Below are 55,110 nucleotides of genomic sequence, written 5' to 3'. Positions count from 1 at the left end.
CCACAGTCAAGAAAGCGGCAACGGCATTGGCAGCGCAGGCCGGCAAGGTGGTACTGTCTGGTTTTGTCGATTCCACCGGCAATGCCGACCAGAACGCTGAACTCGCCAAGCTGCGGGCCCAGGCAGTGGCCAAGATGCTGACGGACAACGGCGTGGCCGATGCGCGCATCGAAATGCGCAAGCCAGAAACCATTACTGCAGGACAGGGCGCAGACAGCCAGGCGCGCCGCGTAGATATTGTTGCTACGCCATAACGCCCCACCAGTCCAGCCCATGAAGAGCTATCGGAGTCAAGAACTATGAGCGCCGTTCTCCCTACAGACCACAGCCACACTGGCCACGGCCATGATGCGCATGGCCACGATGACCACCACCATGGCGCGCCCACCGGCTGGCGCCGCTGGGTGTTTGCCACCAACCACAAAGACATCGGCACGCTGTACCTGCTGTTCTCGTTCACCATGCTGATGGTGGGCGGCGTGCTGGCGCTGCTGATCCGTGCCGAGTTGTTCCAGCCCGGTCTGCAACTGGTCAATCCTGAGCTGTTCAACCAACTCACCACCATGCATGGCCTGATCATGGTGTTTGGCGCCATCATGCCGGCCTTTGTGGGCTTTGCGAACTGGATGATTCCGCTGCAGATCGGTGCATCCGACATGGCTTTTGCGCGCATGAACAACTTCAGCTTCTGGCTGATGATTCCTGCGGGCCTGATGCTGGTGGGCTCGTTCTTCATGCCCGGCGGCGCGCCTGCTGCAGGCTGGACGCTGTACGCACCGCTCACGCTACAGATGGGGCCGTCCATGGACACCAGCATCTTTGCCATGCATGTGCTGGGCGCTTCGTCGATCATGGGGTCGATCAACATCATCGTCACCATCTTGAACATGCGCGCTCCCGGCATGACGCTGATGAAGATGCCCATGTTCTGCTGGACGTGGCTGATCACCGCATACCTGCTGATTGCCGTGATGCCTGTGCTCGCGGGCGCCATCACCATGACCCTGACCGACCGCCACTTTGGCACGAGCTTCTTCAACCCTGCGGGCGGCGGTGACCCGGTCATGTACCAGCACATCTTCTGGTTCTTCGGCCACCCCGAGGTGTACATCATGATCCTGCCGGCCTTTGGCATCGTCAGCCAGATCGTGCCGGCCTTCAGCCGCAAGAAGCTGTTTGGCTATGCATCGATGGTCTATGCCGTGGCGGCCATTGCCATTCTGTCCTTCATTGTGTGGGCGCACCACATGTTCACCACAGGCATGCCGGTGACCGGGCAACTGTTCTTCATGTACGCGACCATGCTGATCTCGGTGCCGACCGCCGTGAAAATCTTCAACTGGGTGGCCACGATGTGGCGCGGCTCGATGACGTTCGAGACACCCATGCTGTTTGCCGTGGGCTTTATCTTCGTGTTCACGATGGGCGGCTTCACCGGCCTGATTCTGTCGATGGCACCCATCGACATCCAGTTGCAGGATACCTATTACGTGGTGGCGCACTTCCACTACGTGCTGGTGGCGGGCTCGCTGTTTTCGATGTTTGCGGGCTACTACTACTGGGCGCCCAAATGGAACGGCGTGATGTATTCCGAGGCGCGTGGCCGTATCCACTTCTGGGGCTCGCTCATCACCTTCAACATCACCTTCTTCCCCATGCACTTCCTGGGGTTGGCTGGTATGCCACGCCGCTATGCAGATTACCCCATGCAGTTCGCCGATTTCAACATGATTGCGTCGATCGGTGCATTCGGCTTCGGCCTGATGCAGGTGTACTTCTTTGTGTTCGTGGTGTGGCCCGGCATGCGCCACCGCGGTGAAAAGGCTCCACAAAAGCCATGGGAAGGCGCTGAAGGCCTGGAGTGGGAAGTGCCCTCGCCCGCACCATTCCATACCTTCGAGAACCCTCCCAAACTGGACGCCACGGCCACCAAGGTCATTGGCTGATTGGATCTGCAGATGACAACGCCTGAGCAACGCAAGGCAAATATCCGGCTGGCGCTGATTCTGGCGTCGGTGGCGCTGGTCTTCTTCATCGGGTTTCTGGTGAAGATGTCAGTGCTGTAAGCAGTACGCGAGCCAACAGGAGCAAGCAAGAGTGCGACACGCAGACAACGTCAAGATGGTGGGCAAGCTGGCCGTCGTAGCCTTGGGCATGTTTGCGTTTGGCTATGCGCTGATCCCGCTGTACAAGCGTATCTGCGAAGTCACCGGAATCAACATTCTGGCCTTGACCGAGCGCGATGTGCCGGGCAACGGTACCGCAGGGAAAAACGTCAAGCTCAATACCCAGGTGGACGAGAGCCGCACCATCACGGTGGAGTTCGATGCCAATGTGCGTGGCCCATGGAGCTTCAAGCCCGCGGTGGCCTCGATGAAGGTGCACCCGGGCGAGTTGAGCACGGTGATGTACGAGTTCCGCAACGAGCAGAACCACCGCATGGCGGCGCAGGCGATTCCCAGCTACGCACCCAAGCAGGCGGCTCCCTACTTCAACAAGCTGGAGTGTTTCTGCTTCAACCAGTACACGCTGGATCCGGGTGAGAGAAAGGAATGGCCTGTGGCCTTCGTCATCGACCCCAAGCTCTCGAAGGATGTGACGACGATCACCTTGTCCTATACCTTCTTTGAAGTGGGCGGCAAGACACCGGGTGCTCCGGTGGTCGTGCCCACAGCGGCTGCTGCGGCAGCGGAACCAGGATCATCGTGATGGCAGCGCCCAGCCCGACTCCGCAACCCGGACAGCGCAAAGGCAGCGTGTGGCGCACGGTGCAGGCGGTGCTGTGGTCTTTGCTGGGCGTTCGCAAGGGATCGGAGTGGCAGCAGGATGGCGCACAGATCACGCCGCTGCAGATCATTGCCGTAGGCCTGGTGGCGCTGGCCTTGTTTGTGCTGGGCCTGATGGCCCTGGTGCATTGGTTGGTTTGAATAGAGTGTTTCAGTAGCAAGAAAACGAGATATCAGGAGCTGAGATGAGTGCGACACCCCATGGCGCTACGCCGTACTACTTTGTTCCCGCAGAATCGCGGCACCCGGTGATGGCTGCCATTGGCCTGGGTCTGATGATCATCGGGGCAGGCAATTGGGTCAACGGCCATGACTGGGCCAAATACGTGCTGCTCTTGGGCACGGTCTGGTGGCTGTTTGTGCTGTACCAGTGGTTTGGCGATGCGATCCACGAAAGCGAGGCGGGGAAGTACAGCCACCGCATCGACATGTCCTACCGCTGGAGCATGAGCTGGTTCATCTTCTCGGAAGTCATGTTCTTCGGCGCTTTCTTCACGGCGCTGTGGTGGGCGCGCTCGCATTCGGTGCCTGCGCTGGGCAGTCTGGACAATGCCTTGCTGTGGCCCGATTTCAAGGCTGCCTGGCCCAGCGTATCGCCCGGAGCCACCACGTCGCCCGCCGGCACGGTTGATCCGTTCCAGACCGTAGGCCCCTTCTGGCTGCCTACGATCAATACCGCGTTGCTGCTGACATCGGGCGTCACCCTCACCATTGCCCACCATGCGCTGCGGGACGACCATCGCGCCAAGTGCATCAAATTCATGTGGATGACGGTGCTGTTGGGCGTGATCTTCCTGTTCGTGCAGGGCTATGAGTACCACCACCTGTACACCGAGCTGAATCTCAAGCTCAATTCGGGCGTATATGGATCCACCTTCTACATGCTCACGGGCTTTCACGGTTTGCACGTGTTTGTCGGCATGCTCATGCTGCTGGTTATCACCTTGCGGCTGCAAAAAGGCCATTTCACAGCCAAAAAGCATTTTGGCTTTGAAGGGGCCGCCTGGTATTGGCACTTTGTGGACGTGGTCTGGCTGGGCCTGTACATCCTGGTGTATTGGATGTAGGTCGCATCCCCCTAACAAAAAAGCGCCGTGTGGCGCTTTTTTATTGACGGAGCGGCAGCTTGGTTCAGGAACTCGCGGGAATCCCATGGGGCTGGATATAGCCCAGTTTCCAGGCAATCAGAATGCACAGGAACACCAGTACCGAAATCCCGATCCGTACGGTGAGCGCCCAGGCCATGCGCTTGTTGCCAGCGCCATCTTCCCGACTGCCGCGCATCATGAAGACGAGGGCAGACGCCAGGCTGGCAATGATGGCGACAAAGGCGAGTGCGATGATGATCTTCATGGAAAACTCCGGATGTTGTGACGCAATGCGCTTTGGTTTTCGTAGCAAAAAGCGCTTGTCCCTCAAACGCCAATGATCGGTTGGGCATCTATTTTCACGCAGATGCGGTGCGGACACCATCCGCTATCACCCGGGCTACCGATCCGGTGCGTGGGGCAGGGTATAACCATGGAAATGAAAGCCAATTGCATGTTTTTCTCTTCGAAGTTGCAGGAATCGCTGGCATGAACAGCGCGTTGCAGGATGCCTTCAGTCATGGGTGATGTGCCGGATGCCAGTACTGCCCGCAGCGCACGCAAGGCGCGCATGCGTTTTGCCATCATCACCATGGCGGCGGTGATCGCCATGCTGGTGACGGCATCGCTCGGGCGCTGGCAACTGCGCCGCGCCGCTGAGAAAGAGGCCTACCAGGCACAGCTTGATGCGCGCGCTGCCATGCCTGCGCTGGAAGGCCACAGTCTGCTGACACCACTCGCGCCTTCTGCGCAGGAAGAATTGCAGCACCGCCAGGTGGTGCTGCAAGGAGAGTGGCTGCCGCAGTACACCGTCTATCTGGACAATCGCCAGATGCAGGGCAGACCTGGTTTTTATGTGTTGACGCCGCTGCGCCTGACAGTGCCAGATGGGCAGAATCTGGTGCAGACCGTGCTGGTACAGCGCGGCTGGGTGCCGCGCAATTTTGAGAACAGGGCAGCGCTGCCAGCGGTACAGACGCCTGCTGGCATTGTGCAGGTGCAGGGGCGCATTGCCAGCCAGCCTGCACGCCTGCTGGAGCTGCAGACGCCAGCCAACGCCTCAGGGGTATCCCAGATCCGTCAGAATCTCGACACCTCCAGTTTTGCCCGAGAGATCGGTGTGCCGCTGGCCACATGGACGGTCGTGCAAACCGGTGCAGCCTCCGATGGCCTTGCACGCGACTGGCCCGTAGTAGGCAGTGGTGTGGAAAAGCATTATGGTTATGCGTTTCAATGGTTTGGCTTGTGCAGCCTGATTGCCATCCTTTATGTCTGGTTCCAAATTGTCCAAAGTCTCCGCAGGCGCCGCCGCCACCCAAGCCCCGCCACCGGCGGATGAGGAATTGCTGGGCCTGACCGTGCACAGCTTGCCTGCCGCCCAGGCGAGCGATGCGATTGACGCCGCCGAGCGCTCGCGCAGTGGTCGCATCAAGATGTTCCTGGTGCTGCTGGTGTGCGCAGCACCGGTGATCGCCTCGTACTTCACCTACTATGTGATCCGCCCGGAAGGCCGTCGCAATTTTGGTGAGCTGGTTGTCCAGCAGCCCACCCTTCCGGCCATGCAGGTGCAGACGCTGGATGGCAAGGCTTTCGACCTGCAGAGCCTCAAGGGGCAGTGGTTGCTGGTGAGTGCATCGCCAGCCGCGTGCGATGACATTTGCCAGAACAATCTCTACCTGCAACGCCAGTTGCGCGAGAGCATGGGGCGAGAGAAAGAGCGGGTGGACTGGGTATGGCTGATCACCGACGGGGGTGAGCCGCCGCAGAGCATGCGCACCGCGCTTGCGCAGGCCACCGTGCTGCGCATGCCGCAGGCGGCTGTGGCCCAATGGCTGGCACCGGCTTCTGGTGCCCAATTGGCAGATCATTTGTATGTGGTGGACCCGCTGGGCCACTGGATGATGCGCTTTCCCGCCAGACTGCAGCAGGGCGATGCAGCCAAGGCCCGCAAGGATCTGGAAAGGCTGCTGCGCGCTTCCTCCAGCTGGGACAAGGAGGGGCGTTGACGTGCCCATCGCCTCTTCTCGCGGTGATGGACCTGTGGGCCTGCCGGGCGGTTTGCCTGCGCTCCAATCCACTGCAGCTGTTTTCTGTTCGATGCATGAAGCGCATCCCTGAGTTCTTGAAAGTATGACTTCGCAGGATTTGTATGACTTCGCACCGCTGGCGCGGGTATTGCTCACGGGCGCCATCATTGCGCTGGGGCCTGTCGTGTGGATCTGGTGGCGGCACCGGGGTGCAACGCCGCTCAAGCGCCTGCAGGTGCTGGCGGTGCTCACCTTGTTTCTGTCGTTTGATCTGGTCATGTTTGGCGCCTTCACGCGCCTGACCGATTCGGGCCTGGGCTGCCCCGATTGGCCGGGCTGCTACGGCAATGCCAGCCCGATTGGCGCGCACGCCGAGATATCGGCTGCGCAACAGGCCATGCCCACCGGCCCTGTCACCCACGGCAAGGCATGGGTGGAGATGATCCACCGCTATCTGGCAACAGCCGTAGGGGGCCTCATCATCGTGCTCACAGCCAGCGCCTGGGTGCGCCGCAGGCGCCAGGAGCATGAACCCATCAGCCCCTGGTGGCCCACGGCAACCCTGGTGTGGGTGCTGATACAAGGCGCATTTGGCGCGCTGACGGTGACGATGAAGCTCTTTCCGGCCATTGTTACCCTGCATCTGCTGGGCGGCACGGTGCTATTGATGTTATTAACCGTGCAGGCAACGCGCCAGACGCAATTTGCCGATAATCTCGGGCTTGTCCCTGTGTCGCCGCTATTGCGCGGGGCGATGGTGGCTGCTGCAACGCTGGTGTTCGTGCAGGTCACCCTGGGTGGCTGGGTGAGCACCAATTACGCGGTGCTGGCCTGCACCACCTTTCCGCAGTGCAATGGTGCCTGGTGGCCAGCGATGAATTTCGATGGCTTCCAGATCTGGCGCCCTCTGGGCTTTTTGGCCGATGGTTCGCACATCAGCTACGAAGCTCTGGTTGCCATCCATTATGTGCACCGGCTGTTTGCCTATCTGGTGATTGCTGCCTTGCTCTGGCTGGGCTGGCATCTGCGTACCGCGCCGCAGCTTGCCCAGCAGCGGCGGTGGTTGATTGGATTGACGGTGCTGCAGTTTGCCACCGGGCTGTCGAATGTGGTGCTGGACTGGCCCATCGTGGCCGCCGTGTTGCATACAGGCGGCGCTGCGGCCATCATGGTGGTGCTGACCTGGATGTGGTGCAGCACGCGCCGTGAAATCCGCCGTGGCGAAGCTGCGGCCTGAATTGCTGTATGGAACAAAGACTGAGTGCTCCGATGACCGAACTTGCCGCTGCCCCGATGCCGAACCGCTTTGCGCAGTTCTACGCATTGACCAAACCCAAGGTGGTGCAGCTGATCGTATTTTGCGCCTTGATCGGCATGGTGCTGGCAGTGCCAGGCATGCCTTCGGCGTCTGAGCTGTCGCTGATGGCCATTGCCTGCGCAGGTATCTGGCTGGTGGCAGGCGCTGCCGCGGCATTCAATTGCCTCGTGGAGCAGAGCATCGACGCGCGCATGAAGCGCACGGCCTGGCGCCCCACGGCGCGTGGCGAGCTCTCCAACAGCCAGACCTTGCTGTTTTCGGCGGCGCTGTGTGCTGGGGGTTCGGCCATTTTGTATTTTTGGGTCAATGCCCTGACCATGTGGCTCACCTTTGCCACCTTTGTGGGCTACGCCATCATCTACACGGTGATCCTCAAGCCTCTGACGCCGCAGAACATTGTGATTGGCGGTGCATCTGGCGCAATGCCGCCCGTGCTGGGCTGGGCTGCAATGACCGGCGATGTCGCCCCGCAATCGCTGCTGCTGTTTCTCATCATCTTCCTGTGGACGCCTCCGCACTTCTGGGCCCTGGCACTGTACCGGGTGGAGGATTACCGCAAATCGGGCCTGCCCATGCTGCCCGTGACGCACGGGAACTACTACACCCGTGTGCAGGTGGTGCTCTACACGGTGGTGCTGTTTGCGGCGAGCCTCCTGCCGTTCATCATTCAGATGAGCTCGTGGATCTACCTGGTGGCCGCGGTGGTGTTGGGCGCAGGCTTCTTTGGCTACGCTGTGGCGTTATGGCGCAGCTATTCCGATGCATTGGCCCGCAAGACCTTCCGCTTTTCGCTGGTCTACCTGAGCGTGCTGTTTGCGGCCTTGCTGATTGACCACTATGTAACCTGGTGATGTGTAATGAAAAAGCGTGATGCTCTTCGATGGATGGCGGCGGGCGCCCTGGTGGCGGGCACTGCAGGTGCTCTGACTGCATGCAAACAAAGCCAGCCCAAGGCCAGCTTCAATGCGATCGACCTGACAGGCAGCAAGGAATACGCACAGGATTTTGCAATGCCGGACCAGAATGGCCAGCGCCGCACCATGGCCGATTTCCAGGGCAAGGTGACCTTGCTGTTCTTTGGCTATACGCAGTGCCCCGATGTGTGCCCCACCACCCTGAGCGATCTGGCTGCTGTCAAGCAAAAGCTGGGTGCCAAGGGCGACAAGCTGCAGGTGGTCTTTGTCTCGGTCGATCCCGCACGCGATACGCCTGAGATGCTCAAGTCCTACATTGCCAATTTTGATCCGAGCTTTCTGGCGCTGCGTGGCAGCGACGAGGAGCTGGCGAAGATGGCCAAGGACTTCAAGATCTACTACAAGAAGGTGGATGGCCAGACGCCGGCCAGCTACACCATGGATCACACTGCTGGTGACTACATCTTCGATCCGCAAGGGCGCTTGCGTCTCTACAGCCGCTATGGCACGCCGGTGGACACCTTGGCCAAGGACATCGAGCTCCTGATCGACGGCGCCTGATCTCTTCAGCGCGGCAGGTTTGCTATGCCGCCCAGGCCTGAAAGGACGGTGCTACATCGACCAGATGCGGGGCGTTGTGCCGGGCAAACTCCACAGTTCGCTGCGCCAGTGCGCCCACACGGTCTTCCACAGCTGCATGAGCGGCTCCACGACAGGCGCGAGGCCGCGCAGCACCAGCATATGCGCATTGGGAGAGGTGACGCCGCTGATAGTGCCTTGAGGTGCTGTCTGCAGCAGCGCGTGCGTGCTCTCCAGCAGCGCTTCGCGCTGGGCGCGTGCAAGCGGGGTGCCGCTTGCAAGAATCAGGCTGCCCAGGCAGCGTTGCCCAGACAGACCCAGGGCGCCGTCCAGCAACAGAGGGTCTTGCGCGCTGATGAGGCCGCGTTCCAGAAAAAGGCCAGGCCACTCCATATGCTGGAGGAAGCGCCCGCATGCAAAAGGTTGGCTTGCCATGGGCAGACCGAGCGCCGTCACATCCCAGGTCAGCAGTTGGGCGCCTTCGGCGAGTTCGAACTCCAGGTGGTTGGTGGCATCGCAGGCGTTGTAGGCAATGGCCTCCAGCGGAAGCCATTCCAGTCTGGCGCCCGCCTCCAAACGGAGCCGGGTGCGTTGCAGCGCGGCCTGGCCATTGCTTTTGTAGAAGCGTGTGGCGCCTGGGGTGGTCACCAGCGCATGCGCGCCTTCCCGCACCTGCACCGTGATATCGAGCACGTCGCCGCCGACCAGCCCGCCGGGGGGGTGTACCAGCACGTTGTGGCAGGTGCCGGGGCCTTCCGGGTACAGGCTTTTGAGAATGCGCAGCGGGCCGTCATGCGTGAAGTGCACGGCGGTCTTGTCTTCCTGCTTGCGGTAGTCGAGCGCCAATTGCGCATGCCAGGCCATGGGTCAGATTGCCACCAGTTTCCGGATGCCCTTTTGCTGCATTTCATTGCCGGGGCCCGCGGCAATCACCTCGCCGCGCTCCATCACCACATAGTAATCGGCGAGCTCCTCGGCGAAATCATAGTACTGTTCGCACAGCAAGATGGCCATATCGCCACGGTCGGCCAGCATGCGGATCACGCGGCCGATGTCCTTGATGATGCTGGGCTGTATGCCCTCGGTGGGTTCGTCCAGAATCAGTATCTGGGGCCGGGGCGCCAGCGCGCGTGCAATGGCAAGCTGCTGCTGCTGCCCGCCAGACAAGTCGCCGCCGCGCCGGTGCAGCATTTGCTTCAGTACGGGAAAGAGCTCATACAGCTCGCCTGGTATGCGGGTGCGCGCGGGGCAGTACGACAGCCCCATGCGCAGATTGTCTTCCACCGACAGGCGTGAAAAAATCTCGCGCCCCTGTGGCACATAGCCGATGCCGCTGCGCGCACGTTCGTAGGGCGTCTTGCGCGCAATGTCGTGGCCCTGCCATTCAATGCGGCCGCTCTTGATGGGCACCAGACCCATCAGGCTCTTGAGCAGCGTCGTTTTGCCAACGCCGTTGCGGCCCAACAGTACCGTGATCTTGCCGATCTCGGCCTTCACGCTGACATTGCGCAGAATGTGCGAGCCGCCGTAGTACTGGTGCAGGTTGTGAACTTCAAGCATTTTCTATATCCTGTGCCCGGTTATCCAACGCGGGCAGCGACTGTTTTCCAGAAATCAGCGGCCAAGGTACACCTCGATCACACGCTCATCGGCCTGCACCTGGGCGAGCGTGCCTTCGGCCAGTACCGTGCCATCGCAGAGCACCGTGACTTTCTCGCTGATGGTGCCGATGAAGCCCATGTCGTGCTCCACCACCATCAGCGAATGCTTGCCTTTGAGGGTGAGAAACAGTTCCGCCGTGCGCGCTGTTTCCTCGTCCGTCATGCCGGCGACGGGTTCGTCCAGCAGCAGCAGCTGGGGCTCCTGCACCAGCAGCATGCCAATTTCCAGCCACTGCTTCTGGCCATGGCTCAAAAGGCCTGCCTGCCGGTTTACGCTGCTTGCCAGGTGAATGGTGTGCAGCACCTCGGCAATGCGGTCTTTCTGGGCGCCCTTGAGGGCAAAGCGCATCGACGCCGCCACGCCCTTGTGGGTCTTGAGTGCCAGCTCCAGGTTCTCGAACACCGAGAGCTGCTCGAACACCGTGGGTTTCTGGAACTTGCGGCCAATGCCCATGGCGGCAATCTCGGGCTCGTTGTAGCGCAGCAGATCGATGGTGGAGCCGAAGAACACGGAGCCGCGGTCGGGCCGGGTCTTGCCGGTGATGATGTCCATCATCGTGGTCTTGCCCGCGCCATTGGGGCCGATGATGCAGCGCAGCTCGCCAGGGGCAATGTCCAGGTTCAGTCCGTTGATGGCCTTGAAACCATCAAAGCTCACATGCACATCTTCCAGGTAGAGGATGCGGCCGTGGGTGGTATCCACCTCACCGGCGACCACCGGCCGCGCCATGCTGGCGCTGCGCCCGCCTGATTCGGTGTGTCCTTCGCTGGGGTGTTCTCTGCGGTACTGCTGCAGGCGTTCGCTGCCCGATTGCATCAGGTCGGGGGTCATGCCTGTACTCCTTGCTGGGGGGCAGATGGCTGCGCCAGTGCGCGGCGTTTGTCCTGCCATTCACGGATCTGCGACGGAAGGCGGATCAGGCCACCCGGCATGAGCAGCGTCACCACGATGAACAATGCACCCAGCACATACAGCCAGTATTCGGGAGCCGCGACGGTGAGCCAGCTCTTGCCGCCGTTGACGGCAAATGCGCCGATGATGGGGCCGACCAGGCTGGCGCGTCCACCCACAGCTGTCCATACAGCCATTTCGATCGAGTTGCCCACGCTCATCTCGCTGGGGTTGATGATGCCGACCTGTGGCACATACAGCGCACCGGCCAGGCCACACATCATGGCCGAGATGATCCAGATCGACAGCTTGTAGGGCAATGGGTTGTAGCCACAGAACATGGTGCGCGACTCTGCATCGCGCACCGCCTGCAGTACGCGGCCATATTTGCTGCGAATCAGCCAGCGCGAGAACAGAAAGCAGCCCAGTAGCGCCAGCCCTGACAGCGCAAAAAGCAATACATGCATGGCCTGCGTGTTCAGCGAATAACCCAGCAAAGTCTTGAAGCCCGTGAAGCCGTTGTTGCCGCCAAAGCCAGTCTCATTGCGAAAGAACAGCAGCATGGCGGCATAGGTGAGCGCCTGGGTGATGATGGAAAAATACACGCCCTTGATGCGCGAGCGGAAGGCGAAATAGCCGAATACGCCGCCGATCACGCCCGGAACCAGAAGTACCAGCAGCGCGGTGGCTACAAAGCTGCCCGAGAGTGCCCAGTGCCAGGGGAGTTCTTTCCAGTCCAGAAAGCCCATGAAGGCTGGCAGCGCATCGGGGCCTGCGGCTTCGCGCATGAGGTACATGCCCATCACATAGCCGCCCAGCGCAAAGAACAGGCCATGGCCCAGACTCAGGATGCCGGTGTAACCCCAGATCAGGTCGATGGCCAGGGCCACGATGGCATAGCACATGAATTTGCCCAGCAGGCCCACCAGGTAGTCGGACAGATGCAGCGCACTGCCCTCGGGCACCAGTAGGTTGAGGGCGGGCGCCACAGCGCATACCGCGATGAGCGCGGCCAGAAAGAGAGCCCAGCCCCGCGTGCCAAGCAGAGGCTCGGGCTTGGGCAGTTGCAGGGAGGTTTGCAGGTCGGTTTTCATAGGCATGGATCAGGCTTCGGCGCTTCGGCCCTTGAGGGCAAAGATGCCTTGCGGGCGTTTCTGGATGAACACGACGATGAACAGCAGCACGGCAATCTTGGCGAGCACTGCACCGGCCCAGCCTTCAAGCAACTTGGACAGCACGCCCAGGCCCAGGGCTGCATACACCGTTCCCGCCAACTGGCCCACGCCACCCAGCACCACGACCAGGAAAGAGTCGACGATGTAGTTCTGGCCCAGGTCCGGGCCCACATTACCGATCTGGCTCAAGGCGCAGCCGGCCAGGCCCGCAATGCCGGAGCCCAGCGCGAATGCATAGGTGTCGGTACGCGCGGTGTTTACCCCCACGCACGAGGCCATGGCGCGGTTCTGTGTGACGCCGCGCACGAAAAGGCCCAGCCGCGTTCTGGCGATCATGAAGGCCACGGCGCCCAGCACTGCAAAGGCAAACACGATGATGGCAATGCGGTTGAAAGGCAGTGTGAGATTGGGCAGCAGTGAAACGCCACCGCTCATCCAGGCGGGGTTTTCAACCCCCACGTTCTGTGCCCCGAACAGGCTGCGTACCGCTTGCTGCAACACCAGGCTGATGCCGAAGGTGGCCAGCAGCGTCTCCAGCGGGCGGCCGTAGAGAAAGCGGATCACGCCGCGCTCGAGCACAGCGCCGACCAGTGCGGCGACGGTGAAGGCCACTGGCACGGCCACCACCAAGTACCAGCCGAATGCCGAATCAGGCAGCCAGCGCTGGAATAGCACCTGTACCAGGTAGGTGGCATAGGCTCCGATCATGATCAGCTCGCCATGTGCCATGTTGATCACGCCCATGAGCCCGTAGGTGATGGCCAGGCCCAGCGCTGCCAGCAGCAGCACGGAGCCCAGGCTCAGGCCGCTGAAGATGGCACCCAGCCGCTCGCCCCAGGCCAGCGATTCGGCAATGGATGACAGCGCAGAGCGGATCGCTTTTTGCACCGCTGGATCGCTCTCGTCGGCCAGCCTCTGGTTCAGCAGCAGCTGTGTCTCCGGGGTGTGAATCTGCGCCAGTTGCTGCACGGCCTGCAGACGCTCGGCAGTATTCTCGCTGCCCAGCAGGCTAGCGGCCTTGGCGCGCTCCAGCATGGCTTTGACCTGTGCATCCGGTTCACCGGCCAGCACCTTGTCGATCAATGGCAGACGGGCGGCATCGGGCTCTTCCGCCAGCTTTTTCGCCGCTGCGCGACGGGCTTGCACATCGGGGCTGGTCAGTGCCAGTGCAGCCTGCGCGGATTCGATCACGCCGCGCAGGTAGTTGTTGTTGACGATCTCTTCGGCATCTGCGGGCAGCGTAGCGGCAGTACCGGTAGCAGGGTCGATGGTGCGCTCGCCCTGAATGACATAGGCCTTGCCACCGGCTGTGCGCACAGCATCATCGGCCAGCGCCTGCAGATAGGCCGCCAGCCTGCCGCCTTCGTCAGGCTCCAGCGCGGCGGCGTTGATGGCCGCAGCGCGCGCATCATTGTCTTCGGCAGCCGCCATGGCAAAGGCCTGCTCGGCGGTCAGCGCGTGGCAGGACAGAGACAGCAGCAAGCCCAGGGCTGCGGCCATGGCTTTGTGCAGGATCTTCATGGTTGAATCAACCTTCAGCGCCTATCCATAAAGCGCCATTAGCTATTGTTTTGAACTTTGATATTGCCCGGTCGGCATTGGGCAGACCGGGCAGTGAGCCATCAGGAGCTGCTCTTGCCGTCCGGCTCATCCTTCTTCTTGTCGTTGCCGTCGATGTAAGGGCTCCAGGGCTGCGCCTTGATCGGGCCCTTGGTTTTCCATACCACGTTGAACTGACCATCGGCCTTGATCTCACCCACCATCACGGGTTTGTGCAGATGGTGGTTTTTTTCGTCCATCTTCACGGTGAAGCCGTCTGGTGCAGCGAAGGTCTGACCGGCCATGGCGGCGATGACCTTGTCGGTATCCGTGCTCTTGGCTTTTTCGACAGCCTGCTTCCACATGTGGATGCCGATCCAGGTGGCCTCCATGGGGTCGTTGGTCAGGGGTTTGTCCTTGTGACCCGCAATGTTCTTGGCCTTGGCGTAATCGCTCCACTGTTTGATGAAAGCAGTGTTGGTGGGGTTCTTCACGCTCATGAAGTAGTTCCACGCCGCCAGATGCCCCACCAGTGGCTTGGTGTCCACGCCACGCAGCTCTTCCTCGCCCACGCTGAAGGCCACCACGGGCACATCCTTGGCCTTGAGGCCCGCATTGCCCAGTTCCTTGTAGAAGGGCACGTTGGAGTCGCCGTTGATGGTGGAGATCACGGCGGTCTTGCCGCCGGTGGAGAATTTCTTCACATCTGCCACGATGGTCTGGTAATCACTGTGACCAAAGGGGGTGTAGGTTTCCATGATGTCGGAATCCTTCACGCCCTTGGATTTGAGGAAGGCACGCAGAATCTTGTTGGTGGTGCGGGGGTAGACGTAATCGGTGCCCAACAGCACGAAACGCTTGGCGCCACCGCCTTCCTTGCTCATCAGATACTCGACGGCAGGAATTGCCTGCTGGTTGGGGGCGGCGCCGGTGTAGAAGACGTTCTTGGACAGCTCCTCGCCTTCGTACTGAACAGGGTAGAACAGCAGGCCATTGTTCTGTTCGAACACAGGCAGCACCGACTTGCGCGATACGCTGGTCCAGCAGCCAAAGACCACGGCCACCTTGTCCTGCGTGATCAACTGCTTGGCCTTTTCTGCGAACAGCGGCCAGTTGGAGGCAGGGTCTACCACCACAGGTTCAAGCTTCTTGCCAAGCACGCCGCCCTTGGCATTGATGTCGTCGATGGCCATCAGAACCGTATCCTTGAGCACGGTCTCCGAAATGGCCATGGTGCCCGACAGGCTGTGCAGCACGCCGACCTTGATGGTGTCCTGTGCTTGCGCAGGAGACGAGAAGAAATAAGCCAGGGAGACCGAGGCTGCCAGTATGTTCAGGGTTCCACGACGATTCATTGCACCACTCCAACAAAAAGGTTCGATCACGATTGACCGTGTTTGCTGCAGTGCAATAGGCGTGCCAATTTTGAAACTCCATTCATGGAGGGTCGATTGATCGCCCTTGGGCGCCATGACGGAGTGCACAGCCCCGCACTGCGGCAGTGCATATGCACCAATTGGGTGTCGTGTGGGATCGGTGTGTTGGTTTTGGTGCGCCCTGTCTCCCCTGGAATGCCTGTCTCTGGTGCCTGTGCTCCAAGGGCGTGCACGGTTGGCCCGAATATTGCACTGTGCCATTCCATATGTTTGGTACGGGCGCGCGATAGCGTGTACCGGCACATCTTCAGGATACGGAATCAAGCACCCATGGAACTCACTCCGCGTGAAAAAGACAAGCTACTGATCTTTACGGCGGCTCTGCTCGCCGAGCGCCGCATGGCCCGGGGCCTTAGGCTCAACTACCCGGAGGCGGTGGCGCTCATCAGTGCCTTTGTCATGGAAGGTGCGCGTGACGGCAAGACCGTGGCGCAGCTGATGAGCGAAGGCCGCACGGTGCTCACGCGCGCTGACGTGATGGAGGGCATTGCCGAGATGATCCCGGATATCCAGATCGAAGCGACTTTTCCCGACGGAACCAAGCTGGTCACTGTGCATGAACCCATCCTCTGAGATCTCTCAAACCCCATAGCCATTCCATCCAAATCGTTATGAAAAAAGTAAGCTCCATTGCCCTTTCGGCACTCCCCATGCTGCCTGCCATCGCACTGGCCCATGGCGGAGACCAACCGCACACGCATGGCCTTGCGGACAGCGTTGTGCAAGGCCTGGTACACCCATTCACCGGTCTTGATCATCTGGCAGCCATGCTGGCCGTAGGTGTCTGGAGCGTGTTGGCCTTTCCCCGGCTTGAGGCAGCCTGGCGTGTACCGGTCGCTTTTGTGGCCATGCTGGTGGCGGGCGCAGTTGCGGGTTTTGCCGGGCTACGGGTGCCAGGGGTGGAGCCCATGATTGCTGCCTCGGTGTTGGCGCTGGGCCTGTTGGTGGCAGTGCAAAGCAAGATGCCTTGGTTGCCAGCAGCGGCGCTGGCAGGAGGCTTTGCGTTCTTTCATGGTGCGGCGCATGGGTATGAGCTGGCGAGTGATGGTGGCCTTGCGGCACTGGGTGCGCTGGCTGGCATGGCGTTGGGGTCGGCCATTCTGCACATCACCGGCATGGGGTTGGGCCATGGACTGATGCAGCGCCACCGATGGCTGGCGCGGCTGGGTGGCTTGGGTACTGCGCTGCTCGGCGCTTTCCTGTTGATTCGTCTGGCCTGATGGGAGGCGCCATGATTCCCGGTGAACTCCTGATTGACGAGGGCGCCCATGCGCTCAACCCTGGCCGTCGCACGGTGACTCTGGTGGTGCATAACGCCAGCGACCGGCCCATACAGGTGGGCTCCCACTACCACTTTGCCGAGACGAATGCTGGTTTGGCGTTCGATCGCACTGTAGCGCGCGGCATGCGGCTGAATATTGCCAGCGGCATGGCGGTGCGCTTTGAGCCGGGGCAGCAGCGCACGGTTGAGCTGGTGGATATTGGTGGCAGCCGAGAGGTGTATGGCTTTCGCGGCCTGGTGCAAGGAGCGCTCTGATGGCTACGATGGACAAACGCGCCTACGCAGAAACCTATGGCCCCACGGTCGGTGACCGCGTGCGCCTTGCCGATACCGATCTGGTGATTGAAGTGGAGCAGGACTTCACACTGCGCGCGGGCGGCTATGGCGAGGAAGTGAAGTTCGGCGGCGGCAAGACCATCCGCGACGGCATGGCGCAGAGCCAGCGCAGCCGCGCGCAAGGCGCCATGGACACGGTGCTGACCAATGCCTTGATCATCGACCATTGGGGCATTGTCAAAGCCGACATCGGCCTCAAGGATGGACGCATCGCCGCCGTTGGCAAGGCTGGCAACCCCGATACGCAACCGGGGGTGGACATCATCATCGGCCCGGGCACGGAGATCATCAGTTGCGAAGGCAGCATTGTCACGGCTGGCGGCATTGACACCCACATTCACTTCATTGCGCCGCAGCAGATCGAAGAGGCCCTGACCAGTGGCGTCACCACCATGATTGGCGGGGGAACTGGCCCCGCCACGGGCACCTTTGCCACCACCTGCACCCCCGGCCCCTGGAACATGGAGCGCATGCTGCAGGCGGCTGACGCCTTTCCCATGAACCTGGGCTTTCTGGGCAAGGGCAACGCCAGCCTGCCGCAGGGCTTGCACGAGCAGATCGCGGCAGGCGCCATTGGCCTCAAGCTGCACGAGGACTGGGGCAGTACACCCGCTGCCATTGACAACTGCCTCACCGTGGCCGAAGACACTGATACCCAGGTCGCCATCCATACCGATACCCTCAACGAAAGCGGCTTTGTGGAAGACACGGTGGCCGCTTTCAAGGGCCGTACCATCCATACCTTCCACACCGAGGGTGCGGGTGGAGGCCACGCGCCCGACATCCTCAAGGTGGTGGGCGAGACCAATGTGCTGCCCAGTTCCACCAACCCCACGCGACCCTATACGGTAAACACGCTGGACGAGCATGTGGACATGCTCATGGTCTGCCACCACCTGGATGCAGGCATTGCCGAAGACCTGGCCTTTGCCGAAAGCCGCATCCGCAAGGAAACCATCGCGGCGGAAGACATCCTGCATGACATTGGCGCCATCAGCATGTTCAGCTCCGACAGCCAGGCCATGGGCCGCGTGGGCGAGGTAATCCTGCGCACCTGGCAGACCGCGCACAAGATGAAGCTGCAGCGCGGGGCCTTGGCGGGCGATGGCACACGCAACGACAATTTCCGCATCAAGCGCTATATCGCCAAATACACCATCAATCCAGCGATTGCACATGGCATCAGCCACGAGGTGGGCAGCCTGGAAGTGGGCAAGTGGGCGGATATCGTGATCTGGAAGCCTGCCTTCTTCGGCGTCAAGCCTACGTGCATTCTCAAAGGCGGTTTCATTGCCATGGCCGCCATGGGTGACCCCAATGCCTCCATCCCCACACCGCAGCCCGTGCACTACCGGCCCATGTTCGGCAGCTTTGGCGGCGCGATGGCGCGGACATCGCTCACCTTTGTATCGCAAGCCGGGTTGGCTGCCGATATTGGACAGCGCTTTGGCCTGCGCAAGACGCTGTCTGCCGTCAAAGGCATACGTGGCGTGAAAAAGAGCCATATGGTGCATAACGATCTGGCACCGCACATGGAGGTCGATGCCCAGACCTACGCGGTGCGGGCCAATGGCCAGTTGCTGACCTGTGAACCTGCGGCCCGTCTTCCAATGGCGCAGCGGTATTTTTTATTCTGAGTGTGTGAATGATGCAGCTTTATTTTGCTCTGGACCCCGCGACCGATCCACTGGTCATCCGCTTTCTGCAAGAGCATCTGGATGACATGCGTAGAGTGTCTCCGCCCGAGAGCGTGCATGCGCTGGATGTGGAGAAACTGCGCCAGCCGGACATCAGGTTCTGGACCACATGGATGCAGCAGCCAGATGGCCCGGTGCTGGTGGGAACCTGCGCACTCAAGCAACTGGACGCATCCCATGCCGAGCTCAAGACCATGCGGGTACAGGGCACATACCGTGGCAGTGATGCCGCCCAACGGATTCTCGCGCATGCCTTGAATGAGGCGAAGGCCAGCGGCGTGGAACGCATCAGCCTGGAAACCGGCACCGAGCCGTTTTTTACGCCAGCGCGCAAGTTTTACGCACGCAATGGCTTTGAGCCGTGTGAACCGTTTGGGGGCTACCAGCACGATCCTCACAGTTGCTTCATGACGCGAACCATCTGATGAGGCCAAGCATGCTGCAGGTATCCAAATGCATTGTGTCGGGCAAGGGTCTGGCGGCGGCGTTGCTCAAGCGCGCGGCCATGGTGGAGCTCGATTGGGATGTGCGCCAGAAATCACGTTTCGCTGCGGTCGACAGCCTGGGGCGCGAGCTGGCCGTTTTCTTGCCGCGCGGACAGGCGGTGCGCGGCGGTGATGTGCTCGTGGCAGAAGACGGATCGCTGATCCGGGTGCTGGCTGCACCGCAGAAGGTGTTGCGCATCACGGCCTGCGCTGTGCACGGAACTCCCTTTGATCTGATGCGCGCGGCGTACCACCTGGGCAATCGCCATGTGCCGATCGAGCTGCAACCTGATCACCTCAAGATCGAGCCTGACCATGTGCTGGCCGACATGCTGCGCAGCATGCATATGGAGGTGGTGCAGACCGATCTGCCTTTTGAGCCGGAAGGAGGCGCCTATGGCGGGCATGTCACCCATGATGGGCACAGCCACCATCATGCGCACCATGATGGCAACGGTCATGGGCATGCCCACTGAAGCGCAGCCTGCGCCCCTTGCACGCAGCTTTCTGCAGCTGATGTGGCTGGCATCGCCAGCGCTGCCGATTGGCGGGTTTTCGTATTCCGAAGGTTTGGAGGCTGCCATCAATGCGGCGTTGGTCACAACAGAAAATGAGGCGGGCGACTGGCTGGTGCAGCAGTTGCATCTGAGCCAGTCGCGCGGCGACATGGCCGTGATCGCCCAGGCCGCAATGGCCTGGCAAGCCACAGATCTGCCGCGCATTGCTGAATTGAACCAATGGGTGCGCACCACGCGCGAGAGCAGCGAGCTGCGGCTGCAGACTGAACAAATGGGGCGCTCTCTGGTGGAGTGGCTCCGAAACCGCCATGCCGATCAGGCGGCGATTCTGGACACTGTCACCTGGCTGGCCGCGCAGGATGCGAGCTACCCGATTGCCTTTTCGTTTGCCGCGCATTGCGCGGGCGCATCGGCCCATGACGCGTTGCTGGCCTATGCCTTTGGCTGGGCAGAGAATCTGGTGCAGGCGGCGGTCAAAGCAGTGCCACTGGGCCAGAGTGCGGGGCAGCGCATTCTCGCGCGGCTCACGCATGAAATTCCGCAGGCCGTTGCCTGCGCCCTGGCGCTGCCAGACGAGGCGCGGCAAGCGTTTTCTCCCATGCTGGCGATTCTCTCGGCCCAGCATGAACACCAGTACTCAAGGCTTTTCAGATCATGAACACATCCGCATTGCACCATATTCCCCTCCGCAGCAAAAAGCTGCCGCCGCTGCGGGTCGGCATTGGCGGGCCTGTGGGCTCGGGCAAGACCACGATTCTCGAAATGCTCTGCAAGGCCATGCGCGACAGGTGGGACCTGATTGCCATCACCAACGATATCTACACCAAGGAAGACCAGCGTCTGCTGACGATCAGTGGCGCGCTGCCCGCCGAGCGCATCATGGGGGTCGAGACCGGAGGGTGCCCGCACACCGCGATCCGCGAGGATGCGTCGATCAATCTTGAGGCCATCGACCGCATGCTCAAGGATTTTCCCGATGCCGACATCGTCTTCATCGAATCGGGTGGAGACAATCTGGCCGCTACCTTCAGCCCTGAGCTGAGCGACCTGACGATCTATGTGATCGATGTGGCTGCGGGCGAGAAGATTCCGCGCAAGGGTGGCCCTGGTATCACCAAAAGCGATCTGTTCGTCATCAACAAGACTGACCTCGCACCGCATGTGGGCGCCAATCTGGACATCATGCGCAGCGATACCGTGAAGCAGCGCACGACCCCAAAAGGGCTCAAGCCGTTTGTCATGACCAATCTCAAAACGCTCGAAGGGCTGGATGAGGTAGTGGCATTCATCGAGAAGCAGGGGCTGCTGGCTGCCTGATCTGCTGATTCTTCGGCTTTCTTCAGGACTTCTGCGTATTCAGCGCAAAGCGGTCGCCAGGATAGGTTCGGCCCTGGCTCCGGTACCAGGCGAGCCAGTCGTGCACGGCCAGCACCGGTTTTCCCGACACGGTGGGCGGCAGGGCTTCATAGACCAGTACATTCAGAGAGCGCTGGCTGCCGTCCACACAATCTACTAGCAGGGGCAGCACCTGTTTGGTGTACTCGCCCACATCCGTAGGCCAGATGCCTTCGATGCGGTCCATGGCCTGCTCCAGCGCTTCGTCGATGGGGTAGACCTCGGCCAGCACCTGCTGGGTGCCTTGCAATTGCAGGCCCGGGTACCAGTCCAGGTCGTACAGGGTGCCGGTGAGCATGGTGTGGCCCATGCAAACGATATCCGGATCCAGGCGCGCAATGTCGTTGATGCCGCCGGCACGCAAGGTGCCATACACGGCCACATGGCCGGCGCCGCAGCTGGCCCAGGGCGAGGGAGGCGGAAAAGGCTTGGGCATGGGTGATTGCAAATGAGTGAGCGGGTTTGTCATGGCAAAGCTTCAAGCAAGAATCCGGCCATGCCGAGCCGCTTCAATCACGGTGCTCCATGACGCGATCAGTCGCCTGCTTGACCTTGGCAATCTCGCGGCTGGGCAGCGGCGTTTCGCCACTCGCCATGCGCATCAGCAGGCAGTGCAGCATTTCGGTGGACAGGCCATGCAATACCAGCCGGTGGCCTGCGCGCAAGGTGGAAAGCGGCACGAGCGGGTGCTTGTTGTTCAACATCACCAGATGCTCGGGCGAAGACAGGATCTTGGCGGCGTAGATGGCCACGGTTTCGTCCAGTTGCAGCGAGTTGCTGGCGCGCCAGAAATCGTTGTCGGTCAGCAGCAGCTGGTACACAGGGGTGTAGACCTCGATGGCGCTTTGTAGATCGAGAATGTTGAAGGCTCCGCGCGGCATGTCTTCCAGCCGCAGCGGCGGCTCGCGCAGCATCGCAAAATCGGGTTCGGGCACGGGCCCGATGTGCTGGCCGTGGGAGCGCAGAGTCTTGTTCAGGCGGATGACGAAGTTGAACAGGTTCAGGTCGTGTTTGAGGAACAGCTCGTCCTTGATGTCGTCGATCGACTCTGGCTCCAGCGGGTTGGTCGCTACCTTGGTGGGCGCATTGCCACCGATGAAGGCGAGGATTTGCGAGCCCAGATGGAAGTGCCGCATGATGAGCCAGTTGGCCTCGGGCGAGACAAAGCGGTTCATGCTGAAGGCGAGGGTGCGGTGCAGCAGCCTGGAGTGTGCCCAGGTCTTGGGCAGCAGCACTTTGAGGATCTGGATCAAGATGATGCTGGTGCGCGCCAGCGGCCGCAGAAACGGCAGCAGAAACTGGCGCGAGCGGCTGCTGGAATCCTTGAGCCATGCGGCCTTCACATGGTCTGGCACCGGCGTGCTGTCGTCCAGGTACAAAGCCAGCCACGGGCTGGGGTCGCGTTCGTCGTGTGGAATGTCGCGGAAATCGGTCATAGCGGGTCCGTGGCCGCCCGGTTTGGAGCAGCGTCTTCCAGGATGTGTGCAAACTGCATCAGGTACAGCTGGGCCGTATGGCGTGCCGTAGCGGCAATGGCGCGCGGGGCATCGCCCGTGGTGTCCAGCGCCATCACCATCTGCACGGCCATCAGCCAGCGCTCCAGGTGGTTTTCGTCATTGGCGCCGTGGTATTCCAGAAAGCGGAAGCACTCCGGCCCCAGATCGAGGCTTTGGCGCAGCAGCGGCAGCAAGCTGGGCACGATGCGCTGGCCTGTGCCTTCGATGATGTAGATGGCACCCAGCAAGCCAATCGGATTGGTGGTGGCCGCCAGGCTGTGCAGGTAGCTGTTGAGCGCCTGGCCGCCGGGGTTGCGCTGCAATGCGTCGATGTTGGTGATGGTGCCGCCCGCGTTCAGATAATCCTGGTGCAGGATCTTGAAGTCGTTCTGTTCTTCGCCTGCGTGCACGCCCATCAGTGCGGCGAGCGCCGCGTAGTCGCCGGTGAGCGAGGCTGCGCCCTCGCGCATCCACAGGCTGCCCTCGCGCACCTGCGGAATCCACTGGCGCATCCAACAGAGGTAGTCGTCCGTCTTCATGTGGCCGCTGCGGATGCGCCGCACCAGTGGCGTGCGCCAGACCTGCGAGCGGTAGTCGTGCCAGATGCTGGCGAGCTCTGTGAGCAGCGGTGCCAGGGCCTGCGGTGCACTGGCAGGGTCGTGGGGTGGAGCTATCAGCGCAGAGGCAGAGGAGGCAGCGGTGAGAGCCTCTGTTGCAGGCGCAGGCTTTTGCACGAAACTGCTGACCGTCGCCTGGCTGGATGGCGCGGCATGCTCCACCTCCAATAGCATGTAGCCTGCGGTGAAGCGGCCCGATTCGGGCACAAAGCACAGCATGGTGTCGCCAGCTTTGAGCCGGTCATGGTGGGTCTGCAGGTACTCGGCCAGCATCACGAAGATGGATGCTGCACCTGTGTTGCCGCGCCAGGCCAGGTTGCTCCACCAGCGCTCACGCGGGATGGACAGCTGTGCCTTGTTCAGCAGCTCATCGACCACGGGAATGAATTTTTCCGACGAGTAGTGGCACAGGAAATGGTCGATGCCACGCTCTGGCAGCCAGCCCTGGTGGGCAATGCGGGCGTACTCGTGGATGCAGACATCAAACAGGTGCGGCAGCAGGCGAATGTCCTGCCGCAGCGCCAGCGCACCTGCGGCTTCGGCGTCCGTCCACGACGGAAAATCGAGATGGCTGCGGGCGCGGTCGTGCGTCAGCCCCAGCTGCATGCATACCGGGTAGTCGCCAGCAAAGCTGCGCTGGTGCGTCCAGTGCAGTTTCAAACGCAGATCAGGGCGCTGCGGAATGGGCGCTGCGTGGCCCAGCAACACGGCACCGGCACCATCGCTTAGCATCCAACGCAGAAAGTGGGCATCGAAATCCGTGTCGTAACCCTGCGCGGCATAGCGCGAGCGCTTGAAAAGGCGCGAAGGCATCTCGCTGGCCACGGCCATGGCATGGGCGTGCTGGCCGTGCTCTACGGCGAGAGCCGCGCCCTGCAGGGCGCCCACGCTGGCCGCGCATATGCCGTGCACGCTGAGCAGCTCCATTGGGGGGGCTGCCATCTCGCCCTGAATCATGCTGGCAAAGCCGGGCATCAGCGCGTCGCCGCCAGAGGAGCCGCTGGCCAGAAAGCCGATGTCTTCCAGGCCGCGCCCTGCTTGCTGGAGAGCAGACTCAATGGCGGCTTTGGCCATCTGCGCATTGCTGAACACGGTGCTGCCATCGGGTGCAATGGCGTAGTAGCGCTTCTGAATGCCGTTTTCGGCCAGGATGCGGCGTTTGATGCGTTCCGACAGCCGGTTGAGCGGCGCCACATAGGCGTCCATGCCATCGTTGGCAACGGGCTCGCCGGGCATGAAGAGACCGGCAGACTGGACATAGACCTGTGAATAGGAAACTGGCATAGACGATTACTTTTTCTCCATCGGTGGCATCAACGACCGGCTGCGTGCCGACCGCCACACGAGCCCACCCAGAAACACCCGCGCCATATAGGGCAGCAGGCCGCCTTCATTCAGCGCCGGATCAACCCGGCGGCGGTAAATGCGGTCATGCAGCTCCGTCAACTCGGACCAATGGGCATGCGGGCGTTCATGGTGGGCCGTATGCAGGCCAATGTTAAACAGCAAGGGGTTGACCAAACCTTCAAAATTGCGGGCGTAGTTCAGCATGCTCCCTTCGGTATCACGCTGCGCCCGGCTGATGCGCCTGCCGTCGGCATGGGCATGCTGCAGATAGTTGGTTGCCAGCAGCCAATGCAGGCCATGCAGTTGCGGAATGATGACCAGAACCAGTGCTTTTTTCCAGTCGATGAGCAGCAGCGCTGCCCAACTGCCGAGCCACAACCCATACTGCCCCATGCAATAGCGAAAAGCACCAGGCCAGTGACGGCGCAAGTTGCCCAGCCACCGGATGAACAGCGGATACAGCACCCAGGCGGCTTGCAGCGGGTGGGCCAGGTAGCCCAACAGGTGGTTGGTGTCGCCGCCAAAGCGGTAGGTGCGGGCAATGTCGCGCTCGCTGTGCCGGTAACGGTGGTGGTTGCCTACATGGGCGGGCCAGAAGACGAAGGTAGGGTGGCCCTGCAGCAGGGTGAGCCAGTAATCGGTGGCCCGATTGGCCCAGCGGCTGTGCCTGCCGCGCCACATGCGCAGATGCGTATGGTTGTGGTGGATCACCCCCACGCCAAGGGTCAGGAACAGCTCCACGGCATACAGCCACCAGACCCAGCCGTGCTGCCACTGCCACAGCACGATCAGCGGCAGCGTGGCAAGGTAGAGCAGCGACTGCCAATCGCGCCAATGGCGCAGGCGCAGGGGGATGGACGAGGGCGGAATGCTGGCGCTGCGGGGCATGCAGAATCGTCAGGGTGCAGAGTGCGTGGAGCGTGCCGGAGCCGGGCGCACGGGCAGCGGATCAGCTTCGCTGCGCAGCCAGCGGTCCATGAATGCGAAGGCAAAGCCGTAGTTGCCTGCAGGGCGTGCATGGTGCAGATGGTGGCGGCGGCTGGCGGCAAGCGGGTGGCGCGGGCCGACGGCGGGGAAGAAATCGTAGTTGGAGTGGCCGATGGCATTCAGCACCAGACTGAAAACGGGTACCGATGCGAGTGACCAGAAGGCGAAGTCATGCACCACCATGGGCAGCAGAATCACATTGCCCATCATCATCGCTTCCACCGGATGAAAGCTGTAGGTGGACCATGGCGTGACGACCACGGAGCGGTGGTGATCGCCATGAAAGCGCTTGAACCATCGTGTGTGCAGCAACCGGTGGTTGATCCAGAAGTGCACATCGTTCCAGATCAGCAGCCCCCAGATCTCGATCGCGATCTGCCAGGCCGATGGATTGGCGGCAAAGCGTGCCCAGCCCAACTGTACAAAGCCCCAGGGCACGATCATGCCCAGGCCGAAGATGAGGATCGAATGGAAGGACTGGCGCCATTCGCGCTGCAGCTGATCGGGTTTGAGCGGTCGCGTATCCAGCACCTTGCCGATGCCATATCGTTGCAAGAAGCGAGTGAGGGCGGTCATGCCAAAGCCGCCAGCCAGGTACAGGGCTGTGAAAAACAGCAAGCCCCAAGCTATCACTTGCCAGGCGCTGAGGTTGGTAAAGACTTGGGCTGCGGTCATGGGCGTTTATTGTGCGCGGATGTTCTGTTCCTTGATGATAGTGCCAAGGGCCTTCACATCGGCATCGATGCGGTTGGTAAGCCCCTCGGGTGAGCTGCCCACGGCTTGCCAGCCCTGCGCGGCGAGCCTTGCACGCATTTCTGGGCTTCGCACGATCTCACCCACTGCAGCAGCCAGCCTTTCGACATGGGCCTTGGCCATGGATTTGGGTGCGGCCACGGCGTTCCAGATTTCCAGGTCGTAATTGTTCACGCCCAATTCCTTGAGGCTGGGCAGGCCTGGGGCGAGCGGGCTGCGGGCGGCAGATGTTACGCCGATACCGCGCAGTTTGCCTGCCTGGATTTGTGCCATGGCAAGCGCCGGGGGAAGCATGGACAGTTGCAGGTCGCCGCCCTGGATGCCGTTGAACACCTGCGGGTAGCCTGCGTAGGGAATGTGCTCGGGCTTGAGCTTGGAGCGGCTCTTGAGCAATTCCATGCCCAGATGGCCGACCGTGCCCACGCCGGGTGAGCCATAGCTCCACTTGCTGCCAGCCTTGGCAGCGGCATCGAAGAACGCCTTGCCTTCGGGGGCTGAAGCGGGTGCCACCAGCACCAGCGGCGCTACGCCGATCAGGCTGACCGGCTGCAGGTCGGTCAGCGGGTTGTAGCGCACGGCCGGGTTCAGCAGCTTGGCAATGGTCATGTTGCCGTTGATCATCACGCTGAAGGTGTGGTCGTCGGCCTTGGCTACGTATTCGCCGGCAATATTGCCGCCAGCGCCCACCTTGTTTTCCACAATGATGGTCTGGCCCAGGGCTTTTTCCAGCGGCTCGGCCAGCGCGCGCGCCGTCAAATCGGGCGACGAGCCTGCCGGAAAGCCAACGATCAGGTGCAGGGGCTTGCTGGGCCAGTTGTCGGCAGCGAAGGCGCTGGTGGCCATGCAGCTGGCAGCCAGAGCGGCCGTCAGCAGACTGCGGCGGGATAGGGTGAATGTCATCAAAAACTCCATAGACAAACAGGACTGCTGGGGTGGAGGTTTATGCGTTTGTACGTCCGCCGAATCCACAACAGGCCACAAAAAAAGCGCACAGGCCTTGCAGCTTGTGCGCTTTCGATTATCGCCAATTGCAGCGCATTTGTGCGCCGTGGCCTGTGGCTTATGCGTATTCGGCCAGGGCCTTGCGCATTTTCTTCATGGCGGCCGATTCGATCTGGCGGATACGTTCTGCGCTCACCCCGTAGACGGCAGCGAGGTCGTGCAGCGTCATGCCTCCCGAGCCGTCGTCGTTCACCTTGAGCCAGCGCTCTTCCACAATGTGGCGGCTGCGCTCGTCCAGGGTGGCCAAAGCCTCCTGAATGCCATCGGTGGCCAGGTAATCGCGCTGGCGCGATTCGAGCATGGCGGTGGGCTCATGCGAGGCGTCGGCCAGGTAGGCGATGGGGCCGTAGGCCTGTTCGCCATCGTCCGAAGGGCTGGGGTCCAGCAGCACGTCGCCACCCGACAGGCGGGTTTCCATCTCGATCACGTCTTCACGCTTGACGTTGAGCTGCTCGGCCATTTGGTCGATCTCGCTCTCGGACAGGGTTTCGCGGTGCATGACACCGTCTTCCATGCCGGCGTCGGCCTTGAAGCCTTGCTTCATCGAGCGCAGGTTGAAGAACAGCTTGCGCTGGCTCTTGGTGGTGGCCACCTTGACCATGCGCCAGTTCTTCAGGATGTACTCGTGGATCTCTGCCTTGATCCAGTGCATGGCATAGCTCACCAGGCGCACGCCCTGATCGGGGTCGAAGCGCTTGACGGCTTTCATGAGGCCCACGTTGCCTTCCTGGATCAGATCGCCATGCGGCAGACCGTAACCCATGTACTGGCGGGCAATGGATACGACGAGGCGCAGGTGCGACAGCACCAGACGGCCCGCGGCATCTACATCGCCAGTGGCCTTGAGCTTTTTGGCGTAATTCAGTTCTTCCTCTGCAGTCAGCATGGGAATGCGGTTGGCAGCAGAGATGTATGCGTCCAGATTACCCAGGGGTGGTACCAACGACCATGGGTTTGCAGGAGCCAATGCGGTAGAGGGGATGGCGGCTCCAGTATGAGTTGTCACGCTAGAAGTCCTTTCGTCTATGCGATGCATAGTAACACCGGTGAGATTCCCTGAATTTGGTGGGAGTTCCCGCCGCTAGGATGGATTTGACCATCCTTTGATTTCGATGAAAAAATCAGCTTGACGCTTGTGTATAAAGCGCAGAAAGCTATGGTTTTAGGAGTTCTTAATAGTTCTTTACCATGCGCCGTTGCCATGTGTAGCCCTATGGCTGGCCTGGCCTGTCGGTTATGGCTTACACAGGCAGTGTGTTGCCTGACCGGTGAGGAGTAAGCGATGTATTTGCATGGGAGGTTGGAGTGCGCGCGTGGCTTGAAAGTTCCGGCCTAGCCTGCAAAATAACTGGAAATTCTCACAGTGGCCCCATATAGCAAAAATATCGATAAAAGGTTCGTTGTAGCTGATGGATTATTCATCACAAGCTCCTGTATTGATAGCAATCAGGTCTGATCGCTTCTTGTACCATTGCTGCCATGCAGATTTCAAACCCTCACCCCACCACCATTGCCTGGCTGTGTACGACTGTGGACAGCGAAGCCGCTGCTGGGCAACTGGCAGCCGCTGGAGTGCATGCTCGACTGGCGGCGTGCGCCCAGGTGGAGGCGATCCAGTCGTACTACTGGTGGAACGGTGAGTTGCAGAACAGTGCCGAATGGCGCATCACCTGGAAAACCACCTTGGCGCAGCAGCTGGCGCTGCAAAAGCTGCTCAAACCCCTGCACCCCTACCAGCTGCCGCAGTGGCTGTGGGGCGACAGCCAAGCGAGCCCTGCCTATGCAGCCTGGGTTGCGGCAGAGGTGACGGCGCCGCTGCAGGTGTAAGGGCTCATACCTCCACCACCTGCACGCCCTGCGCCCGCAAGGCAGCCAAGGCCGCAGCATTGGGTGTCGATGTATTGGTTAGCAGGGTTTGCGTTTCGGGCGTGGCGGCTACGGCATAGCGCCCACGCACGCCGATCTTGCTGTCGTCGGCCAGCACGCAGAAGGAGGATGACTGGGCGACCATGGCAGTGGCAAGGCTGGCTTCGTGCTCGTTGGCAAAGGTAACGCCATCCTCCGCACTGATGCCTACCGGAGAGACCATGGCCACATCCGCACGGTAGCGCCGTATCTCGTTGAGGGTGACTTCACCATAGGTGCTGGGGATTTCCGGGTTGGTGTCGCCGCCCAGCAGAATTACCCGTCTGCCCTTGCCATGCCCGCCATTGGGCTCGGATGGCGCCAGCTTGAGCGCCACGGTGATCGAATTGGTAACCACTACCAGGTGAGAGAGCAGGCTCAGCTCTTCGGCCAGGATGGCCGTGGTGGTGCCTGCGTCGATGAACACCATCTGCCCGGGCTGCAGCCGCTTGACGGCTGCCTTGGCAATGGCGCGTTTTTCGGCCACGCGCATGGCCTGGCGTTGCACAAAGGGGGGCTCCTGCTGGGTGACACCGGCTACGCCGCCATGCACCCGCCGCACCAGGCCCATAGATTCCAGTGCGAGCAGATCCTGCCGGACAGTTTCACGCGATACCTGCATGTCCTGAATCAAGTGTTCGGTACTCAGCCGACCTGCAGCGCTCAGCAGCGATTGGATTCTGGCAAACCTGTCTTCTTGCAGCATGGGGAACGATCCTTGGAGATGGCAGCTGGCGCTGATTGTGCGCCATTGTGATTGCAAAAAAACGTGGCCCCATCAGGGCCACGATAGCAGGGGCAGAAGGTGGCAGCCCGCACAGGGGCGCAGGCTGCGTTCACCTGTCAGCGCTTGCGGCGCTGGCGCCATCCTGCAGCACCTGCCAGCAGGGCAGATGCCAGCAGCAGAGCCACTGGGTTGCCTACTGGTACGGGCGTGGGCTGGCCCGCTCCGGGGTTCGGATCAGGATCGACAGCGGCAGGGGTGGCCACCAGTACCGGATCGAGGATCGCGCCGTTGGTCTTGCCATCCTCATCCAGCGCGCCACCGTCGGTGATGGTGTAGCTCACGGCATTGCCTGCGATGCTCGCCTGGCCCGTGATGTCGGTGGCTACCAGCTTTCCGTCTGCGCCAGTGCTGACCTTCATCACGCGGCTGTTGGCAGGCAGGTCCTTGGGCAGGGTGAGCTTGACCTGGGCGCTGAAGCCCTGCTGGTTGCAGTCAGCAATGGCAAAGGACACCAGGCCGGTGGCCGCCTGGAGGTTGCGGGGCAGCAGGCCTGCGGGTACGGCGGCGGCGCTGGACTGGGTGCTCTGGCAGGTGGCGGGAGCCTGTACTTGCAGACCGATGGCGGGCTGGCCACCTGCGGAGCCGGGGAGCTGCACGTTGATCAGGTCCTTGACCGGCGGCTCGGGCTCCGGTGCGGGGTTGCCAAGCTCGAACGACCCGGCAGCGCTCCAGTCTGACCAGTTCAGGTGTTCATCGCGCACACGAACGCGCCAGTACCAGCGCTCGTCGGTGCCCAGCTTCAGCACCTCTGGGGCTTGGCCTCCAAAGGGGTCGAAGGCCGAACCTTTGCTGCCATCGCCTTGCAACAGGCGGGCAAAACATTGGCGGCCGCCTTGGCGATCCGGCCCGTTGTCGCCGTTGTCGTCCCATTTGTAGGCACAGCTCCAGCGGTCGAGCAGGCTATTGCCGCCGGCAACCACGGCCGTCATGACCTTGGCGCGCGGGGTGGCAGCGCCCACGTTCGGGTACACGCGCTTGGGGTTGGCCAGCAACTGGCCCAGGGCCAGGGTCGAGATGTCCACGCCGTTCTGGGTGTTGGTGCGCACACCGTTGATATAGCTCCAGTTTTCGCGGCGCGTGTCGTTGCCCCACACGTCGTAGACCGGCTGCGCCTTGCCAAACTGCGCGTCCTTGGACAGCTGCCATTGGGCTTCGTACACACCTGGAATGCCTGCGGCGTTGTAGGACAGCTGGACCGATGCCGGATCGACCTTGCCCAGCCTGGCTTGCGCCAGTTGCGGCGTCACGGCCCATTTTTCGCTGGTGATGGAGATGGCGTCGTCGGGGGTGGTGCTGGTGGCCGAGGCACCCAGGTCGTAGCGCTTCCAGGCCAGCTCTGGCGCTGCGCCGCCAAAGCGTGCTTCGAGCGTGCCGTAGCCGAATGTGAGCTTGGTGTTGGCGATGACATCAAGGTCGCTGTCGTCGTCCTGCCTGGCGCTTTCCAGGTTACCGCTGCCCGACGCCACGTTCAGCCACAGGTGGCGGCTGTCCATCGAGTTGCCGCGTTCATAAAAATGCACGTGGCCGTTGAGGTTGACGGTGATGGCGCCGGTGCTGCGGCCATAGTCTTCCATCTGCGAGATGAAATCGCAGGCCGCCATGACCTCGCCCTGGCGCCATTTCTCGCTGAGGCAGGGGTGGTGGTTGAGCAGCACCATGTAGGGCTTCCTGTCCTGGCGGGTCTGCTGCATCAGGCCGGTGAACCAGTCCAGGTGCTCGCGCATGTAATCGGCGCGGAACAGGCCGCGGCCGTTGTCATAGCTGCTCCAGCCGCCGGTGTTGTGCATGGCCGATGCGGGGTTGAAGTCGCTGCCCACGATGCGCATGCCCAGGTAGTCGAGCGAATACCAGTGCAGCGGGTGCTTGGCCGAGCCGTTGGCTGGCATGCGGTTGAAGTACTTGCGGTAGGTCTTGGCCCAGTTTTTCTCGGCGCCTTCGCTGGCCTGCTCGTTGGCAAAATACTCGTGGTTGCCGGGTGCGGGAATCAGCGGCACATAGGCGGAGATGGCGCTGAGCGGGCCGAAGAACTGGCTGGCCCAGTGGCTGCGGGTTCCACCCGAATTGACCAGATCGCCCGGCACCATGAAGCCTGCCACGGTCTGGGCGCATTGCGCGGCAACGCCTGCGCAGTCGTTGTTGATCACGCTCTGGGTGATGTTCTTGAAGCGGTTGGCCAGGCCGTCTTGGGTGTCGGAGACGACGGCAAACTTGGCGCTGGTGACGCCATCGCCTTCCTTGGGCCAGGTCTTGAACTGGAAAGGGCCAGCCAATCTGGGCGCCGCGCTGGTGCCGGTCACTACGGCATATTCATACAGCGTGTTCGATTGCAGGCCCTTCAGGTCGGCAAAAAAGATGCTGTTGTCGGCAAAATCGCCGACCGGATTGACGGCTGGCACCAGTGTGTATGGGCCTGTGCTGCCAGCCCTTCGCAGCCAGACGGTGGGGGCGGGTTCGGTGGTCTCCAGCATCACTGCCATGTGGTCTGGGCCGGGGTTCTGCAGGGTGGGGCCAACACTCAGCGTGGGCTTGGCGGTGGTATCGGGCAGCTTGGCGGGGTCGAAAGGCGCGGGGGGTGCGCTGGTGTCTTCGTCCAGCAGCACATCGTCCACGGCCCAGTACCAGTTGTTGGCGGTGCTGCGGTAGTTCCAGCTGATCTTTGCGGTGGTCGCATCGGCAGGCACGGTCAGCGTTTTTTGGAAGGCTTGGTTCAGCGTATCGGAGGTCAGGGCAAAAGTCTGGGCGCTGCCCTTGTCGAAGCTCACGATCACGTCGGCGGTCTGCGGCGCCTGGCCCTGGCGGTAGTGGGTGTTGAAGCTCAGCTGGTACTTTTTGCCAGCGGCCACGTTGACGGCAGGGGTTTCCAGCGTCGCGCTGTAGACCTTGGCAGCCCGCAAGCCGTCGGATTCGATCAGCGCAATGCCATTCGATCCCAAACCGAAATCACCGCGTTTGGTGGTGGCGTTGGTGGTTTTCTGGGCAACCCAGGTGCTTTTGTTCAGAAATTTCCAGCCCAGCCAGGTGGCCGAGCCGGTGGTCACCTCCACCGGGCCTTCCGATCCATCGCTGTAGTAGGTACGTGCCGTCCAGCCTGCGGGTGGGGTGGAGCCGACCGTGTTGTCGACAGCTGCCGCATCGAAGTTCTGGGTCAGCACAGCCGCTGCCTGCGCGCCGCCGAGGCTGGCAATGGCCCAGAGCCCCCCGGTACACAGTAATTGCCATCTTGATTTCATGCATCCTCCTGCCCGCAGGCATCGTTTTTTGGAACAGATTGGCGTTTGCCAAGAAAGTGCAAAAAATAGCAAATTTGCATGAAATTACAATGACACCCAGTACTCCAACCATGCAGTTCTGCGAGGATCACCCTCGGTACATTCGCAAGCAGCGCTTGGGCTTGGGCTTGGGCTTGGGTTTGGGCACCGGCACCAGTTGCGACTTGCACGCGGTAAATAAAAAGCCCCGCAGTTGAAGTGCGGGGCTTGGACGGGGTGGTGTCTGCCGTGTGTTCAGGTCAGCAGGGCCTGGGCAAATTCCTTGGCGCTGAAAGTCTCCAGGTCTTCGACCTTCTCGCCCACGCCGATGAAGTACACGGGGATGGGGCGTTCCTGCGCAATGGCCGCCAGCACGCCGCCCTTGGCGGTGCCGTCGAGCTTGGTCACGATCAGGCCTGTCAGTTGCAGGGCATCGTCAAACGCCCGTACCTGGTTGAGCGCGTTCTGGCCGGTATTGCCGTCGATCACCAGCAGCACCTCGTGCGGCGCCGTGCCGTCGGCCTTGGTTACCACGCGCTTGATCTTCTTGAGCTCTTCCATCAGGTGCAGCTGCGTGGGCAGGCGGCCTGCGGTGTCTACCAGCACCACATCCTTGTTGCGGGCCTTGCCGGCGGTCACCGCGTCAAAGCTGACGGCTGCCGGGTCGCCGCCTTCCTGGCTGATGATTTCGACCGTGTTGCGGGTGGCCCAGACGCCCAATTGCTCACGCGCAGCGGCGCGAAAGGTGTCGGCCGCCGCCAGCAGCACGCTCTGGCCCGCATCGGCCAGGTGCTTGGTCAGTTTGCCGATCGATGTGGTCTTGCCCGCGCCATTGACGCCCGCCACCATGATGACGGTGGGGCTGTGCTCGCCAATGACCAGCGGCTTTTCCAGCGGCGCCAGCAAGTCGGCCAGTGCATCGGCCAGCAGGCCCTTGACGGCGGCGGGGTCGGTGGTCTTGCTGTCCTTGACGCGCTGTTTCAGATCGTCCAGCAGGTGCTGCGTGGCTTTGACACCGGTATCGGCCATCAGCAAGGCCTCTTCCAGCTCCTCGTACAGCTGCTCGTCTATCTTGGTGCCGGTAAAGACGGTGGCAATGCTCGAACCCGTCTTGCGCAGGCCGCTTTTGAGCCGGGTCATCCAGCTGCCGCGGTCGCTTGCGGGTTCGGGTGCTATAGTGATAGGAGCTATTGGAGCTTGCTGGGCGGGTGCTGATGGCGTATTTTGCTCTAAGGCAGTGGGCGCCTCAGCCTTGCCGCCCCTGCCCAGTGCACTGCGCAGCCAGCCGGGCTTGGCGGGTTCGGCAGCGGGGGTGGATACTGGCAGGGCCGCAGGTGCAGGCGCGGGGGCCGGGGTAGGCTCGGCAACAGGCGCTGTGTCCGCTGTGGCAGGTGCTGCGTCGGCAGCAGGAGATTTTTTCTTGAAAAAACTGAACATTGTGGGCTACGTAGAATCAGCCTATTCTATGAAACGTTCCTTCACTTTGCTGGCCTTGATGGCCTCCTTGGGCAGCGGGGCATCGCTCGCGCTGGCAACTTCGCCGCCTCCGGCGCCTGTGATCACCCAGAACGCTGCCGGTGCGCAGCAGTTCACCCTCTCCAACGGCATGACGCTGATCGTGCAGCCGGACAAGCGCGCGCCGACGGCCGTGCACATGGTCTGGGTGCGCGTGGGCAGCATGGACGAGGTGGATGGCCGCTCGGGTCTCGCCCACGTGCTGGAGCACATGATGTTCAAGGGCACGCCCACAGTGCCGCCGGGAGATTTCTCGCGCAAGGTGGCCGCGCTGGGCGGGCAGGAAAATGCCTTCACCAACCGCGACTACACCGGTTACTACCAGCAGATTCCGGCCGGCAAGCTCGAAGACGTGATGCGCCTCGAATCCGACCGGTTTGCCCATAACCAGTGGCCTGACAGCGAATTCAAGAAAGAGATCGAAGTCATCAAGGAAGAGCGCCGCATGCGCACCGATGACAATCCGCGCTCCAGCCTGATGGAGCAGCTCAACGCCGCTACCTGGCAGGCATCGCCCTACCACCGCCCCGTGGTGGGTTGGATGGGTGATCTCGATTCGATGCAGCCCGATGATGCGCGTGATTTCCACAAGGCCTGGTATGTGCCGGAGAACGCCGCCGTCGTGATCGCAGGCGACGTGGATGTGGAGAAAGTGCGCCAGTTGGCCGAAAGGTACTACGGCAGCATCCCCAAGCAGGCGCTGCCAGAGCGCAAGCCCCGCCCCGAGCCACTGCAAAAAGGCATGCGCCGGGTTGATTTCAAGGCGCCCGCCGAGCAGGCCTATGTGCTGATGAGCTTCAAGGTGCCCGATCTGCGCAACATCGTCGCGCCCCAGGCAAGCGACAAGGACGCGATGGCGCTGCTGATGCTGTCGTCGGTGCTGAGCGGTTACGACGGCGCGCGCCTCGACCGCCGCCTGACGCAAGGCCCGGCGCGTGTGGCCGATGCGGCCTTCAGCGGCGCAAGCGTGGTGGCGCGTGGGCCGTCCACCTTCATGCTGGGCGGTGTGCCATCGCAGGGTAAGACCGCCAAGGAGGTGGAAGATGCACTGCGCGCTGAAGTGGCGCGCGTGGCCAAGGAAGGCGTGAGCGAGGCCGAGCTGGCACGTGTGCGCACGCAATGGCAGGCATCGACCGTGTATGAGCGCGACTCGGTATTCGGTCAGGCCAATGACCTGGGCTCGAACTGGGTGCTGGGCCTGCCGCTTGACACCAACGACCGCCTGCTCGCCCTGCTCAAGACGGTGACCCCTGCGCAGGTGCAGGATGTGGCGGCGCGCTACTTTGGCGACGACCAGATGACCGTGGCCACCTTGCTGCCCCAGCCCTTGACCGATGCCGACCGCGCTGCCCAGAAGCGCAGCGCCGGGCAAGGCAAGGATGGCGCGGTGCACTGACCGGGATCGAAGGAACATGGCTTGCGCAAGCTGGGGTTGTGCACGGTGCTTTTCCACAGGAGAAGCCTCGCAGATCGCAGCTCGCGCAGTGACTACGGAATTGATAGCGTGAGGCGCGCACCAGTTGCGCGCCTCAGGCTCAAAGCAATGATATTTTGCCGTGCATGCTCTGGCAACACGGCTCTGGCAGGTGAGAAACCCATGCACAAAGCTTCTTGCAAAACTCTGATCGGCGGCGCTGTTGCGCTGCTGGCTTCGCACTCCGCCTGGGCGCTGCTGCCCATTGAGCACTGGACGCAGGACAGCGGCGCCCAGGTGTGGCTGGTGAACAGCCCGACGATCCCGATGGTGGATGTGCAGATCAATTTTGACGCGGGCAGCCGCCGCGACCCAGCCGCCCAGGCGGGCCTGGCCAGCGCGGCCGCGATGATGGCAGCCAAGGGCGTGAAGGCGAATGGCGCCCAGCCTGCACTGGACGAAAACGCCGTGGGCGAAGCCTGGGCAGACCTGGGCGCTACGTTCGAGGCCGCAGCCAGCAACGATGCGCTGAGCTTTTCGCTGCGCTCGCTGACCGACTCCAGCCTGCTGGGCAAGGCGGCCGACCTGGCAGCACGCCAGATGGCCCAGCCCAGCTATGACGATACCGTCTGGCAGCGCGAGCGCGAACGCTGGAACGCATCGATCAAGGAAGGCAACACACGCCCACCCGTGGTGGCGGCGCGCGCCTTCGGCAAGGCCGTATTTGGCTCGCACCCTTACGGCCAGCGCGCAACGGAAACCTCCCTCACCCAGATCGACCCTGCTGCCATGCGCCAGTACCTGGCCCGCTCGGTGGATGCCTGCCGCGCCAAGGTGACCATGGTGGGCGCGCTTGACAAGGCGCAGGCCGATGCGCTCGTCAAGCGCCTGCTGGCCAAGATGCCTGCAACGCCCCGGGCGCAGTGCGCGCCGCCGCCTGCGGTTCCCGCTGTGCAGCCGCTGGCCAAGGCGGAAGAGATCCAGATCGCATTCGATTCGGCCCAGGCGCAGGTGCTCATCGGGCAGCCCGGCATCCGCCGCGCAGACCCCGATTTTCTCGCCGTGATGCTGGGCAACCAGATTCTGGGCGGCGGCGGTTTTGCATCGCGCCTGATGGAAGAGGTGCGCGAAAAGCGTGGCCTGGTCTATGGTGTGTATTCCACCTTCAACCCCGGGCTGGATGCGGGTGCTTTCCAGATCGGTCTGCAAACCCGGCCCGACCAGGCTGCCCAGGCGCTGAAGGTGACGCGCGAGGTGCTGGCCACCTACATTGCCGAGGGGCCTACCGACAAGGAGCTGCGCGACGCCAAGGACAACCTCATCGGCGGCTTTGCGCTGCGCGTGGACAGCAATGCCAAGCTGCTGGGCAACGTCACCAACATCGCCTGGAACGGGCTGCCGCTCGATTACCTGGACCACTGGACCGACCGTGTGGAAGCTCTGAGCAAGGAAGATGTGCGTAAGGCGATGGCGCGCATGGTGCAACCCGACAAGGAAGTGACCGTGGTGCTGGGTGCCAAAGCCGGTGCCAAGACCGACGCCAAGGCAGAAGCCGCTGCGGCGGGTACGCAGCCAGGAGCCAAGCAGTAATGGGGCGCAGCACCATCAAGGATGAGCGCAGCCTGCGTGCGCTGCAGGCTTTGGCCAGCCAGCCTGCCCCCGCCACCGCAGCGCCCGGCAGCAAAGCCCCAGGCGCAAGCCGCTCGGCGCGTGTGGCTGCATCGGCCGCAGGTGAGATCCGCATCATCGGAGGCCAGTGGCGCCGCACCAAGCTGGCCGTGCTGACCAAGCCTGACCTGCGCCCCACGCCCGATCGCGTGCGCGAGACGCTCTTCAACTGGCTGGGGCAGGATCTGGCGGGCTGGCGCTGCCTGGACGCCTTTGCTGGCACAGGCGCGCTGGGGCTGGAGGCCGCATCACGCGGCGCGGCGCAGGTGCGCATGGTCGAATCCGACCAGCAACTGGCAGCGCAGCTCAAGCAACTGGTACAGAAGCTGGGGGCCAGCACGGTTGAAGTATCGCGCGGCGATGCGCTCGCTGCGCTGCAATCGGGCAGCGGTCGCTGGGACGTGATTTTTCTCGATCCGCCGTTCTCGGGTGCCCTGTTTGAACCTGCGCTCAAGGCTGCGCACCAGGCACTGGCCGAGGAAGGTTTCGTGTACCTGGAGGCCCCCGAAGCCTGGAGCGATGAGCGCCTTGCTCCGCTGGGCTTCATGCTGCAGCGCAGTATGAAAGCAGGCGCAGTGCATGCTCACTTGCTGCGCAAGCGCAACCAGCAGCCTGCGTAGTGGCATTCGCCTGCGTGACAGCTTTGCCGCGTAGAACTTGAGCGAAAGCCAAAATCGTTTATGCTGCGCTGCAATGTACATCGGCTAGATAGTCTTTGCAGAGCTCCCCGCTGCATGGAATGGATGTGAATCGCGCGAGACCGCGTTCAGACCACGGCAGGGAGTTTTGCAGAGGTTCCTTTGCACGATGCAGCTTTGCAGTGACAGCAGGAGACAAGCATGACCCTGGCCATCTACCCCGGCACTTTTGACCCTATGACCTTGGGCCACGAAGATGTGGTGCGCCGCGCCTACCAATTGTTCGGCAACGTGATCGTGGCGGTGGCCGAAGGCCATCACAAGAAGACCATGTTCACCCTCAAGGAGCGGCTGGAGATGGCGCGCGAGGCGGTCAAGCACTATCCCAGCGTGCAGGTGGCCAGCTATTCGGGTCTGCTGCGCGATTTCGTGGTGGCCAACGGCGGCAATGCCATTGTGCGCGGCCTGCGCGCCGTGACGGACTTCGACTACGAGTTCCAGCTGGCAGGCATGAACCGCTCCCTGATGCCCGATGTGGAAGCGGTATTTTTGACGCCAAGCACACGCTACCAGTTCATCAGCAGCACTTTTGTGCGCGAGATTGCATTGCTCAGCGGCGAAGTGGACAAATTCGTCTCGCCCTACGTGGCTGACCAGCTGCTGCGCAAAGTAGCGCAACGCAAGGCAGAAGAGCAGGAACCGCGTTGATCGATATTTTGCTATTTATTAAATAGCATTTGACGCTTAGGGGCTGCGCGAAAAACCTTATTCATTGGTTTTTCCCAACCCATACTGCTGTGCCAGCCAGTGGCTGATGTTTGCACCCACGGCCTGCGGACGCTCCATGGTCAACATGTGGCCGCAGCGGCTGACCCACTGCAACTGGGCGTGCGGTATCAGATCAGCAATTTCCTGCGCGCATTCGGGGGGTGTCAGCTGGTCGCTGTCGCCACACACTACCAACACCGGGCAGGTGCATTGCGGCAGGTGCAGGCGTGCATCAGGGCGCGCAGTGATGGCGCGGTTCTGGCGTGCCAGTTGTGCGCCACCAGCGCCGAGCACCATGTCCAGATAGGCGCGTACCAGGTCTGGGTTGGCGGCGCTGTCCGGGTGGAAGGCCATGGACACATTGGCGCGGATCAAATCTTCAAAATCTCCGGCCTCGAACATCTCGATGGCGCTTTCGCGCAGCGCGCGCATCTCTTCGCTCTCGGGCCGCGCATTGGTGCCACACAACACCAGGCCTGCAATGCGGTCTGGCGCCTGGCGCAATGCTTCCATGGCGATGATGCCACCCATGGAGGCGCCACACAGCACCAACTGCCCCGGGTGGCTTGCCAGCAGTCGGGTGGCCATCGTTTCAATGCTGTGGTCTGCCGGGTGCATGTGGGGCTGGCTCGTGGTGATCTGCATGCCGCGCGGCAAATGTTGTGCGACGGATAGCCACAGCCGTTCATCGCAGCCCAGCCCCGGAATCAGAACGAGGTCGGGTTTGTTCATGGCGCCTGTAGCGGAGGGGTGGCGGGTGACAGCAGGCCAGCGCCCTGGGCATGGAGCGGGTGCGGGCGGTGCACCAGCGCATGCACATAGCGCAGTTTGTGCAGCGCTCCCCCGGAGAGCGCGAAGGGGTATGCATCCAGCTGGCCCAGACTGCGATTGAGGCTGTTCAGCAGCAAGGTCACCGGCACCCACTGCGCTACCATGGCTTCAAACGAGGGCGGTGGTTGCGAAAATGGGTCTTCCACCTGTACGGCAGGGGGCGCGGCGGTTTCGGGCACGCACAGCCGGGTGTTGTAGCTGGCTGCGGTTTCCAGCAGATCGACCAGGTGGAGGTAGTGCGCCCAGGATTCTGCCCAATCTTCCCACGGGTGGGCGCTGGCATAGGCGCTGACGAAGTTCGGGCTCCATTGCGCATAGTTTGGCGGGTTGGCGTAGTAGCTTTGCAGCGCCTGTTGGTAGTCCTGCCGCTCGTCGCCAAACAGCTGGCGAAAGCTTTCCAGCTCGCCACCATCGCGCACCAGTTTGTCCCAGAAGAAATGTCCGGATTCATGTCGCAGATGGCCAAGCAGGGTGCGGTAGGGCTCGTGCAAGGCCACCCTGCGGCGTACGCGCTCGTCATCGTCTGCTTCGGCAATATTGATGGTAATCAGGCCGCTGGCATGGCCCGTGATGACGGGTGAGCCCGGCACATCGGCCAGGAATTGGTAATGCGGCGACCAGCCAGGTTCCTGCGGATGCAGACCCAGGCGAGCCAGTGTGTAGTACAGCTGGCGCTTGGCTGCTTCCAGTTTCCGCCAGCGCAAGGTATTGCCCTCTACCGACAGATCGGGCAGCACCAGGGTCTGCCTGCAGGCGCTGCACACCCGATGGGGGTCCTCCGCGGGAATCGCAAAATTGCAAATCTGGTGCTGCACGCGGTTGGCGCACATGCGGTAGTGCTGCGGAGCGTCAGATTTTGCATTCAGGCCGGTGCCGTGCTCATGGGGGGGGCGGTAGCGTTGGTAGTGGCCCTTCTCCGCGTCAGCCGCCGGATCGACCTGCAAGGCGGCAACGGTGTCGCTGTCGGGCAGATAGGCCAACTCTGCGCCGCAATGCACGCACTGCACGCTTTCAAAAAACACGAGGTGACCGCATTGGTCGCAATGGAACATGCGCATGGCAGGAGCTTAACCGAGTTGGCAGACAGCACCAAGGGCTGAGAATAGTGGGGGCTATGGCGTTATAAGTCGAGCACCGTGCAGCACCGGGCCTAGACACACCACAATAAAAAACAGGCCCGAAGGCCTGTCTTTGGAATGTGAAGACCGCTTATTGCTTGACGATCAGGCTGTTGCGCACTTCGGTCACGCCCTTGACAGAGCGGGCCAGTTCACCTGCGCGGTCCTTTTCAGCTTGCGACTTGGCAAAACCGGACAGTTGCACGATGCCGCCGTCGATGGTCTTGACATTGATGCTGGCGGCCGAGGTGGTGGCGTCATTGGCCAGCTTGGCCTTCACGGCGGTGGTCACTGCGGAACCGTCGATGTACTCACCCACGGTTTCCTGCTTGCGGGCCACGGAGCAGCCAGTAGCCATGACCACGGTTGCACCAGCCAGAGCGGCGATAGCGATAGCACGGGACAGATTCATACGATTTCCTCGGTTAGATAAGGTGCTTTGACAATCAATCGGCATGTGCACCCTTTGTAATTCAGTGCCGACAGATAACTCGGTAACGCGGATCAGATTTCAGTCGCGGCGGCGTGTGGCCATGATGACCAGGGTAGCCAGCGCAGCGCCTGCAGCCATGGCGATGGCCATCGACTTGCCAGGCTGATCCGAGACGTATTCGTTGGCGCGTTCCTGTGCACGGTAGAACTGTTCACGGGCACGGTGCGAGGTGTCTGCCGCGTGGCGGATACCGCGTTCTGCGAAATGCTGGGCGCGAGATGCGATGTTGTCGATCGAGTGGCGCTTTTCGTTGCCGAACTCGTCAATCGCGCGTTCTGCCTTGTGTGCCGCAGAGTGAACTGCCTTGCGGGTGGAATGCACCGCATTTTCTGCACCGTCCAAGACGTCCTTGGCAACGTCTTGCGCTTTGTCTACGGCTTCCTGTGCAATTTTCTCAGTATTCATGTAAGCCCCTTTCTTCGTGTTCAATGGTGATGGTGCAGTGTACGTTGACCTGCGGCAGCAACTCAAATGTATCCGGAGGTGACCCCGCCTTCAAGCACTGCCCATACCTACTTTTTTAACAAGCCTGTCAGGAACGAGATCACCGCGAGGACGATGAAAACGAAGAACAGGATCTTGGCGATACCCACTGCGCCAGCGGCAATGCCGCCAAAGCCAAATACGGCAGCAATCAGTGCGATCACCAGGAATACAACAGCGTAATGCAGCATTGTTTTCTCCTTTTTTATTTGCGCTATTTCGATACAAAAGAGCGATGGATTGATTGTGCAAACGTGCTGCGAGGTCCGGTGCCGGTCATGGCGGGGTTAGGGTGTAGGAAGAATCTTGCAGTTTCTGATTTGAGGCGGCGCCTTTGCCTGGGTGGCGGCTCTCGGTTGAGGGCAGAGAAGCATAGGGCAATGCCGTCTGCGCCTTTGAGAGCACACCAGCGCGCTTATGACAGGCTTGGCGGCAACGCCTTGGTCTGCGCACTGGCGGCGCTGCCAGATTGGGGCAACACTGCTTCCACCAGAGTTCCTCGGTTGGGGGTAGAACGGATGTTGAGCCTGCCGCCCAGGGCTTCGACCCGATGCCGCATGCCCGCAAGCCCATGCGACGATGGGTTGATGGAGAGCGGATCGAAGCCCACGCCGTTGTCATGCACCTGAATGGCAATGTGGGTGGGATGGTTCTGCAGGTGTACCTGCACCTGTGTGGCCTTGGCATATTTGCCAATGTTGGTGAGGGATTCCTGAACCAGTCGGTAGATGGTCAACTGCGTGGCTTCGGGAGCATGGATGGTTTCCAGATCAAGCTCCACTGCGATATTGCTGCTGTCTGAAAATTCCTTGCCCAGGATTTCCAGGGACGGTGTCAGTCCTAGATTCGAAAGCGAGGAGGGCCGCAGGTTTTCGATGATGCGGCGCTTGAGCGCAATGCCGCTGTTGAGTGTTTCAATCAGATGTTGTATGCGCTCCTGCACATCGGGCATTGACATGTCGATCTTGGATTTGAGCCGCGCGACATCGAGCTTGGCGGCGGTCAGCAACGCGCCCAGTTCGTCATGCAGCTCGCGCGCCAGGTGGGCGCGCTCGTCCTCACGCACCTGTTGCAGGTGCGTGGCCAGCTCCGTCAGCGACGCAGTACGCTGGCGCACCTGCTTTTCCAGCTGGTCGCGCTCGTCCTGCAGCATTTTCTGTTCGCGCAGCATCAGGTCAGTCAGTCGATTGGATTGGCGCAGGTACAGATAGAACGCAATCAGGCCGATGACACTGACGACCGCGATCCCGATGCGGGACAAGGCGAGCGAGCGCACAATCTCTGCCTCGTTGTGCGCCCGGCGTTCATTGCTGTGGGTCACCAATTCGGCCCCCAGGCTGCGCACCCGCTCCATCGACGCCTTGCCGTCCGGGCTATTGATGAGGTGGCGCCAGGCGCTGTCAAAGCCCCCTTTGCGCAATTGCACGCTCAGGTCCATTTCGTTGATGCGCTTGGCAACTTCCCGGCCAAGCAGCGACGAGATCTGCAGGTCTTCTGGAAACAGGCTGTAAATGGCGCGCAGTTCATCGACCGCATTGTCCACATTGGTGGACGCCTGGTGGTAAGTGTCGAGGTAGCGGTCCTCTCCGGTTAGCAGATAGCCGCGCACACTGGTCTCTGCATCCGCCATCTGCTGCATCAGCTTGTCAAGCGTGGTGCGGGTCTGGAAGGTGATGCTGAGGTTCTGCAGCGAATCATTGGAGCGGTAGTAGCCGACTTCATTAATGCTGATCAGAACCAATGCCGCCAGGAAGGCGGCGGGCAGACTGATGGCCCATTTGCGCAAGCGCGACCAACGCATGAAGCATCCTTTTCTTTTGAGTTTGCGTTTATGCTATTCATAATAGAGCAATTGCTATGCTGTGTATGCATGGCAGCGATTCGTAATACCTGTTGCTGTGCGCAACGCAAGGAGGCTTATGATCAAAGTAGGAATCGTTGATGACCACGCCATTGTCCGTTCGGGCCTCAAGCAGTTTCTGGCCGAGCATGTGGATCTGCGTGTGGTGGGCGAGGCCGCTAACGGACGTGAAGCCATCGATCTGGTTCGCAACGAAGAAATCGACGTGCTGATTATGGATCTGTCGATGCCCGGACAAAGCGGCATCGACGCCCTGGCCATGCTGCGCGCCAAGGCGCCAGACATGGGCATTCTGATACTGAGCGGCTACCCCGAGGCGCATTACGCGATCAATCTGATCCGGCAAGGCGCAAGCGGCTACCTGAACAAGGAGTGCGATCCTTCGGAGATCGTCGAAGCCATACGCACCATTTCCCTGGGCAAACGTTACCTGACGCCGGCGGTGGCAGATTTGCTGGCGCAGCAGTTGCATCGCAAGGATGATGTACCGCCGCACGAGCAATTGTCGGAGCGCGAATTCCAGGTGTTCCTGAAGCTGGCGCGGGGCGAGACGGCAGGCAATATCGCCGATCAGCTCTCGCTGAGTGTCAAGACGGTGAGCACCTACCGCACGCGCCTGATGGAGAAGATGGGCCTGTCGTCCAACAGCGACCTGACCTATTACGCGCTCAAGAATGGTTTGATCGACTGAGCTGCAAGCGTGCTTGCCATAAAAAAATGCGGCGGTGCCGCATTTTTTTATGGAGGAGAGTGCTTCGTCAGCGTATGGAGGAAGAGCACTCCATGCAGTAGTCGATGAGCGCATCAATGTCCTGTGATTTGTCGAACACCCGGTTTGCCCCGAGCTGTGTGCAACGATCACGCATATTGGGCGTGGCGTAATTGCTCAGCACCACGAGATGCTGCGCGGGCTTGCGTTTGCGCAGTTTTTCCAGCACACCCAGACCGCTGCCTTCCTGCAGAAAGATATCGACAATGGCAAGATCCCAATCGGCGGTATTGTCTTGCAGCCAGGACGCCGCAGCGGACTCGGTGCTGGCGTGGCCTACCGTCTCCACATCCGCCAAATCCTCCAAAGTGGCGATCAGGTTCTCGCGGATCGTCTTGTTGTCTTCTACTAAATAGGTTCTCAATCGGCGTGGCATTGTTCTGAGACACAGGTTTGTGACGTGCTGTAACAATGATACCAAGCCCATAGGCGTTTTCCATCGGTGTGCAGGGAAGGTCCGAGTAGGACAACTTCTACAAATGCCAGTCTGGTATTGGCTTTGATGGGGGCTGGCGAGGCTTGCGGCGCCGCCAGCATGCGGGTTTATCCGGCACTGTGATGTTGCCCCTGGCATACGGGGCAATGGGGATTGGCACGTATATGCATGGTGTTCCATTCCATATGCCTTGCATCCAGCATCATCAGGCGGCCGTCGAGTGTGGTGCCAATATCTGCGATCACCTTGAGTGCCTCAGCAGCCTGCATGGTGCCAATGATGCCGACCAGCGGCGAGAAGACGCCCATGGTGGAGCAGCTGATTTCCTCGAATTGCTCCTCTGGCGAGAAGACGCACGCATAGCAGGCGGCATGGGCCTGGCGCCGGTCAAATACGCTGATCTGCCCATCGAAGCGAATGGCGGCGCCGCTCACCAGCGGTTTGCCGTGGATCACACACGCTTTGTTGATGGCCTGGCGCGTCCGGTAGTTGTCGGTGCAGTCCAGTACCACGGTGGCATGGCCGATATGCTGCGCGAGTGTTTGTGCATCCACGCGCTCTGCCACCGAGTGCACGGTGATGCCGGGATTGATTTCTTTCAGCGCCGTGGCGCAGGATGCCACCTTGGACTGGCCGACGCGCGCCGTCGTATGGGCGATCTGGCGCTGCAGGTTGGTCAGGTCCACGCTGTCATCGTCGATCAGGGTGATGGTGCCCACGCCAGCGGATGCCAGGTAGAGTGCCGCGGGGCTGCCCAGGCCGCCAGCTCCCACGATCACGGCATGGGCAGCCAGAAATTTCTCCTGTCCCTCAATGCCGATGTCGTCCAGCATGATGTGGCGGGAATAGCGCAGCAGTTGATCGTCGTTCATAGACTGCTATTGTCGGTAAAAACAAAGGCCGGAGCAGGGTGTCTGCTTCCGGCCCGGTTGGCATTTTTGAGGTTTATTGTCGCAGGCGCATTGCGCCTATGGCTTACTGCTTGGGCTTGCCGTCTTCCTTCTTGGCATCGGGCTTGCCCGGCTTGTCCGATTCGCTCTTCTCGCCGTCCTTCTTTTCTTCAGGGCGCTCGATCTTGGTCTTGCTCACCTGTACGGGCTCGCCCTTCAATTTATGCAGGGCTTGCTGCAGCTGGAAGTCCTTGTCCGAGCCAAACTCAGGGGGGCGGCGTTCGGAGGCGGGCTTCTTGCTTTCTTCGTCCAGGCGCTTCAAGGCTTCTTCTCGCGCCTTTTCACGGGCTGCGTCCTTGACTTCGGGGCCTTGGCCGCTGGCCAAATGCTTGTCCAGATCGGCTTCGCGGGTACGCAACGCTGCAAACAGGTCGCCCTCGGCGGTTTCGTCCACCATGATGTCGGGAACGATACCCTTGGCCTGGATGGACTGACCGCTAGGCGTGTAGTAGCGCGCCGTGGTCAGCTTGATGCCGGTATCGGGGCCCAGCGGACGCACGGTCTGCACCGAACCCTTGCCAAAGGTCTGCGCACCCATGATGGTGGCGCGCTTGTGGTCTTGCAGCGCACCAGAGACGATTTCGGACGCGGAGGCGGAGCCTTCGTTGACCAGTACCACCAATGGAATCTTCTTGATGGCCGGAGGCAATGACTTGATCGGATCGTTGCCACGGCGGGCATAGAACTCAGGCGAGGCACGGAAGGTGGCCTTGCTCTCGGCCAACTGGCCGTTGGTCGATACCACCGTGACATCGGATGGCAGGAAGGCTGCCGAGATGGCAACTGCCGCATCCAGCAGGCCGCCCGGGTCGTTGCGCAGATCGAGGATCAGGCCCTTCATGTTCGGGTCTTGCTTGAACAGCTCGTCGACCTTGCGCACAAAGTCGTCCACCGTACGCTCCTGGAACTGCGATACGCGCACCCAACCGTAGCCCGGCTCCACCATCTTGGCTTTCACGGACTGGGTCTTGATTTCGGCGCGGGTGATGGTGACTGGGAAGCTGCGACTCTCGTCCTTGCGCAGAATGGTCAGGGTCACCTTGGTGTTGGGTTCGCCGCGCATTTTCTTTACGGCTTCGTTCAGCGACAGACCCTTGACGGCAGTGTCGTCAATTTTGGTGATCAGATCGTTGGTCTTGATACCGGCCTTGTCGGCTGGCGAGCCTTCAATGGGCGAGACGATGCGGATCAGGCCATCTTCCTGGGTGATCTCGATGCCCACGCCGACGAATTTGCCGCTCGTGCCTTCCTGGAATTCCTTGAACGACTTCTTGTCGAAGTACTGCGAGTGCGGATCCAGGCCCGAGACCATGCCGGAGATGGCATCGGTGATCAGTTTCTTGTCGTCCGTCGGCTCGACATAATCAGTCTTGATGAGGCCAAACACGGCAGACAGTTGCTGGATTTCCTCCAGCGGCATCGGAGACATCACCCCCCGCGCCACAGTCTGCAACGAGACGGTTGTGAGCGCGCCGGCGACCACGCCCAGTGAAACCCAGCCGGCAATCTTCAATTTTTGGCCCATATGCTCAAAACTTTCTATAGCGCGCCAATATACACCGAAGCGCTTAGGCGGGGCTTAGCGCGATGGGCTTTCGCAGTGCAGTGACAAGTCTTTACTTTCCGAACGACGAGCTGCGGTTCGGCTGATCCATTGCCAATATTCACACAAATAAGCGTCTATCGTATGCCAGATATGAACTCTATGCTATCAAAAATGAAAAGGCTGTCTTCCTGAACGAAGACAGCCCTCAAAAGCAGCATCCTGCCAATGCTTTGTGCGCTTGTTATGCCTTGCCTTGCGATGCCACAGCGGCGGCGGCCTTGGCAGCGGCTTCGGCATCGCCCAGGTAGTAGTGGCGGATGGGCTGGAGCTTGTCGTCCAGCTCGTACACCAGCGGAATGCCATTGGGGATGTTCAGGCCCACGATATCGCTGTCGGAGACACCGTCCAGGTACTTGATCAGCGCGCGGATCGAATTGCCGTGTGCTGCGATCACCACGCGCTGGCCGCTCTTGATGGTGGGGGCAATGGCCTCGTTCCAGAACGGCACCACGCGCTCGACCGTGTCCTTGAGGCATTCGGTCAGCGGAACATGGTTTTCGGCGCCGGCATAGCGGCGGTCGCTCTTTTCGCTGCGCGGGTCGCCGGCTTCCAGAGCGGGCGGCGGGGTGTCGTAGCTGCGGCGCCAGACCAGCACTTGCTCGTCGCCAAACTTCTTGGCGGTCTCGGCCTTGTTCAGGCCTTGCAGGGCGCCATAGTGGCGCTCGTTGAGCTGCCAGCATTTCTGCACGGGCAGCCAGGTGCGGTCCATCTCGTCCAAGGTGTGCCACAGGGTGCGGATGGCGCGCTTGAGCACGCTGGTGTAGCAGACGTCGAAGTCATAGCCCTCGGCCTTCAGCAGCTGGCCAGCTTGCTTGGCCTGGGCAACGCCGGTGTCGGTCAGATCCACATCGGTCCAGCCGGTAAAGCGGTTTTCCAGGTTCCAGGTCGATTCGCCGTGGCGGATCAGTACGAGCTTGTACATGGTGTCCTCATGCAATGATAAAAACTGGGGTTGTGCCCGCCATGAAAAGAGAAGCTGCTATGCTTTTTGGTGTTTTATCGGCATGGGCAGCGCATGGGGCGCGCAAACATTGGGGCCGATTGTAGGGCCCAAGCGAATGCCCGCAGTGCGCAGTCTGCCAGTGCGGTGTGCCGGGCAAAAGGCTATTGCGTGCCACTGGCATGGCAGCGCTTTTAAAATGGTCGGCTGTTCTCAATTCAAGAAGACAAGGGTTTGGTGTGAACTTTATTCTCGACAACTGGTATCTGATCGTGCTGGCGCTGGGCTCGGGGGCGTTGCTGGCGATGCCTGCCATGAAAAGTGTGGGCGGCGGAACGCTGGCGCCCACCAACGCGGTGCAGCTGATCAACCGCGAAAAGGCTGTGGTGGTGGATGTCTCCGAGCCAGATGAGTACGCGGCCGGACACGTGACCGGCTCCAAGAACATTCCGCTTGCGCAGCTGGAAGAGCGCCTGCCCACAACTGTCAAGAACAAGGCGCTGCCGCTGATTCTGGTGTGCGCGCAGGGCAAGCGTGCCCAAGGTGCCGTGGCTGCGGCGACCAAGCTGGGCTACACCAACGTGCAGGCCCTGGCTGGTGGTATGAAGGCCTGGCGCGCTGCGGACCTGCCCGTGGAAAAGGCCTGAGACTCCTATTTGCTTCGAGGCGTGACGGGGGGGCACTCCTGGCTGCTTCGGGGCTTGATTTTCGGGCTGCAGACCCCATCTGCCCCTGTATAGAGGGTGCTGGCCGGTTCTGGCCCAGCGCCTTTGTTTTATCTGTGTGCCGCCATTGCTGCGGCACGCCAAGTGCGAGGAAAACGCTCCATGCAAGCCGTCAAGATGTATACCACCGCCGTCTGCCCTTACTGCATTCGTGCCAAGCAAGTGCTCAAGTCCAAGGGTGTGGAGAACATTGAAGAAATCCGCATCGACACCGATCCGGCGCAGCGCGAGGTGATGATGCAGGCCACGGGCCGGCGCACGGTGCCACAGATCTTCATCGGCGATACCCATGTGGGTGGTTGCGATGACCTGATTGCGCTGGATCAACGTGGCGGGCTGATGCCGTTGCTGGGCGCCTGAACGTCTACCCCTAACCGCCAGGAAGCGCAAGCCTGGGCATTTTTTCTGCAGCATCCAGCCATTGCATAATGGCAGACTGCATGCGAGAGGGGCGCACACCGTGCGGTGCTCGTACAGCATTGCACGTTCACCCGATTCACTTTTTCAAGCGAAAGACAGACCACCATGGCGGATCAAGAAAATCCAGTGTTCCAGATTCAACGCGTGTACCTGAAGGACGCATCGCTGGAGCAACCCAATTCCCCAGGCATCCTGCTGGAACAAACCCAGCCAAGCGTGGACATCCAGCTGGGCGTGGAAGCCACCCCTGTGGCCGAAGGCATCTTCGAAGTGGCCGTGACTGCCACCGTGCAGACCAAGATCGAAGACAAGACCGTGTTTCTGGTCGAAGCCAAGCAAGCCGGTATCTTCGAAATCCGTGGCATCCCCGAAGAGCAGATGGGCGCCGTGATTGGCGTGGCCTGCCCACAGATCGTCTACCCTTACCTGCGCGGCAATGTGGCAGACATCGTGACCCGTGCTGGCTTCCCGCCCGTGCACCTGGCAGAGATCAACTTCCAGGCCATGTACGAGCAGCAGCAGGCCCAAGCTGCTGGCGCTGGCGACGCGACCGTTCAGTAATTGCACAAAGCGGAGCAGGGCTGCACACAGCCCCCGCACACAAAAGGCCTTGCCACCCCCGGGTGCAAGGCCTTTGTTCTATCCGCTTGTGGTAAAAATGCTCAATCACCCTTGATTGGTATCAGTAGTTTGCTATGAAAATTCTAGTTATCGGCGCTGGCGCCTGGGGTACGGCCCTGGCCATGAACGCGGCCTCCCGCCATACGGTGCAGTTGTGGGCGCGTGATGGTGCACAGGCTGCTCAGATGCAGGCTGCCGGTGAGAATACCCGCTATCTGCCCGGCATTCCCTTCCCGGCGGGGCTGCAGGTAGCCAGTGGTGATGTGCAGCCACTGGTGGCGGGCGCCGATCTGATCGTGCTGGGAACGCCCATGGCCGCATTGCGCAGTGGCCTTGCCATGCTGCACGGCAGCCTGCAGGGCCGCCAGGTGCCGGTGGCATGGCTCAGCAAGGGCTTTGAGGCTGTGCCGGAGGGCGCGCCCGCAGGCAGCCATGGCTTGCTGGGCAACGAGGTTTGCGCTCAGGTCGCAGCGCAGCTGCACGCTGGTGTGCTGAGTGGCCCTAGTTTTGCGCAGGAGGTCGCACGCCACCAGCCAACCGCCCTGGTGGCTGCCAGCGAGCATGCAGATGTGCGCGACGCCCTGGTGACGGCCTTTCATGGCAACAACCTGCGGGTGTACGCCAATGATGACATCACGGGTGTGGAAGTGGGCGGCGCCGTGAAGAACGTACTGGCCATTGCCACCGGCCTGTGCGACGGGCTGAACCTGGGCCTGAATGCGCGTGCGGCGCTCGTGACACGCGGCCTGGCTGAAATGACGCGCCTGGGTGTGGCCCTGGGCGCGCAGCACGATACCTTCATGGGTCTGTCGGGCCTGGGCGATCTGGTGCTGACGGCCACGGGGGACCTGTCGCGCAACCGCAAGATCGGCCTGTTGCTTGCACAGGGCAAAAGCCTGCACGATGCGGTGCAGTCGCTCGGCCATGTGGCCGAAGGCGTGTACAGCGCGCGCACCGTGCTGCAGCGCGCCCAGAAGCTGGGCGTGGAGATGCCCATCACCGAGACCACCGTGGCGCTGCTGGACGGCAGCATGCCGGTGCGCGATGTGGTGCAGGCATTGATGGGGCGTGAGCCGCGCGCTGAATAGGTTTGGTTCTGTCAAAAGAAGAGCTGCTGGCGCTTGCAGAAAGGGCGTCAGCAGCTCTTTTGTTTTATGCAAGCGATCCCAAAAAGCAGCGCCTGCCATGACTGGGGCCGGAGCGTAGGTTGCCGTCGAATTATTGGAATGGAAAATGGAACAATAAATTCTGATTTGGCATATTTATCCGAAATGGTCTCGTACATACACTGAATACATCGATCAACGAGAAACATACACGGTGATATACGCCGCCCCGTTGAGCGAACCGGCCCGCCGCAGGGGCCCGCCGGAACCTCTCAAAGGAATGAAGATGAAGAACGCACGTAACTTTTCGATGGCCGCAATGGCTGCTGCCCTGATGATGGGCGCTGGCGTGGCACAGGCCAACCCATTTGAAGGCGATCAGGCCATTGCGCCCAAAGCCGTGGTCAGCACGCTCAGCCGTGCCCAGGTGCAGGCAGAACTGGTTGCCGCGCAGCGCGACGGCTCCATGCCTTTGGTGGGCGACCGCATCAATACCTACAGCGGCGAGCGCCAGACCTCGACCCTCAGCCGTGCCGAAGTGCAGGCCCAGGCCCACCAGGCCTTGGTCGCTGGCAAGCTGCCCCAGGGCAATGGCTCCTTTGGCGAGTAAGCTGCATCGCCGGGCCCACGCCCGGCTTCAACAAAAAACGCCCGCCATGTACATGGCGGGCGTTTTGCTATGCAAAACGGAGTTGCTGCGCGCTTGTAGTCTGCGCTGGCGGCCAGTTTTCTGTTAATCCATCGATGTCATTGCCGGGCCAGAAACCCGATCAACTCTGGCAGCATGGCGTCGCCGTGCTGGGCTTCCACCTGGCCTTTGAGCGTGGCAGAAGCGGCATCGGCCACTTTGCTCGCGGCCCGGGCGTCGTGCGCCATCGTGGCGTAGTAGCTCAGGTCCTTGGCGGCGTTGGAGATGGAGAAGGCAATGCCCGAGGGGTCGTCTGCCAGGATGAAGGATTTGAGGCGCTCCAGCGCCACGCCTGCACCGCCCCCGCCTGCCAGCACATCGCAGAAGGCCTGCATGTTTACGCCTTCCTTGCGGGCGCAGGCAGTGGCTTCGGCCAACAAGGTCATCTGGCCGACCGAGACAAAGTTGTGCAACAGCTTCATGCGGTGGCCGTCGCCCAGGGCGCCGACATGGGTAACTTTTTCGGTGAAGCTTGCGAGCACCGGCTGCACCTTGGCCAGCACGGCAGCGTCTCCGCCTACCAGCAGGTTCAGGGTGCCGTCATGCGCGGCCTTGGAGGTCTTGGTCATCGGCGCGTCGATGAACTGGCCGCCCGCATCCTGCACGGCCTGCGCCATGCGCACCGTGGAGGCAGGAACGGCGGTGGAGCAATCCACCACCACGGCTCCGGGCCGGATGGCCGACAGCACGCCCTTATCTCCCGTGAGCACGGCTTCGACCTGGGGCGATCCGGTCACGCACAGAATGATCACATCGCACTGGCGCGCCAATTCTGCGGGCGTCTGGCAGGTGGTGGTGCCCAACTGCAACAGTTCGGTCAGCGGCTGGTTGCCGGGGTGCTCCAGCACTACCAGCGGAAAGCCTTTGGCTGCCACATTGCGGGCAATGCCGTGGCCCATGAGGCCCACACCGATCAGGCCAACGGTCGGTGTTGTTGCTTGCGAAGCCATGCCAATCTCCAGATGCATTCAATGCCGCACAGCGTAGCGCATTGCCCGTGCAGGGGCGCCGTGGCAGGCAGGGCACCAGTCAAATAGGTGACGGGCTGCACTACGCAATGGCAGCTGCCATCCGCAGAATGCAATGGTGATGCTGTCGATTTGCAGCTTGCCATGCCAAGAGGAATCGCAGCCCCATGTCACCACAACCTATACCAAGGAGAGAACCCATGGCCTTTTCCAAACGTGCGCTCGCGGTTGCTGCCTGCGCCTTGCTTGCCACTGGTGCCCAGGCCCAGGTCGGCGCCAAAACGCCCGAGCAAAAGCGCTTTTACTCCATCTACAAGGAGTTGGTGGAGATCAACACCACCAACTCGGTGGGCAACAACACCGAAGCGGCGCAGGCCATGCAAAAGCGCCTGGCAGAAGACGGCATTGCCGCAGCGGATATGCAGATCTTCGAGCCCTTCCCCAAGAAGGGCAACCTGGTCGTCAAGTACAAGGGCAGCGGCCAGGGCAAGCCGCTCCTTTTGATGGCGCACATCGATGTGGTGGAGGCCAAGCGCGAAGACTGGAAGAGCGATCCGTTCAAGCTCAAGGAGGACGATGGCTACTTCACCGCGCGCGGCTCCTCCGACGACAAGGCCATGGCTGCTGCCTTCGTCTCGATCCTGGGCCAGCTCAAGCGCGAAGGCTTTACCCCAAGCCGCGACATCGTGCTGACCCTGACTGCCGATGAAGAGCAGGGCGATGTGCCCAGCAACGGCGCTTTCTGGCTCGTCAACAACCAGCGCCCGCTGATCGATGCCGAATACGGTATCAACGAAGGCGCTGGCGGCCAGCTGGAAAACGGCAAGCCCGTGCTCAACCGCATTCAGGTGGCCGAAAAAATGTACGCCACCTACCAGCTTGAAGCCACCGACAAGGGCGGCCACAGTTCGGTACCCACCGCCACCAACCCCGTGTATGCCATGAGCGCGTCGCTGACCGCGCTGGGCAATTACCACTTCCCCGTCAAGCTCTCGGACGTGACCAAGACCTATTTTGCGCGCAGCGTCGGTTTTGCCCAGGGCCAGCAGGCCGAAGACATGAAGGCCGTAGCGGGCGGCAACCCCTCGCCCGAGGCCGTGCAGCGCCTGTCGGCATCACCGCTGTACAACGCCACCATGCGCACGACCTGCGTGGCGACCGAGGTGAACGGTGGCCACGCAGCCAACGCCTTGCCGCAGGCCGCGCGCGCCACTATCAACTGCCGCATCCTGCCGCACGACGATCCGGCAGAGGTGGAAGCACAGCTGCGCAAGCTGGCCGAGAACGATCGCGTCAAGCTCAAGGTGATCAACCAGCCGCTGCGCAGCCCCGCTTCGCCCATGCGTCCCGATGTGATGAAGGCCGTGGAGGGCCTGACCGAAAAAATGTGGCCGGGCGTGCCCGTGGTGCCGGTGATGAGCACGGGTGCCACGGACAGCCGCTTCATGCGCAATGCTGGCATTCCGATGTACGGTGTTTCAGGCATCTTTACCGAGCCGAGCGACGCCCGCGCCCACGGCCTGGACGAGCGTGTGGCGATTCCGCGCCTGTACGACGGGCGCGAGTTCCTCTACCAGTTGGTCAAGGAACTGTCGAAGTAAGGGATTTGCCGGCTGAACTGCCTGCTGCCCTTCATCGGCGCTGCAGCTTGGCCCAAACAAAAACAGCACCTTTGCGGTGCTGTTTTGCTTTGTTTTTGATAGCTACGGGCGCTCTTCTATCATGCGCAAGGCATCAAAACAGGGTGTTCTCAGCCAATGGGGCTAAATAGCCGAATAGCCGAATAGCTGAACAGGGCTGGCGCTTGCTCAAGCTGAACGCC

General features: G+C 61.4%; 59 protein-coding genes and 1 pseudogene (2 of these 60 running past the window's edge). 31 read left to right on the top strand and 29 right to left on the bottom strand.

Annotated features, from left to right (window positions below; translation table 11 throughout):
* The 6 genes in view from coxB to HNP33_RS07175 are tightly spaced (at most 45 nt apart) and all read left to right on the top strand, a layout consistent with a single transcriptional unit that may run on beyond the window.
* Positions 1-254 carry the 3' end of a cytochrome c oxidase subunit II gene (gene coxB / locus HNP33_RS07195; RefSeq protein WP_184706515.1) on the top strand. 1,342 nt of this gene lie to the left of the window's left edge, so 254 of the gene's 1,596 nt are visible here — the last part of the coding sequence; its start codon lies beyond the left edge, outside the window; the stop codon is at positions 252-254.
* 45 nt (positions 255-299) lie between these two features.
* Complete coding sequence (ctaD, locus tag HNP33_RS07190) at positions 300-1,946, top strand: cytochrome c oxidase subunit I (protein WP_184706517.1); 1,647 nt, start codon at positions 300-302, stop codon at positions 1,944-1,946.
* A gap of 12 nt (positions 1,947-1,958) precedes the next feature.
* Positions 1,959-2,066 (top strand): cytochrome oxidase small assembly protein, encoded by a 108-nt coding sequence (locus tag HNP33_RS20845; RefSeq protein WP_221452014.1) that lies wholly within the window; start codon positions 1,959-1,961, stop codon positions 2,064-2,066.
* A gap of 31 nt (positions 2,067-2,097) precedes the next feature.
* A complete protein-coding gene (locus HNP33_RS07185; RefSeq protein ID WP_184706519.1) occupies positions 2,098-2,709 on the top strand; it encodes a cytochrome c oxidase assembly protein in 612 nt (203 codons plus the stop codon).
* Positions 2,709-2,927, top strand: coding sequence for a DUF2970 domain-containing protein (locus HNP33_RS07180; protein WP_184706521.1), 219 nt, complete (start codon positions 2,709-2,711; stop codon positions 2,925-2,927). Before HNP33_RS07185 ends, HNP33_RS07180 begins: the two co-directional genes overlap by 1 nt.
* A gap of 44 nt (positions 2,928-2,971) precedes the next feature.
* On the top strand, positions 2,972-3,853 hold the full coding sequence (locus HNP33_RS07175; RefSeq protein WP_184706523.1) for a cytochrome c oxidase subunit 3: 882 nt from the start codon (positions 2,972-2,974) through the stop codon (positions 3,851-3,853).
* 64 nt (positions 3,854-3,917) lie between these two features.
* On the opposite strand, the gene HNP33_RS07170 is transcribed toward HNP33_RS07175, so the two are convergent.
* The gene (locus HNP33_RS07170) at positions 3,918-4,139 is read right to left on the bottom strand and encodes a twin transmembrane helix small protein (RefSeq protein WP_184706525.1); all 222 of its coding nucleotides are present in this window, start codon (positions 4,137-4,139) and stop codon (positions 3,918-3,920) included.
* A 243-nt stretch (positions 4,140-4,382) separates the two neighbouring features.
* Between HNP33_RS07170 and HNP33_RS07160 the strand changes: the two genes are divergently transcribed.
* The 5 genes from HNP33_RS07160 (at position 4,383) to HNP33_RS07140 (ending at position 8,694) form a co-directional block, all read left to right on the top strand.
* Complete coding sequence (locus tag HNP33_RS07160) at positions 4,383-5,213, top strand: SURF1 family protein (RefSeq protein ID WP_418903824.1); 831 nt, start codon at positions 4,383-4,385, stop codon at positions 5,211-5,213.
* Positions 5,143-5,880, top strand: a complete 738-nt coding sequence (locus HNP33_RS07155; RefSeq protein WP_184706529.1) for an SCO family protein — start codon at positions 5,143-5,145, stop codon at positions 5,878-5,880. The genes HNP33_RS07160 and HNP33_RS07155 overlap by 71 nt, the downstream gene beginning before the upstream one ends.
* 124 nt (positions 5,881-6,004) lie before the next feature.
* Positions 6,005-7,138: a COX15/CtaA family protein gene (locus HNP33_RS07150; RefSeq protein ID WP_184706531.1), complete on the top strand. Its 1,134-nt coding sequence runs from the start codon at positions 6,005-6,007 to the stop codon at positions 7,136-7,138.
* A gap of 32 nt (positions 7,139-7,170) precedes the next feature.
* Positions 7,171-8,070, top strand: a complete 900-nt coding sequence (gene cyoE / locus HNP33_RS07145; RefSeq protein WP_184706533.1) for a heme o synthase — start codon at positions 7,171-7,173, stop codon at positions 8,068-8,070.
* A 6-nt stretch (positions 8,071-8,076) separates the two neighbouring features.
* On the top strand, positions 8,077-8,694 hold the full coding sequence (locus HNP33_RS07140) for an SCO family protein (protein ID WP_184706535.1): 618 nt from the start codon (positions 8,077-8,079) through the stop codon (positions 8,692-8,694).
* Between the two features lie 51 nt (positions 8,695-8,745).
* Here the strand turns inward: HNP33_RS07140 and HNP33_RS07135 are convergent, their stop codons facing one another.
* The 6 genes from HNP33_RS07135 to urtA form a co-directional block, all read right to left on the bottom strand.
* Positions 8,746-9,576 carry an urease accessory protein UreD gene (locus HNP33_RS07135; protein ID WP_184706537.1) on the bottom strand — a complete coding sequence of 277 codons (831 nt, stop codon included), beginning with the start codon at positions 9,574-9,576 and terminating at the stop codon, positions 8,746-8,748.
* 3 nt (positions 9,577-9,579) lie between these two features.
* Positions 9,580-10,272 (bottom strand): urea ABC transporter ATP-binding subunit UrtE, encoded by a 693-nt coding sequence (urtE, locus tag HNP33_RS07130; RefSeq protein WP_184706539.1) that lies wholly within the window; start codon positions 10,270-10,272, stop codon positions 9,580-9,582.
* Between the two features lie 54 nt (positions 10,273-10,326).
* Positions 10,327-11,205, bottom strand: a complete 879-nt coding sequence (gene urtD, locus HNP33_RS07125; RefSeq protein ID WP_184706541.1) for an urea ABC transporter ATP-binding protein UrtD — start codon at positions 11,203-11,205, stop codon at positions 10,327-10,329.
* Positions 11,202-12,365, bottom strand: a complete 1,164-nt coding sequence (urtC, locus tag HNP33_RS07120) for an urea ABC transporter permease subunit UrtC (RefSeq protein ID WP_418903823.1) — start codon at positions 12,363-12,365, stop codon at positions 11,202-11,204. The genes urtD and urtC overlap by 4 nt, the downstream gene beginning before the upstream one ends.
* A 3-nt stretch (positions 12,366-12,368) precedes the next feature.
* Entirely contained in the window at positions 12,369-13,961 is a 1,593-nt protein-coding gene (gene urtB / locus HNP33_RS07115; protein ID WP_184706543.1) for an urea ABC transporter permease subunit UrtB, read from the bottom strand.
* Positions 13,962-14,062: 101 nt separating this feature from the next.
* Entirely contained in the window at positions 14,063-15,334 is a 1,272-nt protein-coding gene (gene urtA / locus HNP33_RS07110; protein WP_184706545.1) for an urea ABC transporter substrate-binding protein, read from the bottom strand.
* Between the two features lie 351 nt (positions 15,335-15,685).
* Here urtA and HNP33_RS07105 point away from each other — a divergent pair, with 351 nt between their 5' ends.
* The 8 genes and pseudogenes from HNP33_RS07105 to ureG all read left to right on the top strand — a co-directional run bounded on the left by HNP33_RS07105 (position 15,686) and on the right by ureG (position 21,050).
* Positions 15,686-15,988: an urease subunit gamma gene (locus tag HNP33_RS07105; protein ID WP_184706547.1), complete on the top strand. Its 303-nt coding sequence runs from the start codon at positions 15,686-15,688 to the stop codon at positions 15,986-15,988.
* A 77-nt stretch (positions 15,989-16,065) separates the two neighbouring features.
* Positions 16,066-16,635 (top strand): HupE/UreJ family protein, encoded by a 570-nt coding sequence (locus tag HNP33_RS07100; RefSeq protein ID WP_233464420.1) that lies wholly within the window; start codon positions 16,066-16,068, stop codon positions 16,633-16,635.
* A gap of 11 nt (positions 16,636-16,646) precedes the next feature.
* Positions 16,647-16,952, top strand: a complete 306-nt coding sequence (locus tag HNP33_RS07095) for an urease subunit beta (RefSeq protein WP_184706551.1) — start codon at positions 16,647-16,649, stop codon at positions 16,950-16,952.
* Entirely contained in the window at positions 16,952-18,670 is a 1,719-nt protein-coding gene (ureC, locus tag HNP33_RS07090; protein WP_184706553.1) for an urease subunit alpha, read from the top strand. The genes HNP33_RS07095 and ureC overlap by 1 nt, the downstream gene beginning before the upstream one ends.
* A gap of 8 nt (positions 18,671-18,678) precedes the next feature.
* A complete protein-coding gene (locus HNP33_RS07085; RefSeq protein ID WP_184706555.1) occupies positions 18,679-19,155 on the top strand; it encodes a GNAT family N-acetyltransferase in 477 nt (158 codons plus the stop codon).
* Between the two features lie 11 nt (positions 19,156-19,166).
* Positions 19,167-19,688, top strand: a pseudogene (gene ureE, locus HNP33_RS07080) (urease accessory protein UreE); the annotation flags it as partial.
* Positions 19,675-20,391, top strand: a complete 717-nt coding sequence (locus HNP33_RS07075) for an urease accessory protein UreF (protein WP_418903825.1) — start codon at positions 19,675-19,677, stop codon at positions 20,389-20,391. The pseudogene ureE and the gene HNP33_RS07075, both read left to right, overlap by 14 nt.
* Positions 20,388-21,050, top strand: a complete 663-nt coding sequence (ureG, locus tag HNP33_RS07070; RefSeq protein ID WP_184706559.1) for an urease accessory protein UreG — start codon at positions 20,388-20,390, stop codon at positions 21,048-21,050. The genes HNP33_RS07075 and ureG overlap by 4 nt, the downstream gene beginning before the upstream one ends.
* Positions 21,051-21,072: 22 nt before the next feature.
* Here the strand turns inward: ureG and HNP33_RS07065 are convergent, their stop codons facing one another.
* The 7 genes from HNP33_RS07065 to rpoH all read right to left on the bottom strand — a co-directional run bounded on the left by HNP33_RS07065 (position 21,073) and on the right by rpoH (position 28,366).
* Complete coding sequence (locus tag HNP33_RS07065; RefSeq protein ID WP_184706561.1) at positions 21,073-21,564, bottom strand: gamma-glutamylcyclotransferase family protein; 492 nt, start codon at positions 21,562-21,564, stop codon at positions 21,073-21,075.
* 73 nt (positions 21,565-21,637) lie between these two features.
* Complete coding sequence (locus HNP33_RS07060; RefSeq protein ID WP_184706563.1) at positions 21,638-22,564, bottom strand: DUF6999 family protein; 927 nt, start codon at positions 22,562-22,564, stop codon at positions 21,638-21,640.
* Entirely contained in the window at positions 22,561-24,525 is a 1,965-nt protein-coding gene (locus HNP33_RS07055; protein ID WP_184706565.1) for an iron-containing redox enzyme family protein, read from the bottom strand. Before HNP33_RS07055 ends, HNP33_RS07060 begins: the two co-directional genes overlap by 4 nt.
* A gap of 6 nt (positions 24,526-24,531) precedes the next feature.
* Positions 24,532-25,476 (bottom strand): fatty acid desaturase, encoded by a 945-nt coding sequence (locus HNP33_RS07050; protein WP_184706567.1) that lies wholly within the window; start codon positions 25,474-25,476, stop codon positions 24,532-24,534.
* A 9-nt stretch (positions 25,477-25,485) separates the two neighbouring features.
* Complete coding sequence (locus HNP33_RS07045) at positions 25,486-26,250, bottom strand: sterol desaturase family protein (RefSeq protein WP_184706569.1); 765 nt, start codon at positions 26,248-26,250, stop codon at positions 25,486-25,488.
* 6 nt (positions 26,251-26,256) lie between these two features.
* Positions 26,257-27,228, bottom strand: a complete 972-nt coding sequence (locus tag HNP33_RS07040) for a Bug family tripartite tricarboxylate transporter substrate binding protein (protein WP_184706571.1) — start codon at positions 27,226-27,228, stop codon at positions 26,257-26,259.
* A gap of 160 nt (positions 27,229-27,388) precedes the next feature.
* Positions 27,389-28,366 carry an RNA polymerase sigma factor RpoH gene (gene rpoH / locus HNP33_RS07035; RefSeq protein WP_184706574.1) on the bottom strand — a complete coding sequence of 326 codons (978 nt, stop codon included), beginning with the start codon at positions 28,364-28,366 and terminating at the stop codon, positions 27,389-27,391.
* A gap of 443 nt (positions 28,367-28,809) precedes the next feature.
* Between rpoH and cutA the strand changes: the two genes are divergently transcribed.
* Entirely contained in the window at positions 28,810-29,157 is a 348-nt protein-coding gene (cutA, locus tag HNP33_RS07030; protein WP_184706576.1) for a divalent-cation tolerance protein CutA, read from the top strand.
* A gap of 4 nt (positions 29,158-29,161) precedes the next feature.
* Here cutA and HNP33_RS07025 read toward each other — a convergent pair whose 3' ends face one another.
* The 3 genes from HNP33_RS07025 to ftsY all read right to left on the bottom strand — a co-directional run bounded on the left by HNP33_RS07025 (position 29,162) and on the right by ftsY (position 34,707).
* A complete protein-coding gene (locus HNP33_RS07025; protein ID WP_184706578.1) occupies positions 29,162-29,941 on the bottom strand; it encodes a DeoR/GlpR family DNA-binding transcription regulator in 780 nt (259 codons plus the stop codon).
* A 137-nt stretch (positions 29,942-30,078) separates the two neighbouring features.
* A complete protein-coding gene (locus tag HNP33_RS07020) occupies positions 30,079-33,252 on the bottom strand; it encodes a metallophosphoesterase family protein (RefSeq protein WP_184706579.1) in 3,174 nt (1,057 codons plus the stop codon).
* 273 nt (positions 33,253-33,525) lie between these two features.
* Complete coding sequence (ftsY, locus tag HNP33_RS07015; protein WP_184706581.1) at positions 33,526-34,707, bottom strand: signal recognition particle-docking protein FtsY; 1,182 nt, start codon at positions 34,705-34,707, stop codon at positions 33,526-33,528.
* 28 nt (positions 34,708-34,735) lie between these two features.
* Here ftsY and HNP33_RS07010 point away from each other — a divergent pair, with 28 nt between their 5' ends.
* From HNP33_RS07010 to coaD, 4 genes are all read left to right on the top strand, one after another.
* Complete coding sequence (locus tag HNP33_RS07010) at positions 34,736-36,181, top strand: M16 family metallopeptidase (RefSeq protein WP_184706583.1); 1,446 nt, start codon at positions 34,736-34,738, stop codon at positions 36,179-36,181.
* Between the two features lie 201 nt (positions 36,182-36,382).
* On the top strand, positions 36,383-37,789 hold the full coding sequence (locus HNP33_RS07005) for a M16 family metallopeptidase (RefSeq protein WP_184706585.1): 1,407 nt from the start codon (positions 36,383-36,385) through the stop codon (positions 37,787-37,789).
* Positions 37,789-38,487, top strand: coding sequence for a 16S rRNA (guanine(966)-N(2))-methyltransferase RsmD (gene rsmD, locus HNP33_RS07000; protein ID WP_184706587.1), 699 nt, complete (start codon positions 37,789-37,791; stop codon positions 38,485-38,487). The genes HNP33_RS07005 and rsmD overlap by 1 nt, the downstream gene beginning before the upstream one ends.
* A 219-nt stretch (positions 38,488-38,706) precedes the next feature.
* A complete protein-coding gene (gene coaD, locus HNP33_RS06995) occupies positions 38,707-39,213 on the top strand; it encodes a pantetheine-phosphate adenylyltransferase (RefSeq protein WP_184706589.1) in 507 nt (168 codons plus the stop codon).
* Positions 39,214-39,270: 57 nt separating this feature from the next.
* Here coaD and HNP33_RS06990 read toward each other — a convergent pair whose 3' ends face one another.
* From HNP33_RS06990 to HNP33_RS06965, 6 genes are all read right to left on the bottom strand, one after another.
* On the bottom strand, positions 39,271-40,005 hold the full coding sequence (locus tag HNP33_RS06990) for an alpha/beta fold hydrolase (RefSeq protein ID WP_184706591.1): 735 nt from the start codon (positions 40,003-40,005) through the stop codon (positions 39,271-39,273).
* A complete protein-coding gene (locus HNP33_RS06985; protein WP_184706593.1) occupies positions 40,002-41,162 on the bottom strand; it encodes a zinc-binding metallopeptidase family protein in 1,161 nt (386 codons plus the stop codon). Before HNP33_RS06985 ends, HNP33_RS06990 begins: the two co-directional genes overlap by 4 nt.
* A 151-nt stretch (positions 41,163-41,313) precedes the next feature.
* Positions 41,314-41,634 carry a BON domain-containing protein gene (locus tag HNP33_RS06980; RefSeq protein WP_184706595.1) on the bottom strand — a complete coding sequence of 107 codons (321 nt, stop codon included), beginning with the start codon at positions 41,632-41,634 and terminating at the stop codon, positions 41,314-41,316.
* 99 nt (positions 41,635-41,733) lie between these two features.
* Positions 41,734-42,120, bottom strand: coding sequence for a hypothetical protein (locus HNP33_RS06975; RefSeq protein ID WP_184706597.1), 387 nt, complete (start codon positions 42,118-42,120; stop codon positions 41,734-41,736).
* A gap of 107 nt (positions 42,121-42,227) precedes the next feature.
* Positions 42,228-42,389, bottom strand: a complete 162-nt coding sequence (locus HNP33_RS06970) for a DUF1328 domain-containing protein (RefSeq protein ID WP_184706599.1) — start codon at positions 42,387-42,389, stop codon at positions 42,228-42,230.
* Between the two features lie 224 nt (positions 42,390-42,613).
* The gene (locus HNP33_RS06965; RefSeq protein WP_184706601.1) at positions 42,614-43,999 is read right to left on the bottom strand and encodes a CHASE3 domain-containing protein; all 1,386 of its coding nucleotides are present in this window, start codon (positions 43,997-43,999) and stop codon (positions 42,614-42,616) included.
* 118 nt (positions 44,000-44,117) lie between these two features.
* Between HNP33_RS06965 and HNP33_RS06960 the strand changes: the two genes are divergently transcribed.
* A complete protein-coding gene (locus HNP33_RS06960; protein WP_184706603.1) occupies positions 44,118-44,750 on the top strand; it encodes a response regulator transcription factor in 633 nt (210 codons plus the stop codon).
* A gap of 67 nt (positions 44,751-44,817) precedes the next feature.
* On the opposite strand, the gene HNP33_RS06955 is transcribed toward HNP33_RS06960, so the two are convergent.
* The 4 genes from HNP33_RS06955 to gpmA all read right to left on the bottom strand — a co-directional run bounded on the left by HNP33_RS06955 (position 44,818) and on the right by gpmA (position 48,742).
* Entirely contained in the window at positions 44,818-45,204 is a 387-nt protein-coding gene (locus HNP33_RS06955; RefSeq protein ID WP_184706605.1) for a response regulator transcription factor, read from the bottom strand.
* Positions 45,205-45,371: 167 nt separating this feature from the next.
* Complete coding sequence (locus tag HNP33_RS06950; protein WP_184706607.1) at positions 45,372-46,136, bottom strand: HesA/MoeB/ThiF family protein; 765 nt, start codon at positions 46,134-46,136, stop codon at positions 45,372-45,374.
* Between the two features lie 103 nt (positions 46,137-46,239).
* Positions 46,240-47,739, bottom strand: a complete 1,500-nt coding sequence (locus tag HNP33_RS06945; protein WP_184706609.1) for a S41 family peptidase — start codon at positions 47,737-47,739, stop codon at positions 46,240-46,242.
* A gap of 262 nt (positions 47,740-48,001) precedes the next feature.
* The gene (gene gpmA, locus HNP33_RS06940; RefSeq protein ID WP_184706611.1) at positions 48,002-48,742 is read right to left on the bottom strand and encodes a 2,3-diphosphoglycerate-dependent phosphoglycerate mutase; all 741 of its coding nucleotides are present in this window, start codon (positions 48,740-48,742) and stop codon (positions 48,002-48,004) included.
* Positions 48,743-48,999: 257 nt separating this feature from the next.
* Here gpmA and HNP33_RS06935 point away from each other — a divergent pair, with 257 nt between their 5' ends.
* The 5 genes from HNP33_RS06935 to HNP33_RS06915 all read left to right on the top strand — a co-directional run bounded on the left by HNP33_RS06935 (position 49,000) and on the right by HNP33_RS06915 (position 52,242).
* A complete protein-coding gene (locus HNP33_RS06935; RefSeq protein WP_184706614.1) occupies positions 49,000-49,407 on the top strand; it encodes a rhodanese-like domain-containing protein in 408 nt (135 codons plus the stop codon).
* Positions 49,408-49,587: 180 nt separating this feature from the next.
* On the top strand, positions 49,588-49,845 hold the full coding sequence (gene grxC / locus HNP33_RS06930; protein ID WP_184706616.1) for a glutaredoxin 3: 258 nt from the start codon (positions 49,588-49,590) through the stop codon (positions 49,843-49,845).
* A 165-nt stretch (positions 49,846-50,010) separates the two neighbouring features.
* Positions 50,011-50,466 (top strand): protein-export chaperone SecB, encoded by a 456-nt coding sequence (gene secB, locus HNP33_RS06925; protein ID WP_184706618.1) that lies wholly within the window; start codon positions 50,011-50,013, stop codon positions 50,464-50,466.
* 134 nt (positions 50,467-50,600) lie between these two features.
* Positions 50,601-51,614: an NAD(P)H-dependent glycerol-3-phosphate dehydrogenase gene (locus tag HNP33_RS06920; protein ID WP_184706620.1), complete on the top strand. Its 1,014-nt coding sequence runs from the start codon at positions 50,601-50,603 to the stop codon at positions 51,612-51,614.
* Positions 51,615-51,918: 304 nt separating this feature from the next.
* Positions 51,919-52,242: a DUF4148 domain-containing protein gene (locus tag HNP33_RS06915; protein WP_184706623.1), complete on the top strand. Its 324-nt coding sequence runs from the start codon at positions 51,919-51,921 to the stop codon at positions 52,240-52,242.
* Between the two features lie 137 nt (positions 52,243-52,379).
* Here the strand turns inward: HNP33_RS06915 and HNP33_RS06910 are convergent, their stop codons facing one another.
* Positions 52,380-53,270 (bottom strand): NAD(P)-dependent oxidoreductase, encoded by an 891-nt coding sequence (locus HNP33_RS06910; RefSeq protein ID WP_184706625.1) that lies wholly within the window; start codon positions 53,268-53,270, stop codon positions 52,380-52,382.
* Between the two features lie 218 nt (positions 53,271-53,488).
* Between HNP33_RS06910 and HNP33_RS06905 the strand changes: the two genes are divergently transcribed.
* Positions 53,489-54,889: a M20/M25/M40 family metallo-hydrolase gene (locus HNP33_RS06905; RefSeq protein WP_184706627.1), complete on the top strand. Its 1,401-nt coding sequence runs from the start codon at positions 53,489-53,491 to the stop codon at positions 54,887-54,889.
* 207 nt (positions 54,890-55,096) lie between these two features.
* On the opposite strand, the gene HNP33_RS21175 is transcribed toward HNP33_RS06905, so the two are convergent.
* Positions 55,097-55,110, bottom strand: the final stretch of a protein-coding gene (locus HNP33_RS21175; protein ID WP_184706629.1) for an IPTL-CTERM sorting domain-containing protein. It continues 1,192 nt past the right edge of the window; 14 of the gene's 1,206 nt are visible here — the last part of the coding sequence; the start codon falls outside the window, past its right edge; the stop codon is at positions 55,097-55,099.

Origin of the sequence: Comamonas odontotermitis (assembly GCF_014207855.1) — a bacterium.
In the GTDB taxonomy this organism is placed as follows: domain Bacteria; phylum Pseudomonadota; class Gammaproteobacteria; order Burkholderiales; family Burkholderiaceae_C; genus Comamonas; species Comamonas odontotermitis_A.
This window is presented reverse-complemented; position numbering and strand designations above follow the sequence as displayed.

Coding starts and splice junctions, on each gene's coding strand:
- ctaD (WP_184706517.1), top strand. CDS start 300: ATGAGCGCCGTTCTCCCTACAGACCACAGCCACACTGGCCACGGCCAT.
- HNP33_RS20845 (WP_221452014.1), top strand. CDS start 1,959: ATGACAACGCCTGAGCAACGCAAGGCAAATATCCGGCTGGCGCTGATT.
- HNP33_RS07180 (WP_184706521.1), top strand. CDS start 2,709: ATGGCAGCGCCCAGCCCGACTCCGCAACCCGGACAGCGCAAAGGCAGC.
- HNP33_RS07175 (WP_184706523.1), top strand. CDS start 2,972: ATGAGTGCGACACCCCATGGCGCTACGCCGTACTACTTTGTTCCCGCA.
- HNP33_RS07170 (WP_184706525.1), bottom strand. CDS start 4,139: ATGAAGATCATCATCGCACTCGCCTTTGTCGCCATCATTGCCAGCCTG.
- HNP33_RS07160 (WP_418903824.1), top strand. CDS start 4,383: ATGCCTTCAGTCATGGGTGATGTGCCGGATGCCAGTACTGCCCGCAGC.
- HNP33_RS07155 (WP_184706529.1), top strand. CDS start 5,143: ATGTCTGGTTCCAAATTGTCCAAAGTCTCCGCAGGCGCCGCCGCCACC.
- HNP33_RS07150 (WP_184706531.1), top strand. CDS start 6,005: ATGACTTCGCAGGATTTGTATGACTTCGCACCGCTGGCGCGGGTATTG.
- cyoE (WP_184706533.1), top strand. CDS start 7,171: ATGACCGAACTTGCCGCTGCCCCGATGCCGAACCGCTTTGCGCAGTTC.
- HNP33_RS07140 (WP_184706535.1), top strand. CDS start 8,077: ATGAAAAAGCGTGATGCTCTTCGATGGATGGCGGCGGGCGCCCTGGTG.
- HNP33_RS07135 (WP_184706537.1), bottom strand. CDS start 9,576: ATGGCCTGGCATGCGCAATTGGCGCTCGACTACCGCAAGCAGGAAGAC.
- urtE (WP_184706539.1), bottom strand. CDS start 10,272: ATGCTTGAAGTTCACAACCTGCACCAGTACTACGGCGGCTCGCACATT.
- urtD (WP_184706541.1), bottom strand. CDS start 11,205: ATGACCCCCGACCTGATGCAATCGGGCAGCGAACGCCTGCAGCAGTAC.
- urtC (WP_418903823.1), bottom strand. CDS start 12,365: ATGCCTATGAAAACCGACCTGCAAACCTCCCTGCAACTGCCCAAGCCC.
- urtB (WP_184706543.1), bottom strand. CDS start 13,961: ATGAAGATCCTGCACAAAGCCATGGCCGCAGCCCTGGGCTTGCTGCTG.
- urtA (WP_184706545.1), bottom strand. CDS start 15,334: ATGAATCGTCGTGGAACCCTGAACATACTGGCAGCCTCGGTCTCCCTG.
- HNP33_RS07105 (WP_184706547.1), top strand. CDS start 15,686: ATGGAACTCACTCCGCGTGAAAAAGACAAGCTACTGATCTTTACGGCG.
- HNP33_RS07100 (WP_233464420.1), top strand. CDS start 16,066: ATGCTGCCTGCCATCGCACTGGCCCATGGCGGAGACCAACCGCACACG.
- HNP33_RS07095 (WP_184706551.1), top strand. CDS start 16,647: ATGATTCCCGGTGAACTCCTGATTGACGAGGGCGCCCATGCGCTCAAC.
- ureC (WP_184706553.1), top strand. CDS start 16,952: ATGGCTACGATGGACAAACGCGCCTACGCAGAAACCTATGGCCCCACG.
- HNP33_RS07085 (WP_184706555.1), top strand. CDS start 18,679: ATGATGCAGCTTTATTTTGCTCTGGACCCCGCGACCGATCCACTGGTC.
- HNP33_RS07075 (WP_418903825.1), top strand. CDS start 19,675: ATGGGCATGCCCACTGAAGCGCAGCCTGCGCCCCTTGCACGCAGCTTT.
- ureG (WP_184706559.1), top strand. CDS start 20,388: ATGAACACATCCGCATTGCACCATATTCCCCTCCGCAGCAAAAAGCTG.
- HNP33_RS07065 (WP_184706561.1), bottom strand. CDS start 21,564: ATGCCCAAGCCTTTTCCGCCTCCCTCGCCCTGGGCCAGCTGCGGCGCC.
- HNP33_RS07060 (WP_184706563.1), bottom strand. CDS start 22,564: ATGACCGATTTCCGCGACATTCCACACGACGAACGCGACCCCAGCCCG.
- HNP33_RS07055 (WP_184706565.1), bottom strand. CDS start 24,525: ATGCCAGTTTCCTATTCACAGGTCTATGTCCAGTCTGCCGGTCTCTTC.
- HNP33_RS07050 (WP_184706567.1), bottom strand. CDS start 25,476: ATGCCCCGCAGCGCCAGCATTCCGCCCTCGTCCATCCCCCTGCGCCTG.
- HNP33_RS07045 (WP_184706569.1), bottom strand. CDS start 26,250: ATGACCGCAGCCCAAGTCTTTACCAACCTCAGCGCCTGGCAAGTGATA.
- HNP33_RS07040 (WP_184706571.1), bottom strand. CDS start 27,228: ATGACATTCACCCTATCCCGCCGCAGTCTGCTGACGGCCGCTCTGGCT.
- rpoH (WP_184706574.1), bottom strand. CDS start 28,366: ATGCATCGCATAGACGAAAGGACTTCTAGCGTGACAACTCATACTGGA.
- cutA (WP_184706576.1), top strand. CDS start 28,810: ATGCAGATTTCAAACCCTCACCCCACCACCATTGCCTGGCTGTGTACG.
- HNP33_RS07025 (WP_184706578.1), bottom strand. CDS start 29,941: ATGCTGCAAGAAGACAGGTTTGCCAGAATCCAATCGCTGCTGAGCGCT.
- HNP33_RS07020 (WP_184706579.1), bottom strand. CDS start 33,252: ATGAAATCAAGATGGCAATTACTGTGTACCGGGGGGCTCTGGGCCATT.
- ftsY (WP_184706581.1), bottom strand. CDS start 34,707: ATGTTCAGTTTTTTCAAGAAAAAATCTCCTGCTGCCGACGCAGCACCT.
- HNP33_RS07010 (WP_184706583.1), top strand. CDS start 34,736: ATGAAACGTTCCTTCACTTTGCTGGCCTTGATGGCCTCCTTGGGCAGC.
- HNP33_RS07005 (WP_184706585.1), top strand. CDS start 36,383: ATGCACAAAGCTTCTTGCAAAACTCTGATCGGCGGCGCTGTTGCGCTG.
- rsmD (WP_184706587.1), top strand. CDS start 37,789: ATGGGGCGCAGCACCATCAAGGATGAGCGCAGCCTGCGTGCGCTGCAG.
- coaD (WP_184706589.1), top strand. CDS start 38,707: ATGACCCTGGCCATCTACCCCGGCACTTTTGACCCTATGACCTTGGGC.
- HNP33_RS06990 (WP_184706591.1), bottom strand. CDS start 40,005: ATGAACAAACCCGACCTCGTTCTGATTCCGGGGCTGGGCTGCGATGAA.
- HNP33_RS06985 (WP_184706593.1), bottom strand. CDS start 41,162: ATGCGCATGTTCCATTGCGACCAATGCGGTCACCTCGTGTTTTTTGAA.
- HNP33_RS06980 (WP_184706595.1), bottom strand. CDS start 41,634: ATGAATCTGTCCCGTGCTATCGCTATCGCCGCTCTGGCTGGTGCAACC.
- HNP33_RS06975 (WP_184706597.1), bottom strand. CDS start 42,120: ATGAATACTGAGAAAATTGCACAGGAAGCCGTAGACAAAGCGCAAGAC.
- HNP33_RS06970 (WP_184706599.1), bottom strand. CDS start 42,389: ATGCTGCATTACGCTGTTGTATTCCTGGTGATCGCACTGATTGCTGCC.
- HNP33_RS06965 (WP_184706601.1), bottom strand. CDS start 43,999: ATGCGTTGGTCGCGCTTGCGCAAATGGGCCATCAGTCTGCCCGCCGCC.
- HNP33_RS06960 (WP_184706603.1), top strand. CDS start 44,118: ATGATCAAAGTAGGAATCGTTGATGACCACGCCATTGTCCGTTCGGGC.
- HNP33_RS06955 (WP_184706605.1), bottom strand. CDS start 45,204: ATGCCACGCCGATTGAGAACCTATTTAGTAGAAGACAACAAGACGATC.
- HNP33_RS06950 (WP_184706607.1), bottom strand. CDS start 46,136: ATGAACGACGATCAACTGCTGCGCTATTCCCGCCACATCATGCTGGAC.
- HNP33_RS06945 (WP_184706609.1), bottom strand. CDS start 47,739: ATGGGCCAAAAATTGAAGATTGCCGGCTGGGTTTCACTGGGCGTGGTC.
- gpmA (WP_184706611.1), bottom strand. CDS start 48,742: ATGTACAAGCTCGTACTGATCCGCCACGGCGAATCGACCTGGAACCTG.
- grxC (WP_184706616.1), top strand. CDS start 49,588: ATGCAAGCCGTCAAGATGTATACCACCGCCGTCTGCCCTTACTGCATT.
- secB (WP_184706618.1), top strand. CDS start 50,011: ATGGCGGATCAAGAAAATCCAGTGTTCCAGATTCAACGCGTGTACCTG.
- HNP33_RS06920 (WP_184706620.1), top strand. CDS start 50,601: ATGAAAATTCTAGTTATCGGCGCTGGCGCCTGGGGTACGGCCCTGGCC.
- HNP33_RS06915 (WP_184706623.1), top strand. CDS start 51,919: ATGAAGAACGCACGTAACTTTTCGATGGCCGCAATGGCTGCTGCCCTG.
- HNP33_RS06910 (WP_184706625.1), bottom strand. CDS start 53,270: ATGGCTTCGCAAGCAACAACACCGACCGTTGGCCTGATCGGTGTGGGC.
- HNP33_RS06905 (WP_184706627.1), top strand. CDS start 53,489: ATGGCCTTTTCCAAACGTGCGCTCGCGGTTGCTGCCTGCGCCTTGCTT.